52 protein-coding genes, 2 tRNA genes and 1 pseudogene are annotated in these 53,633 nt (G+C 38.2%); 35 read left to right on the top strand and 20 right to left on the bottom strand.

Translation table 11 applies throughout. The features are described 5' to 3' along the window. The 3 genes from ACYPZI_RS09380 to ACYPZI_RS09390 all read left to right on the top strand — a co-directional run. Positions 1 to 647, top strand: a 647-nt coding sequence (locus ACYPZI_RS09380) for an IS982 family transposase (protein WP_459600904.1), incomplete at its 5' end; no start/stop codon positions are given. A 493-nt stretch (positions 648 to 1,140) separates the two neighbouring features. Beyond that, a complete protein-coding gene (locus ACYPZI_RS09385) occupies positions 1,141 to 2,520 on the top strand; it encodes a HEAT repeat domain-containing protein (RefSeq protein WP_459600905.1) in 1,380 nt (459 codons plus the stop codon). A gap of 34 nt (positions 2,521 to 2,554) precedes the next feature. Further along, positions 2,555 to 3,679 (top strand): variant leucine-rich repeat-containing protein, encoded by a 1,125-nt coding sequence (locus ACYPZI_RS09390; protein WP_459600906.1) that lies wholly within the window; start codon positions 2,555 to 2,557, stop codon positions 3,677 to 3,679. A 19-nt stretch (positions 3,680 to 3,698) separates the two neighbouring features. Here ACYPZI_RS09390 and ACYPZI_RS09395 read toward each other — a convergent pair. Beyond that, positions 3,699 to 3,848: pseudogene (locus ACYPZI_RS09395) on the bottom strand (IS256 family transposase); the annotation flags it as partial. A gap of 173 nt (positions 3,849 to 4,021) precedes the next feature. On the opposite strand from ACYPZI_RS09395, the gene ACYPZI_RS09400 reads away from it, so the two are divergent. The 3 genes from ACYPZI_RS09400 to ACYPZI_RS09410 all read left to right on the top strand — a co-directional run bounded on the left by ACYPZI_RS09400 (position 4,022) and on the right by ACYPZI_RS09410 (position 6,165). Next, positions 4,022 to 4,642 (top strand): ISAs1 family transposase, encoded by a 621-nt coding sequence (locus ACYPZI_RS09400; RefSeq protein ID WP_459600907.1) that lies wholly within the window; start codon positions 4,022 to 4,024, stop codon positions 4,640 to 4,642. Positions 4,643 to 5,219: 577 nt separating this feature from the next. After that, entirely contained in the window at positions 5,220 to 5,381 is a 162-nt protein-coding gene (locus ACYPZI_RS09405; RefSeq protein WP_459600908.1) for a hypothetical protein, read from the top strand. A 13-nt stretch (positions 5,382 to 5,394) separates the two neighbouring features. After that, on the top strand, positions 5,395 to 6,165 hold the full coding sequence (locus ACYPZI_RS09410) for a recombinase zinc ribbon domain-containing protein (RefSeq protein WP_459600909.1): 771 nt from the start codon (positions 5,395 to 5,397) through the stop codon (positions 6,163 to 6,165). On the opposite strand, the gene ACYPZI_RS09415 is transcribed toward ACYPZI_RS09410, so the two are convergent. The 12 genes from ACYPZI_RS09415 to ACYPZI_RS09470 form a co-directional block, all read right to left on the bottom strand. Then, a tRNA-Leu gene (locus tag ACYPZI_RS09415) sits at positions 6,157 to 6,238 on the bottom strand. The two genes, ACYPZI_RS09410 and ACYPZI_RS09415, sit on opposite strands and share 9 nt — an antisense overlap. Before the next feature lie 330 nt (positions 6,239 to 6,568). Further along, positions 6,569 to 8,074: an MFS transporter gene (locus tag ACYPZI_RS09420; protein WP_459600911.1), complete on the bottom strand. Its 1,506-nt coding sequence runs from the start codon at positions 8,072 to 8,074 to the stop codon at positions 6,569 to 6,571. Between the two features lie 7 nt (positions 8,075 to 8,081). After that, entirely contained in the window at positions 8,082 to 8,381 is a 300-nt protein-coding gene (locus tag ACYPZI_RS09425) for a hypothetical protein (RefSeq protein WP_459601000.1), read from the bottom strand. After that, on the bottom strand, positions 8,317 to 8,766 hold the full coding sequence (locus tag ACYPZI_RS09430) for a transposase (RefSeq protein WP_459600913.1): 450 nt from the start codon (positions 8,764 to 8,766) through the stop codon (positions 8,317 to 8,319). Before ACYPZI_RS09430 ends, ACYPZI_RS09425 begins: the two co-directional genes overlap by 65 nt. Before the next feature lie 12 nt (positions 8,767 to 8,778). Continuing rightward, positions 8,779 to 8,979 carry a hypothetical protein gene (locus ACYPZI_RS09435; RefSeq protein ID WP_459600915.1) on the bottom strand — a complete coding sequence of 67 codons (201 nt, stop codon included), beginning with the start codon at positions 8,977 to 8,979 and terminating at the stop codon, positions 8,779 to 8,781. Further along, positions 8,976 to 9,278: a GNAT family N-acetyltransferase gene (locus ACYPZI_RS09440; protein ID WP_459600917.1), complete on the bottom strand. Its 303-nt coding sequence runs from the start codon at positions 9,276 to 9,278 to the stop codon at positions 8,976 to 8,978. The genes ACYPZI_RS09435 and ACYPZI_RS09440 overlap by 4 nt, the downstream gene beginning before the upstream one ends. 60 nt (positions 9,279 to 9,338) lie before the next feature. Next, positions 9,339 to 10,370, bottom strand: coding sequence for an HlyD family secretion protein (locus ACYPZI_RS09445; RefSeq protein WP_459600919.1), 1,032 nt, complete (start codon positions 10,368 to 10,370; stop codon positions 9,339 to 9,341). Then, the gene (locus ACYPZI_RS09450) at positions 10,367 to 11,686 is read right to left on the bottom strand and encodes a TolC family protein (protein WP_459600921.1); all 1,320 of its coding nucleotides are present in this window, start codon (positions 11,684 to 11,686) and stop codon (positions 10,367 to 10,369) included. The genes ACYPZI_RS09445 and ACYPZI_RS09450 overlap by 4 nt, the downstream gene beginning before the upstream one ends. Before the next feature lie 496 nt (positions 11,687 to 12,182). Then, a tRNA-Gly gene (locus ACYPZI_RS09455) sits at positions 12,183 to 12,255 on the bottom strand. A gap of 65 nt (positions 12,256 to 12,320) precedes the next feature. Next, positions 12,321 to 12,752, bottom strand: coding sequence for an RNA-binding S4 domain-containing protein (locus ACYPZI_RS09460; RefSeq protein ID WP_459600923.1), 432 nt, complete (start codon positions 12,750 to 12,752; stop codon positions 12,321 to 12,323). A gap of 22 nt (positions 12,753 to 12,774) precedes the next feature. Continuing rightward, positions 12,775 to 13,338 carry an aminoacyl-tRNA hydrolase gene (gene pth / locus ACYPZI_RS09465; RefSeq protein ID WP_459600925.1) on the bottom strand — a complete coding sequence of 188 codons (564 nt, stop codon included), beginning with the start codon at positions 13,336 to 13,338 and terminating at the stop codon, positions 12,775 to 12,777. 9 nt (positions 13,339 to 13,347) lie between these two features. Then, complete coding sequence (locus ACYPZI_RS09470; RefSeq protein WP_459600927.1) at positions 13,348 to 13,926, bottom strand: 50S ribosomal protein L25/general stress protein Ctc; 579 nt, start codon at positions 13,924 to 13,926, stop codon at positions 13,348 to 13,350. Between the two features lie 276 nt (positions 13,927 to 14,202). Here ACYPZI_RS09470 and ACYPZI_RS09475 point away from each other — a divergent pair, with 276 nt between their 5' ends. From ACYPZI_RS09475 to ACYPZI_RS09490, 4 genes are all read left to right on the top strand, one after another. Then, positions 14,203 to 15,621, top strand: coding sequence for a pentapeptide repeat-containing protein (locus ACYPZI_RS09475; protein ID WP_459600929.1), 1,419 nt, complete (start codon positions 14,203 to 14,205; stop codon positions 15,619 to 15,621). Positions 15,622 to 15,795: 174 nt separating this feature from the next. After that, positions 15,796 to 17,643, top strand: a complete 1,848-nt coding sequence (locus ACYPZI_RS09480; RefSeq protein ID WP_459600931.1) for a 2-oxoacid:acceptor oxidoreductase subunit alpha — start codon at positions 15,796 to 15,798, stop codon at positions 17,641 to 17,643. A 6-nt stretch (positions 17,644 to 17,649) separates the two neighbouring features. Then, positions 17,650 to 18,681 carry a 2-oxoacid:ferredoxin oxidoreductase subunit beta gene (locus ACYPZI_RS09485; protein ID WP_459600933.1) on the top strand — a complete coding sequence of 344 codons (1,032 nt, stop codon included), beginning with the start codon at positions 17,650 to 17,652 and terminating at the stop codon, positions 18,679 to 18,681. A gap of 228 nt (positions 18,682 to 18,909) precedes the next feature. After that, positions 18,910 to 19,839 (top strand): EamA family transporter, encoded by a 930-nt coding sequence (locus tag ACYPZI_RS09490; RefSeq protein WP_459600935.1) that lies wholly within the window; start codon positions 18,910 to 18,912, stop codon positions 19,837 to 19,839. 9 nt (positions 19,840 to 19,848) lie between these two features. Here the strand turns inward: ACYPZI_RS09490 and ACYPZI_RS09495 are convergent, their stop codons facing one another. The 4 genes from ACYPZI_RS09495 to mtaB form a co-directional block, all read right to left on the bottom strand. After that, positions 19,849 to 20,469 carry a DUF4294 domain-containing protein gene (locus ACYPZI_RS09495; RefSeq protein ID WP_459600937.1) on the bottom strand — a complete coding sequence of 207 codons (621 nt, stop codon included), beginning with the start codon at positions 20,467 to 20,469 and terminating at the stop codon, positions 19,849 to 19,851. Between the two features lie 146 nt (positions 20,470 to 20,615). Then, a complete protein-coding gene (locus tag ACYPZI_RS09500; RefSeq protein ID WP_459600939.1) occupies positions 20,616 to 21,644 on the bottom strand; it encodes a glycosyltransferase family 2 protein in 1,029 nt (342 codons plus the stop codon). After that, complete coding sequence (locus tag ACYPZI_RS09505) at positions 21,641 to 22,555, bottom strand: lysophospholipid acyltransferase family protein (protein ID WP_459600941.1); 915 nt, start codon at positions 22,553 to 22,555, stop codon at positions 21,641 to 21,643. The genes ACYPZI_RS09500 and ACYPZI_RS09505 overlap by 4 nt, the downstream gene beginning before the upstream one ends. Positions 22,556 to 22,563: 8 nt before the next feature. Next, on the bottom strand, positions 22,564 to 23,874 hold the full coding sequence (gene mtaB, locus ACYPZI_RS09510) for a tRNA (N(6)-L-threonylcarbamoyladenosine(37)-C(2))-methylthiotransferase MtaB (protein ID WP_459600943.1): 1,311 nt from the start codon (positions 23,872 to 23,874) through the stop codon (positions 22,564 to 22,566). A 258-nt stretch (positions 23,875 to 24,132) separates the two neighbouring features. On the opposite strand from mtaB, the gene ACYPZI_RS09515 reads away from it, so the two are divergent. The 22 genes from ACYPZI_RS09515 to ACYPZI_RS09620 all read left to right on the top strand — a co-directional run bounded on the left by ACYPZI_RS09515 (position 24,133) and on the right by ACYPZI_RS09620 (position 45,584). After that, the gene (locus ACYPZI_RS09515) at positions 24,133 to 25,800 is read left to right on the top strand and encodes an AMP-binding protein (protein WP_459600945.1); all 1,668 of its coding nucleotides are present in this window, start codon (positions 24,133 to 24,135) and stop codon (positions 25,798 to 25,800) included. A gap of 175 nt (positions 25,801 to 25,975) precedes the next feature. Next, the gene (locus ACYPZI_RS09520; protein ID WP_459600947.1) at positions 25,976 to 26,197 is read left to right on the top strand and encodes a hypothetical protein; all 222 of its coding nucleotides are present in this window, start codon (positions 25,976 to 25,978) and stop codon (positions 26,195 to 26,197) included. A gap of 152 nt (positions 26,198 to 26,349) precedes the next feature. Continuing rightward, positions 26,350 to 27,210: an ABC transporter permease gene (locus ACYPZI_RS09525; RefSeq protein WP_459600949.1), complete on the top strand. Its 861-nt coding sequence runs from the start codon at positions 26,350 to 26,352 to the stop codon at positions 27,208 to 27,210. A 12-nt stretch (positions 27,211 to 27,222) separates the two neighbouring features. Continuing rightward, on the top strand, positions 27,223 to 28,014 hold the full coding sequence (locus ACYPZI_RS09530) for a glycosyltransferase (RefSeq protein ID WP_459600951.1): 792 nt from the start codon (positions 27,223 to 27,225) through the stop codon (positions 28,012 to 28,014). Between the two features lie 10 nt (positions 28,015 to 28,024). After that, the gene (locus ACYPZI_RS09535) at positions 28,025 to 29,284 is read left to right on the top strand and encodes an ABC transporter ATP-binding protein (RefSeq protein ID WP_459600953.1); all 1,260 of its coding nucleotides are present in this window, start codon (positions 28,025 to 28,027) and stop codon (positions 29,282 to 29,284) included. Position 29,285: 1 nt separating this feature from the next. After that, positions 29,286 to 29,975, top strand: a complete 690-nt coding sequence (locus ACYPZI_RS09540) for a class I SAM-dependent methyltransferase (RefSeq protein ID WP_459600955.1) — start codon at positions 29,286 to 29,288, stop codon at positions 29,973 to 29,975. After that, a complete protein-coding gene (locus tag ACYPZI_RS09545) occupies positions 29,972 to 30,886 on the top strand; it encodes a phosphoribosyltransferase (RefSeq protein ID WP_459600957.1) in 915 nt (304 codons plus the stop codon). The genes ACYPZI_RS09540 and ACYPZI_RS09545 overlap by 4 nt, the downstream gene beginning before the upstream one ends. Further along, the gene (locus ACYPZI_RS09550) at positions 30,883 to 32,076 is read left to right on the top strand and encodes a glycosyltransferase (protein WP_459600959.1); all 1,194 of its coding nucleotides are present in this window, start codon (positions 30,883 to 30,885) and stop codon (positions 32,074 to 32,076) included. The genes ACYPZI_RS09545 and ACYPZI_RS09550 overlap by 4 nt, the downstream gene beginning before the upstream one ends. After that, complete coding sequence (locus tag ACYPZI_RS09555) at positions 32,073 to 32,906, top strand: glycosyltransferase family 2 protein (RefSeq protein WP_459600961.1); 834 nt, start codon at positions 32,073 to 32,075, stop codon at positions 32,904 to 32,906. The genes ACYPZI_RS09550 and ACYPZI_RS09555 overlap by 4 nt, the downstream gene beginning before the upstream one ends. After that, entirely contained in the window at positions 32,903 to 34,183 is a 1,281-nt protein-coding gene (locus ACYPZI_RS09560; protein ID WP_459600963.1) for a glycosyltransferase, read from the top strand. The genes ACYPZI_RS09555 and ACYPZI_RS09560 overlap by 4 nt, the downstream gene beginning before the upstream one ends. Before the next feature lie 3 nt (positions 34,184 to 34,186). Further along, positions 34,187 to 35,092: a glycosyltransferase family 2 protein gene (locus ACYPZI_RS09565; protein WP_459600965.1), complete on the top strand. Its 906-nt coding sequence runs from the start codon at positions 34,187 to 34,189 to the stop codon at positions 35,090 to 35,092. Continuing rightward, on the top strand, positions 35,089 to 35,877 hold the full coding sequence (locus ACYPZI_RS09570; protein WP_459600967.1) for a glycosyltransferase family 2 protein: 789 nt from the start codon (positions 35,089 to 35,091) through the stop codon (positions 35,875 to 35,877). The genes ACYPZI_RS09565 and ACYPZI_RS09570 overlap by 4 nt, the downstream gene beginning before the upstream one ends. Before the next feature lie 4 nt (positions 35,878 to 35,881). Next, positions 35,882 to 36,730, top strand: coding sequence for a glycosyltransferase family 2 protein (locus tag ACYPZI_RS09575; protein ID WP_459600969.1), 849 nt, complete (start codon positions 35,882 to 35,884; stop codon positions 36,728 to 36,730). A gap of 25 nt (positions 36,731 to 36,755) precedes the next feature. Beyond that, complete coding sequence (locus ACYPZI_RS09580) at positions 36,756 to 37,616, top strand: glycosyltransferase (RefSeq protein WP_459600971.1); 861 nt, start codon at positions 36,756 to 36,758, stop codon at positions 37,614 to 37,616. Further along, entirely contained in the window at positions 37,601 to 38,761 is a 1,161-nt protein-coding gene (locus tag ACYPZI_RS09585; protein WP_459600973.1) for a DegT/DnrJ/EryC1/StrS family aminotransferase, read from the top strand. Before ACYPZI_RS09580 ends, ACYPZI_RS09585 begins: the two co-directional genes overlap by 16 nt. A 16-nt stretch (positions 38,762 to 38,777) precedes the next feature. Further along, on the top strand, positions 38,778 to 39,476 hold the full coding sequence (locus ACYPZI_RS09590; RefSeq protein ID WP_459600975.1) for a WbqC family protein: 699 nt from the start codon (positions 38,778 to 38,780) through the stop codon (positions 39,474 to 39,476). A gap of 3 nt (positions 39,477 to 39,479) precedes the next feature. Continuing rightward, on the top strand, positions 39,480 to 39,698 hold the full coding sequence (locus ACYPZI_RS09595) for a YdeI/OmpD-associated family protein (protein ID WP_459600977.1): 219 nt from the start codon (positions 39,480 to 39,482) through the stop codon (positions 39,696 to 39,698). Continuing rightward, the gene (locus tag ACYPZI_RS09600) at positions 39,695 to 40,648 is read left to right on the top strand and encodes a hypothetical protein (RefSeq protein WP_459600979.1); all 954 of its coding nucleotides are present in this window, start codon (positions 39,695 to 39,697) and stop codon (positions 40,646 to 40,648) included. Before ACYPZI_RS09595 ends, ACYPZI_RS09600 begins: the two co-directional genes overlap by 4 nt. Positions 40,649 to 40,693: 45 nt before the next feature. After that, entirely contained in the window at positions 40,694 to 42,172 is a 1,479-nt protein-coding gene (locus ACYPZI_RS09605) for a TlpA family protein disulfide reductase (protein WP_459600981.1), read from the top strand. Between the two features lie 35 nt (positions 42,173 to 42,207). Then, entirely contained in the window at positions 42,208 to 43,050 is an 843-nt protein-coding gene (locus tag ACYPZI_RS09610; protein ID WP_459600983.1) for a glycosyltransferase, read from the top strand. Next, positions 43,047 to 43,865 carry a glycosyltransferase family 2 protein gene (locus tag ACYPZI_RS09615; protein WP_459600985.1) on the top strand — a complete coding sequence of 273 codons (819 nt, stop codon included), beginning with the start codon at positions 43,047 to 43,049 and terminating at the stop codon, positions 43,863 to 43,865. The genes ACYPZI_RS09610 and ACYPZI_RS09615 overlap by 4 nt, the downstream gene beginning before the upstream one ends. 36 nt (positions 43,866 to 43,901) lie before the next feature. Then, positions 43,902 to 45,584, top strand: coding sequence for a B12-binding domain-containing radical SAM protein (locus ACYPZI_RS09620; RefSeq protein ID WP_459600987.1), 1,683 nt, complete (start codon positions 43,902 to 43,904; stop codon positions 45,582 to 45,584). Here the strand turns inward: ACYPZI_RS09620 and pyrF are convergent. The 3 genes from pyrF to ACYPZI_RS09635 all read right to left on the bottom strand — a co-directional run bounded on the left by pyrF (position 45,581) and on the right by ACYPZI_RS09635 (position 48,292). After that, complete coding sequence (gene pyrF, locus ACYPZI_RS09625) at positions 45,581 to 46,408, bottom strand: orotidine-5'-phosphate decarboxylase (protein WP_459600989.1); 828 nt, start codon at positions 46,406 to 46,408, stop codon at positions 45,581 to 45,583. The two genes, ACYPZI_RS09620 and pyrF, sit on opposite strands and share 4 nt — an antisense overlap. Further along, entirely contained in the window at positions 46,405 to 47,490 is a 1,086-nt protein-coding gene (prfA, locus tag ACYPZI_RS09630) for a peptide chain release factor 1 (protein ID WP_459600991.1), read from the bottom strand. Before prfA ends, pyrF begins: the two co-directional genes overlap by 4 nt. Positions 47,491 to 47,650: 160 nt before the next feature. Continuing rightward, positions 47,651 to 48,292, bottom strand: a complete 642-nt coding sequence (locus ACYPZI_RS09635; protein ID WP_459600993.1) for a thiamine diphosphokinase — start codon at positions 48,290 to 48,292, stop codon at positions 47,651 to 47,653. Between the two features lie 109 nt (positions 48,293 to 48,401). Between ACYPZI_RS09635 and ispE the strand changes: the two genes are divergently transcribed. From ispE to uvrA, 3 genes are all read left to right on the top strand, one after another. Beyond that, on the top strand, positions 48,402 to 49,226 hold the full coding sequence (ispE, locus tag ACYPZI_RS09640) for a 4-(cytidine 5'-diphospho)-2-C-methyl-D-erythritol kinase (protein WP_459600995.1): 825 nt from the start codon (positions 48,402 to 48,404) through the stop codon (positions 49,224 to 49,226). A gap of 118 nt (positions 49,227 to 49,344) precedes the next feature. Further along, a complete protein-coding gene (locus ACYPZI_RS09645) occupies positions 49,345 to 50,322 on the top strand; it encodes a lytic transglycosylase domain-containing protein (RefSeq protein WP_459600997.1) in 978 nt (325 codons plus the stop codon). Positions 50,323 to 50,350: 28 nt separating this feature from the next. Beyond that, positions 50,351 to 53,188: an excinuclease ABC subunit UvrA gene (gene uvrA / locus ACYPZI_RS09650; RefSeq protein ID WP_459600999.1), complete on the top strand. Its 2,838-nt coding sequence runs from the start codon at positions 50,351 to 50,353 to the stop codon at positions 53,186 to 53,188. Positions 53,189 to 53,633: the final 445 nt, after the last annotated feature.

The following is a 53,633-nucleotide window of genomic DNA, read 5'->3' on the forward strand; positions in this document are numbered from 1 at the left end:
GTTTTGTTGCCATCGAATGCACTGTTTTTGTGCCAATGATGCTGTTCCTGAACATGGTTTGTTTCGGAAAATGCACAGGCATAACTTTCGTGGACAGTACCAAAATCAGCGTTTGCCATAACAAACGTATCTATAATCACAAGGTTTTTGAGGATGTAGCACAACGTGGAAAAAGCACAATGGGCTGGTTTTATGGATTTAAACTGCATTTTGTCTGCAACGACAAGGGTGAAATAATCAGCTTTTTCTTCTCGCCGGGAAATACGGATGACCGCAGCATGGAGGTGTTTAATGTGCTGAAAAAGAAGCTTTCCGGAAAGCTTTATGGAGACAAAGGATATATTTCCGCCTCGCTTTTTGAGACGCTTTTCAACGATGGAATTTACCTCGTTACAGGCATTAAAAGGAATATGAAAAATCGGCTGATGTCCCTCTACGACCGTATTATGTTGAGAAAACGATCTATTATTGAGACCATTAACGATGAACTGAAAAATATCTGCGACATCGAACATTCCCGGCATCGCAGTATTCAAAACTTCTTCATGAACCTCATTGCAGCCTTGGGAGCCTATTGCTTTTTCGATAAAAAGCCCGCCATTGAGGTAGATATAGAGCTTTCAAACCAGTTGGAGTTATTCTGCTAATCATCCTGCTCCTAATTTTATAGCAAAAACTTTGTCCTATTTGCATTGGGCTAAAGTTCTTGTTCCACAAAGCAGATGCGAAAAATGAGCGTTGCTTATACGGAACTCAGGTTAATACTTTTTATGTAACGCTATTTCAGGACAAGACGCATTCGAGAGAAAAAAAGTATCTGTCATTCCGAATATATCTGTTTCGGAGTATGCTATTGAATAAAAAGTTAAGCTGAATTCTATATTTTTTGCAAAAAAAGTATTAAATATAGAAATATAATATTTACTTTGCTATCGTTATGACTACATAAACAAGCGCAAGACAAGCGGGGTCGATAACGGACAGGAAAGTTGCTGACAAGTTCATCAATTGCTGAGTTTTCTCTCCCGGCTTTTTATTTTTCAAAATATAGGGCAAATTAGCCGCAAGCTATGTTAATAGTAGTAAATAGCGCTTTAACTTTGTATACCTATAAAAGTAACTTAAATTCTATTTTGAAAAATGAAGTATCCGAATTCAGTTGTGATCTTTATGGTATCTGCTTTTACCATTTGTTGCGAGGCGAATAGTATAAAGGGATATAATACATCTTCACTTACGGGACAGCCTTATATTCATCATACAAAGCCTGTTACCGAATGGCTTGTCATAAAAGAGACGGATGATGATATTGATATCCGCCTCAATATAGCATTGAATTCCGGCCTGCAAGAACATACCTTGCAGCAGTTATCCGGAAGTAATGACTGGAATGTCCGCTATGGTGTAGCTCGTAACCAGAACACATCTCAAGATATATTAAGTAAACTTTCCGCAGACCCCGATTATCGTGTCCGTAAAGGAGTTGCCGAAAACAAAAACACTTCCTACCAAATACAGAAAATCCTGTTGAAGGATAGCAACCTGTATGTCCGTCAGGGAGTGTTGCGTACTATGACCGGAATAATGGACTCCTTTGGGTTCGAAGATCTTTATCCGGATAAAAATACAGGTAAAAATTATGATAGCAGGGATAATATCGACGTCCGTCTAAGCATAGCTTTGAATTCCGGCCTGCAAGAACATACCTTGCAGCAGTTATCCGGAAGTAATGACTGGAATATCCGTTACGGTGTAGCTCGTAACCAGAATACGTCTCAAGATATATTAAGTAAACTTTCCACAGACCCCGATTATCGTGTCCGTAAAGGAGTTGCCGAAAACAAAAATACTTCCTTCCAAATACAGGAAATCCTGTCGAAGGATAACAACCTGTATGTCCGTTGGGGAGTGTTCCGTACTATGGAGACGCTTGATACCAATGGTTTCTCTCCTGAATATAAAGATAGATTAGAGAATACAGAACAAAATAATGCAGTAGTTACGGAGAATAAATCTTCGAGAAGAGAAAAGGAAATTACTGCGGCCAATGAAATAAAATGGGGAAGTACCCAAATAAACCCAGTTGAGGAAGGAAAGATAAATATTGTTACGACCAACGGGAATAAAATGAGGGAAATATTGAAGAGGCTATCGGAGGAAGACAATAATTTTACCGAATGGGAAATAGCAAAAGATGTAAATACTCCAAAAGACGTATTGGCTATACTGGCTGAAAACGATGATAGCGAGGTTCGTTGGAATGTAGCTGAAAATCCGAGTACACCTCAGAATGTATTAAAAGTTTTATCAATGGATAGAAATGAAAATGTACGCTGGATTGTATCCGAAAATCCGAATACCCCTTGGGATATACTGGCTGTATTAGCTGAAGACGCAAATACGGATGTTCGCTGGGGTGTAGCAAACAATCCAAGCACCCCCGCGGAGATATTAAAAAAACTGTCTGAAGACAATGAACAGAATGTCCGTGTCGATGCAGTTAAAAACTTAAAGAAATAAACTATTATAAAACAACATATAAAAAATAATAACAATGTCAATTATCGAGTATTTTTCAGGAAGAAACATTTTTATTGTATCGCTATTTATACTTAATTTCAGTTACAGTACATATTCAGCTGCTTCACCCGGAGACAACGATCCAAGAAAGTATAAAAAAGAATATCTCTGGACCTTAGAACGCTTGTCCAGAGATAAAAATGTTGAAGTGGTTTCCAAGGTTGCACAAAATCCTGCTTGTCCGAACGATTTGCTTTTACTGTTTTCAGAAAACACAGATGATTTAATCCGTTTGAGTGTCGCTCTGAATCCCAACACACCCAAAGAGCTTTTGCGCAAACTGGCATTAGATGCTCCTTATTTTAGCGTTGCAGTTGCTTCTAATCCTAGCTGTCCGAAAGAATTGTTTGATGAGTTTTATGCCTCCGGATCGTTGGACATCCTCTGTGCCATGGCTTCTAATCCAATTTGTCCGAAAGATTACTTATCAAGTCTCTATGAAAATAACAATCTGAAGGTCTGTACAGGAATTGCTTCTAACCCTAATTGTCCCGAAAAATTACTCGAATTACTTTCGCGGTCAAAGGTATTTAATATACGCGGAGCCGTAGCATCTAACCCTTCTACCAATAAGGAAATATTAGATAAACTCTCCAGGGACGAAAATGTGATAGTTCGTTTGAGTGTGGCATCCAATCCGAACTGTCCCGAAAAACTGTTACAAAAGCTTTCAGGCGACAAATCCATTGAAATTCACCACGCTGTTGTATCAAATATAAACTGTCCGAATAAAATACTGAACAAATTTGCCAGTTATGAAGACGTTAATATGCAGCTATCCATAACCCGAAACCCCAATTGTCCTGAGACATTATTGGAAAGTTTATCCGTATCCGGAAATAATGCAGTACGTTCTTCTGTGGGAGCGAATCCCAATTTACATAAAAATATTATGGATGCCTTATCTAAAGATAAGGACTTTAAGGTTCGTGCTGCACTTGCCGGAAATCCGCAATGTCCCGAATATTTATTGGAAGAATTGTCAAGAGATGAAGCTATGGAGGTTAGAGCAGCAGTGGCTTCGAATGGAATTCGATTAAATAATTTTACGGCAAAAGAATTGATAGAATCTGTACTTATTAAAAAGTCCGATAAATAAATTGAGAAAAAGGAGTATGGCCATTAAGCCGATTACCCGACATGCGTTCCTGTTCATCTAAATGAACATCCATTTCACCTTTCAATGCAGCATTCAGGATATTTTCCAATAGCGGGGCAAAAGCTCCGTCCTTGCCTAATAAAGACTTGCCTGATTTTAGTTGCTCCAGGGCTTTCTACTTAATACTTTCAAAATCAAACTCTTTTTCCATAATAAAAACTGTGTTAGTAAAAATAAAGAATGGAATTCCAAATTTCCCGTAATGTATGAGACCAGGGCAAACGCATCAAATATTTGTTATTAATTCCGGAATAAGTACTGTCTTTCCGAAGAAAACGCTTTATGGAAAGTCCCCTTCGCTATTTTTCAACCCTTACCGACCCTCGTGTAGAAAGAACTCGCGAGCATGATCTTGAAGATATATTATTTATCGCCATAGCCTCTATAATTTGTGGAGCAGAAGGCTGGAATGAGATTGAAGAATTCGGCAAGTCTAAAGAAGACTGGCTCAAAACGTTTCTGCACCTGCCCGGTGGTATTCCTTCTCACGACACATTCAATCGTGTATTCTCAGCATTGGATCCTCAGGAATTGGAGAAGTGTTTTATGGACTGGACACGTTCGGTCGCCGATTTATGCGCGAATGAAGTGGTAGCCATAGATGGTAAAAGTATGTGCGGTAGCCGTACTTCAGATAAAAAGTCTATCGTTCACATGGTCAGTGCCTGGGCTGAAAAGAATCACATCGTATTGGGTCAAACAAAAGTTGACGAAAAGAGTAATGAAATAACAGCTATTCCCAAACTGTTGGAACTGCTGGTACTTAAAGGTTGTATCGTAACTAATGTGCCGTTGATGACAACTGATTTTTTAAGATTAGAAAGATATTTAGCTTCTTTAAATTCAACAGTTAAGACCTTTTTAGAATTATCTACGTTTTTAACAATGATTTTCCCTGATTGATAGCTGTCTTGCACAAACCATTCAGAACCTTTGTTACGTTGAAATAAGATGTTGAACTTAGATGTAACATCTGTTTCTGCACTGATGCTTTCTTTTGCTGAAAATTCGGCTTGGATATAAACACGTTTGTCGGTTGTTTGGATATCATTTACCCAAAAGGCAAATACCCCATCTTCAATATCTCGTAACATTCAAAAGATAACAGGAACCAGCGTAAATACATTGCGGAAAGTTAAAGTAATAATGTAGCAGGTGAGGGGGTATCCCCCGCCAACCGCCTACGCCAAGGTATCCTGAGTCAAATCAACAAAAGTTATACCCCGAAACATGAGTACTTTTATCCTGAAGGTGTCGATATGCCATTTTAAAAATTTTCTAAAAAAATTCCAGAAAAAAAATTAACAAAAATTTGGGACTGAAAAATAAAAATAGCACAATTGCAAATATTAGTTAAAATACAAACATAGATAGTAGTCACCCAGTAGCTTACTAATATATGTTAGTTGGTATTTTTCTTAAAAAAGAATATCAATAGCATTGCTATTGTGGAAAAAATAAAGGTGTAAAATCTTTATGGATGTTTAATGAAGAACAAATTAGAAAATATGAAGAAATTTTCAAAAAGAACAATGTAGAATTTATAGATGAGAAAGAATTGATGTCTGTATTAAGCCAGATGTATTTGTACGCTCAACTTACTTATGAGCAATTTAGAATGAATAATAAATTAAAGAATTAACTTCAAACCTCTTGTGTCAGTAGAATTGTTTGATTTGGCAAATGGTATAGTAACATCGAAAAAATACGCTTACAAACATGAGCGTATTAATCATAACTACCCATTGAAAAGACATGTCTTTTGTGCTGAATGTGGCGAAGCCTTAACAGCCTATACAGCAAAAGGGCGTTTTGTCTATTACAAATGTAATACTATCGGATGTTGTAAAAACTATTCGGGAGAAATGATGCACAACCAATATTCTAACATGTTACGCTTATACAGCGTTCCTAATGAGTTTAAACCTGTTCTTTCATGTATGATGAAGGATTTGTTTAACGATTGGAATAAACTTGCTATAAATCAACAGAAACAGTTTAGAACAAGAATTACAGAAATAGAAAATAAAGTGCAAACAGCCAAAGTTAAGTATGGGTGTGGTGAGATAGAAAAAGATATATATGATGCAGTACATAACGAATTTGCACCACCGTTGAACGACTTGAGGCAAAAACTTGAAGTTGCTGAAATAAATTTATCGAACTATGAACCCTATGTGGATTATGCGCTTCAAATGTCCTGTAAATTAGCTAGTTTATGGAAAGATTTTGCTATTGTAAAAAAGGAAAAACTACAAAATTTAGTGTTTCCCGAAGGCATTTTCTATGACCAAGAAATCAAAGGTTATCGAACTCCAAAGCATAATTCATTCCTTCATTTAATTAACACAGAAATAGGAAGTTACAGAAATGAAAAAAGCGACAAAAAGAAGAAATCTTCAATTTGTCGCTCTCAGTGCGCATGAAGGGACTCGAACCCCCACGACCGTAGGTCACTGCCACCTGAAGACAGCGCGGCTACCATTACGCCACATGCGCAGCTGTCGAGCGAAAAACGGGGCTTTAACCCTTTTCGCTATATTCTTGAGGATAAATATTTTCCAAAATCAATTTAAAGACTAAGTAGCGATTTAGTTACTTATTTCCGCCTTAAATTGTCAGACAAGCGTCCTCCGGCAACCTGTTTTCTTTTCGGGTTCAAAAGTAGTCTCTTTTTTTCTAATTGCCAAATCATTCTAGTTGTATTTATTAATCTTCTTCACCTTTTAATGAAATATACTCATCGATTAATTATCAAACAAATTTATATTTCTAATTGTAAATTCCTTTAAAAAACATGCACTTGTATATGAAACATATTTTTAGTAATTATTTCAAGTTGCGGGGTATAATTTTGCGGCTTCCCATTATTACCCAATACATCCGCTGAAAAGTCGGTATCGGCATTCCGACTTTATTCTTAAATCTTGACATGGCAATGATTATCAGCACAAATACGCCGAAAACAATACTCCACCCGAAAAGTTCGCGCAGTGATACTATCATTGAGGAATGAGTAATCATTTCTGCTTCCAAAGCCCGCGCATAAATAGCATCGCCGAGCGGCGAGCCAATGCCGGTACGGATCAAGCCCAGAATGCAAATTACCTGAAAATAATTGCGGAACGGCGCGGTCGCCTGTGCATAGACTGTCAGCGAAATGAAAACGGCAACGTGCCCGAAACCACAACAAATCGAAGGAATGTAAAGCATTGCCGTTTCGGTATAGGGCGTTATCAGAAAATACATTTGCGTGATATACAGAACAATAAACGCTATTCCGACAAAGCAGACTAATTTGTGGTGCCATTTCAATTTTGAAAGTGAATACCACGAAAACAACGCGCCGAACAACATTCCCAATATGTAAAACCAAGAGAAATTCAAACTACTGAGTTGGTCAATCTTCAAAACAACAGTAGTAAAAGTGTTTTGTAAAACCTCTTGTGCGGCTAAAAGTATATCCAGGCAAACGAATAATAGCAACAAATTGAACAGATTGCGTGTTTTAAAAGCGTTCGGCTCGATAAAAGGGTGGCGAATATACATCATTCTCAATAGGTTTGTAGCCAACGACAAACAGGAAATTCCCACCGCCGCGCGAATATAGGGCGAATGCAGCCAGTCCATTTCTTCACCGTATTGCACCACAAAAATTGCTGAAAAAAGAAAAATACTCCATAACGCCATACCCAGCCAATCAATGCCGTAAAGCAGCATTTTCGGCATTTGCCGGAACGGGCGCATCAATGTAAATGCTCCCAAAACCACCATAAGCAATGCTCCGACAGTCGCATAATATATATAATGCCAATTATAAAAATAAATGATGTATGCACCTGCTATGTCGAAAACGCGGACAAAACCAAGCACCGTAAAAAACACAAATGAAAGGAAAACGGCATAGTTGTATGTAGGGGCAATTTTTGGCAAAAGAGAAGACAAGCACTCAAAAGTACCGAACAGCCGGAAAAATCCCGCCACAAAGCAAAGAGCCATTAGTAAAGGCAGTGAACGTATGTGCGGCATAATCAGGTTTATTGCTATCAGTACCGAAGCGGCTGTAATCAGGCAAGTGCGGTTTGTAAAACGGAATTTCAGCCGGAAGGCAACAGGAAAATACATTGTCATTCCTACAAAACCTGCATTAATGAGCATTTTTACATCGTCTGGCGTTAGCGACAAATCGCCGCCAATCTGGTTCATTGCGCAAAAATACATTCCATTGGAAAATTGAAAGCAGACTAGAAACAGAATATAAATCCAGAACCGCAACGGGTCGGGGACAAATTCCTTAAACGACATAAAGCGAAAGGGGGTGTTTTGTTGTTGCATATTTAATTTATTTTTTATTTTTAGCACGCAGATAACGCAGATTAAACGGATTTACGCAGATTTTTTTGTCCTGCACGCCATTTTGTGTTTCTGCGGTATTGTCCCGCAGGGACAACACTTTATTAAAGGCAAACACATACAAATCCAAGTCCCGCAGGGACAGCACTTTATTAACCGTATGCTTTAGCTTACGGACAGGCGGCAACTCACTCTCCCAAAAGTCCCGCAGGGACGACACTTGACTACCTGCCCCAATCGCGCTCGTCGAGATCCAAACCCATTTCCTTGATAAATGCAATGTATTCATCTTTAAATGTTACTGTTTTATGGTGTTCTTGTTGATTAATTATGTAATTGATAATCTTTTGTTTATCTTCCATGCTTTTAGAAAGTGCGGCATATCCTTCGCCCCAAGCCACAAAATTCTCAAATCCTTCTATGGTTTTTAGAATTTTGCTTGAAGAGCCTTTCAATGTTTGCATAAACTCAGACAATGAGATTGTTGCAGGCATAGTAAAAAGCAAATGCACGTGGTCGGGCATCGAATTGATACGATACAGATAACCACCTTTGTTTTTGATTATTCCCCACATTTCCTGATAGAGGAATTTTACGTTTTCTCCTGTTGGCAGAGTTTGTTCGCTTGCTTTTGTGCGAATGACTGCGTGTATAAGAAGATTGACGTAACTCATAATTTTACAGTATTAAGTATCGTCCCTGCGGGACTTGGATTTGTATGTGTTTGCCTTGTCCGTTAATAAAGTGCTGTCCCTGCGGGACAGTGCGTTGCGAAATATAAGTCCTGCCAATGCGATTTGTTGCATTACCTCGTGAGTGGCGTTGTCTTTTTCTTCCTTCGTAGTCGGCGAATATTGCGACAGCCTGTTTTCAAAAATTGAGTTCATATTTTTTCAATACAATAAATATAGTGAAGCATATCCATTTTGTAATAGTGTTTGATTACTTCTTTCTCCACTTTCATTCCAACTCCTTCGGCAACTTTTTGAGAAGCAAAATTATTTGTTCTGATAATAGAATAAACTTTCCTTTGATTTAATTTCAGCCAATCCTGTACTTCTTCATTGGAAAAAGCGTGTTCGTAAGCGTACATAACTTCTTCGTCTTGCAAAATTTCACATAATTCGGCAAAATCAAATTCCGTTAATTCTCTTAAAACCAAACGATTAGCTTCTAAAATATTCATATATCTGCGTAAATTTTAATTTTCAAACTACAAACTTATAACATTTTCCGTAATTGATTGTCAATATTTTACCTTGCATTCCACATTCATTCCCGCCGCTAACTGCGACAATATTTCGTTGTCGTTATTCGCTGTAAAAACGATTTTCACAGGAACACGCTGCTCGGTTTTCACAAAATTACCAATGGAATTATCGTGCGAATGGGGCGAATATTCCGCACCCGTGGCGTTGGAAATGGCGACAACTTCGCCTTCAAAATGCGTATCGGGAAAAGCGTCAATCGTTATTTCCACCTTACTGCCTATTCTCAGGTGCTTGCGTTGCGTTTCACGGTAGTTGGCAATTACCCACTTTTGCCCGCGGCTCACAACCAAAAGCAAGTTTTGTCCGGGCATCACAAGTTCGCCGTTCTGAATAGTTTTGCGCGAAGTGTAGCCGTCACAGGGTGCGAGAACAACGGTGTAGGACAAATTCAATGCTGCCAAATCCAATGCTGCCCGGCAAACTTCAATCGCGGCATCGTTTTGTACAAGGCGTTGTGTCTGCTCGTCTTTGGTAAGGCGGGTCGATTGTTTTTGCCGCTGCATTGTTTCAAGTTTTGCCCGCAACGATTCATATTGCGTTTTTGCGGCATCGAACTGCTGACGGGTAACGGCGTTGTTGTCCAACAGTTTTTTGTAGCGGTTATAATCCGCTTCGGCATTGGCACGCAACACTTTTACTTCTTCAATACCTGCATCGCTGACGGCAAGGTTGTTCGCCGTTGTGGAAATGGTCGTTCCCATTACCGATTTCCCCGCCAAAGCATTCGCGTAATCGGCTTTTGCCTGCGCCAAATGCAAGCGAAATTCGCTGTCTTCAATCACAACAAGCGTATCGCCTTTGCGGACAAATTGAAATTCGCCAAAACGCACTTCCCTGATAAATCCCTGTACACGGCTGCTTACTGCCACAATATCTTGCTGCACCTGCGCATTGTTGGTATATTCGCCGCCAATGTGGATAAAGAGCGAAGCGATCCACGCCAAGCCGGATAAAATAAGCGCAATGATAATTACATTGGCTACAATTTTTTTCTGTTTCTTATTCATAATATTCCTGAAATGTATTTGATCTTATAATAATTGTATATAATATTTATTTTAGCGTTAATCGCCTGCAATTCAGAGTCTAATTTTTGCGAAGCGGCATCAAGCAAATTGGTAATCAACGCTAAATCATTTTCGTAACGATAAGAAATAACATTGTAGTTTTGCGTTGCAAGTTCCACGCTTTTTTCTCTTGTTTCGAGCAATACATACGCCTCCTTGTAATGCACAAACGCTTCGTTCAATGCAAGCGAAATTTGTTCTTCGAGGGCAGCTTTTTCTTCATTCGCCTGCCTTGCAGCCAAGTGATTGGCCCGGATTTTCGCTCCCGATTTGTAAAGGTTGCTCAAACTGTATTTCACACCGATGCCTACCGCCCAATAGTTGAAATTTTTGTTGAGCGCGGGAATTTCAATCGTAACCGGACCGTTGAGGTAATCGCCTGCAAACAGGGCAATTTGCGGCAGCCGTTCCGCACGGGATATTTTTTCGGCGTGGGTGGCGATTTTTTCCGCTTTTTCCGCCATTTGTACCGCCAATGTTGTTGCAGGGGCGGGTATATTGCCAGTTGTTAAAACTGTCTTTATAATGTTGCTGTCGGGTACAATAACAACCGATTGCGGTAATCCTGCCGCGACTGTTAATTGATTATTCAGTAGCGACATTGAATTTTGCAACTGAATTTTCGCGTAATTCAGGTTTTGCAGTTGCAGTTCGTAGCGCGTAATATCATTTTGCAAAGCAACTCCCTGATTTACTTTTGCTTTCATATTTTCCAAAACCTGTTGTGTTTGCGCGATATTGCTTTCAAACACCTGCAACTGATTTTGCAATTTCCATAATTCCAAATAATGACCCGCAATCAAAAAATGCACATCCTGACGCTTCTGTCCGGCGTTCAGGGCAGCGATTTGCTGTTGCAGTTCGGCAATTTTCACGCCGTTGCGGATTGCCCCACCCGCAAAAACCACCTGCGAAACTTCGAGCGAAAAGTTGTTGCCAAAATGCGGGATTGACGCAACAAACGAATGAGAAAAGTCCCTGTCCGTAATTGTTCCGTTGCCGTTGTAACTTAACGACAGTGAAGCGTCAATAGAGGGTAAATAAGCGTTTTTCGCTGTTTTTACGCCCTCTTTCGCTGCTTCGGCGGCGGTAGAAACCGCCCGGATGTTCAGGTTGTTTTCGTCAGCCAGCCTAAACATTTCTTCTATGGAAAACACCCTGCTTTGACCTTCGCTGATTTTCAATTCCGTTTGTGCATACGCACTTGATATACATAGCGTTGCAAATGACGCCATGAGAAAATAGATTTTACTCATCTGATTTTTATGTTATTTAGAAACTAAAAGGAAAATAAAAGAAGAAGGTAGCGACACAAATCACATAATCAACAACGGTAACTAAAGGACAGTTACACTGAAGCCGTATCACAATCATACTATGACTCTACCGAAAAGGATACTGGAAATTCAAATCCTCGGTGCAAAAGGATGTACGTTGCCCCACGGAAATACAATGGGAGACGGTACTGTACTATATATTGATAATGTAGTCATTAGAAATGTTTTCAAGGTGCAAAGGTATCAAAAATTTCTGAAAATATAAACGGGTTTAAGAAAAAAACTTTTCACCGAAGGCTAGTAAATATGATATCGAAAAACAAGAAGTAACTGTTTAAATTTTATTTCTTAATTCTATTAAGCATAAGTTTTCTTAGCCTGTTAACTGGAATGTATATTCAAAAAAAATAGCTTCCAATCTATTGATTCGGAAGCTATTATCTCCATTTTTCTCTCTGATGTCTTTCAGAGCCTGAGCGAAAAACGGGGCTCGAACCCGCGACCCCGACCTTGGGAAGGTCGTGCTCTACCAACTGAGCTACTTTCGCAATCGGTAATGTAAAATTAATATATTTTTTCAAAATAGAACATTCATGGAATAAATATTTACACATTATTCTTTATCAAAATCCCAATCGTCGAAGTAAGAATAATCCTCCGTAAACTGCTCCAGGTCGCGGCGATCCTTTTTCGTTGGTCGTCCTGTTCCGCGTGCCCGATCGACAAAGCCACTTACTTTAGACATTTCCAATATCTCTAGCTGTGATGCCGGCGTAATATCTTTCATAAAGTCGGGTACAAGCTTTGCTCCCATCCTGTTTTCCGTTAGGTTTAATACCTCAAAAGAGTATATCACAGGAGGACGGCGAACCTCTATTATATCACCAACCTTTATCATTCGTGAAGGTTTTATAGTCACCCCTTTTATCGTTATCCGCCCCTTCTTACAGGCTTCTATAGCAATAGACCGGGTTTTAAACAAACGTACGGCCCAAAGCCATTTATCGATGCGAACTTCTCCTTTTATTTTATCGTTTACGCTCATTATTTCTAAATATCGCCGAATACTATTTATTGTTGTACTGATTCATTGTATTCTGTATTCCCGCTAAACAAAAGCTTTTGATGATCTCTCCACATGTTTCGAGTTTTGCAGGCAAAGCCTCTTCTTCCTCGTCCGAGAAATTATCTAAAACATAGTCAACCTGCCTACCTCTCGAGAAATCGCTCCCGATACCGAACCTGAGACGGGCATATTCCTGTGTGTTAAGAACAGACTGAATATTCCCTAATCCATTGTGTCCGGCATTGCTTCCTTTTCCTTTCAGACGTAAAGTTCCGAACGGAAGTGCCAGGTCGTCTGCGATTACCAACAGATTCTCCATTGGTATCTTTTCCTGATTGAGCCAGTAACGCACGGCATTTCCACTCAAGTTCATATACGTAGAAGGTTTCAACAGAATAAGGGTACGGCCTTTTATTTTCAATTCGGCAACAAAACCATAACGCCTGTCTGCAAAAACAATATTGGACGCTTTAGCTAAAGCGTCCAATACTCTGAATCCTATGTTGTGGCGGGTATATTCGTACTCTCTGCCGATATTACCCAAACCGACAATCAAATATTTCATATTAATCTATTAGCCGTTTTTAGCAGCAAGACCTCTGGCGGCACGAGTCAATTGAACGCGACATACTACGCCATTCTTAGCATTCAATAGTTCCAGCCCGTCAAAATGAAGATCTCCTACTTGTATTGATTTTCCAAGAGCAAGGCTTGTAACATCTACATGTACTTTCTCAGGAATTTTGTCGTAAAGAGCTTTTACTTTCAATTTACGCAAGTCAAGAGATAATTTTCCCCCGGCTCTTACACCTTCTGCCAATCCGTCAAGAATTACAGGTACATCGATAACAATAGGTTTGCTTTCGAATACGTGAAGGAAATCCAGGTGAAGGATAGCATCTGTTACAGGATGAAACTGAATATCTTTAAGGATAGCCTTATAATTTTCTTTACCAACTGTCAGGTCTACCAAGAAAATTTCGGGAGTATAAACCAACTTACGTACATCGCTGTTTGTTACAGTAAAGTGAACAGCTTCAGCATGCTCCCCTCCATATATTACAGCCGGAATTTTGTCTTCTTTGCGAAATGCCTTGGTTGCTTTTTTACCGATAGCTTCTCTTGCTTCGCCTTTCAATTCAAATGTTTTCATTGTTTAATTTTAAAATGTGTTACTCAAATTAAGAATCGCTTCCCATTCCCATCACACGTACGGGCTTATAAAAGCGGTGCAAAGATAGAAGAATTGTTGTTATTTTCCTAATTTTTGACCGCTTTTTCTATTATCATAAAATAAATGAATATCATATATAATACCTAACTTGAAATATACGACATTTATATAAAATAATATTAAGGATTCATTTTATCTGATTTTAAATTTTATTAACTTGCATCACTTTAACAACATAATTTTACTGTTAACACTATGAGGACAATAACACAAGAAGAGTTTAATAAAATATATGAAGAACATCAAAAATGGATTCGTTCTGATAAGACAGAAGGTAAAAGAGCTAATTTTGAAAAGACCTTTTTCAGTAACATAATATTCCCATTAAAAGCAAATCTTCGGGGAGCAAATCTTCAAGAAGCAAATCTTGAGGAAGCAGATCTTCGAGATGCAGATCTTCGGGAAACAAACTTTCAATGGGCAGTTCTCCCGAGAGCAAATCTTCAAGGAGTAGATCTTCGGAGAGCAAATCTTGAGGAAGCAGATCTTCGAGATGCAGATCTTCGGGAAACAAGCTTTCAATGGGCAGTTCTCCCGAGAGCAAATCTTGAGGAAGCAGATCTTCGAGATGCAGATCTTCGGGAAACAAGCTTTCAATGGGCAGTTCTCCCGAGAGCAAATCTTCAAGATGCAAACCTTCAAGGTGCAGATCTTTGGGAAGCAAACCTTCTAGGAGCAAATCTTCAAAGAGCAGATCTTCGAGAAGCAGATCTTCGGGGAGCAAATCTTCAAAGAGCAAACCTTTGGGAAGCAGATCTTCGGGAAGCAAACCTTGAGGGAGCAGATCTTCGGGGTGCAAATCTTCAAAGTGCAAATCTTCAAGGAGCAAAACTTGAGGGAGCAATACTCGAAAAGCAAGATAAAAATGGGCAAGAACAGAAGGTCATCAAAGAGTATCAGGATAAAATAGAACAACTGGAACAAGAAAGAATTAGCCTTATAACAAGTACAGAAAATAAAGATTTGGAGCTAGAGGAGAATCAAAAGCAGCTGGACAATCTGAAAATAGAATTGCAAAAGCAGGAAGAACAGTTGAAAGAGGCAACTGAGAATAGAATTGGCGATATAACCAAAGCTTTCAAAACTTTTGATGATTCAGGAACTGATTTAAAAAAAGAGCGAAAGCTTTTGACCAGGATGTTCAACAGTTATTTTGGTGGAATTGTATTGGCTGTGATATTATTATTTATTGTTTGGTACAGATTTTACAATAAAGTAGACAGCTTTGTACCAACCGAAAGTATCCCTAAAATGGAGATAATCGATATTTGGATCAATCTTTCCCCTTCATTATTTCTTGCCGGATCAATAGTCTTTTTTATATATCAAATGCATAAGTGCCAAAGGCAGATGGTCATTTTGAATAAATTGCTTTATAAACCAAAACAAATAGAGGGAATATTAAAGGCGTACTATTATGTGTCCGGAGATAATAAATCAGTTAATGATAAAATAAATAAAGTCTTGGACAACTATGTAGAACATATTATAAATCAGGATATAGATACGGAAAGGGAAGAATCGTCGATGAAGGAGAGCGATAAGAAAGAGGCCGGTACGAACGAAAAGCTTCTCGATATGCTAACTGAAGTCATAAAAAAAATAAAACTTTAGAACCTGCTTAACTCTTATTCGTCAAAAAGATAACCCTACCTATAAGATACCTTAAAAAGCATGACACAAAAGTGTTATTTTGATATTTTTTGTGTAAAATAAGTTTGTTTATTCGCTAATACTTTCTTCCTTTGTTTAATAATTCAATATACTGTTGTTATCATAGAATAAGTAATGCAAAACACTATTAACATCAAAGACGTCAATGACATAGTCATACGTTTTTCAGGCGACTCGGGAGATGGTATGCAGTTAACCGGCACCATCTTCTCAAATCTTTCGGCAATTTTCGGAAACGAGATTGCAACATTCCCGGATTATCCGGCAGAAATCCGTGCACCGCAAGGCACTTTATCCGGCGTATCAGGGTTTCAAGTACATTTGGGGAATAAAATTTATAATTCCGGAGACCTATGCGACGTGTTAGTTGCAATGAATCCCGCTGCACTTAAAGTTAATGCCAAACATTTAAAATCGGATTCGGTTATTATAATCGACACTGATTCTTTTCAGAAAAGAGATTTGGAGAAAGCTTTATTTAAGACTGAAGATCCTTTTACAGAACTTGGTTTAACATCGCAGCAAATAATATCTGTACCGATAACCGGCCTGACCAAAGATAGCCTGGAGGGAACAGATCTGGATATGAAATCCCGTACAAGAAGCAAAAATATGTTTGCACTCGGTTTAGTGTGCTGGTTATTTAACCGCCCATTAGATGTAGCAAATCATATGTTGTCTGCAAAATTCGCAAAAAAACCGGCTCTTGTAGAAGCGAATCTAAAAGTGTTGGCAGATGGCTTCAACTATGGACACAATACCGACACCACTATATCATCATACCGTGTAGAAACAGTCAATGTAGAAAAGGGTTATTATCTTGATGTTAACGGAAATACAGCAACTGCCTACGGATTGATAGCAGCAGCCGAAAATGCCGGACGTCAATTATTTTTAGGATCATACCCAATTACTCCTGCGACCGACATATTGCATGAACTTGTAAAATTTAAACAACTAGGCGTAAAAGCTATTCAGGTTGAGGACGAAATCGCCGGCGTTTGTACCGCTATTGGAGCCAGTTTTACCGGATCATTAGCTGCTACTTCGACATCAGGCCCAGGTCTGGCACTCAAGAGTGAAGCCATTGGTCTGGCTGTAATGGCAGAGCTTCCGCTAGTTGTTATAGACGTACAGCGCGGAGGCCCTTCAACAGGACTCCCTACAAAAACCGAACAAACCGACCTTCGTCAGGCTCTTTACGGAAGAAATGGAGAAAGCCCTATCGTTGTGATGGCTGCCGCCACTCCTACCGATTGCTTCGACATGGCGTATTGGGCATCCAAAATAGCTTTAGAACATATAACCCCTGCTATTTTGCTTACTGACGGATATATTGCCAACGGTGCTTCGGCATGGCGTATTCCCGATATTGAAAAGTATCCAACCATTGTGCCTCACGATCAAACCCGAGTAGATGAGAATGAATGGCGAAGCGCATTGCGTGACAATGAAACATATGCCCGCTATTGGGCGGCAGCAGGAACTCCGGGGTACACTCATCGTATTGGAGGACTTGAAAAGGATTATGACTCGGGAGCAATATCGACTGACTCCGCGAATCATCAAAGGATGGTAGACACACGACAAGCTAAGATAGACAAAATAGCTGATTATATACCACAATTGGAACTTGTAGGCGGAGAAGATTCTGATCTGCTGGTTGTAGGATGGGGAGGAACCTACGGGCATCTTCGCGAAGCTGTAGAAAAGATGAATGAAGCCGGACATAAAATAGCTCTTGCCCATTTCCGCTTTATCAGTCCGCTACCGAAGAACACGGCAGCGATACTTGGTAAATTTAAAAATATAGTCGTAGCCGAACAAAACAACGGGCAGTTTGCCGGTTATCTGACAGAAAAAATTCCGGGACTGAAAATTTCCCGTTATAACAAAGTAGAAGGTCAGCCATTCTCTATACATGAGTTGATCGATGCATTCACTAAAAAACTAGAAGAGTAAGTTATTATGGATACAAATTTAAAAATGGCCCCATCTTTTTCGGCCAAAGATTATAAAAGTGATCAATATGTCCGCTGGTGTCCCGGATGTGGAGACCATGCCTTGCTCAACTGCCTGCATAAAGCGATGTCTGAGCTAAGCATCGAACCCCATATGACTGCCGTTATATCCGGCATTGGATGCTCCTCGCGTTTACCATATTATATGAATACATATGGATTCCACACCATACACGGACGTGGAGCTGCAATAGCAACAGGTGTAAAGACTGCCAAACCGGAACTATCGGTATGGCTGGCAACCGGAGACGGAGACTGTCTGGCTATCGGTGGCAACCACTTCATACATGCTGTACGTCGCAATGTAGATATTAATATCCTGTTACTCAACAACAAAATATACGGCTTAACAAAAGGGCAGTTCTCCCCTACTTCCGACAGAGGATTTGTTTCAAAATCGTCTCCATATGGTACGGTAGAAGATCCTTTCCATCCGGTAGAACTGGCATTAGGCGCACGCGGAACATTCTTTGCCCGTTGTATCGATGTTGACTTGGCAAATACGACAGAAATACTTGTCGATGCCGCAAAACATAAAGGTACGTCGGTAGTAGAAATACTACAAAACTGTGTTATCTTCAATGATGACATTCATAGCAACATTGTAGACAAAGCATGGAGAGCCGAACGTACCATTTTGTTGAAACATGGAGAAAAAATGCTATTCGGAACAAATAATGAGAAAGGCCTTGTTATGGACGGATGGAAGCTCAAAGCCGTTACAATAGGTCAGGATGGTTATACAATAGACGATATACTTGTACATGACGCTAAGGCTGGAGACGACGTTCTACACCTTAAACTCGGGCTTATGGCTCCGGAAAACGGACTCCCTGTAGCTTTGGGTGTTATCCGCGATGTAAAAGAACCGACTTACGATGAAGGTGTAGCCAATCAAATAGAAGCAGTTAAGGCAAAAAATCCGGTTCGAAAACTGAAAGATTACTTGATGACCAAAGATGTCTGGGAAGTAAAGTAAAAGAATATCATACAATTACACAGGGGCTTGATTATATTTAAGCCTCTTTTGTTTTTTATTTTTACCATAAAATTATTACCTTTGCATCACCAAAACGTTTGTATAATTCATGAAGCATACAAACGAACGAGCTAACAAATGGAGGGGGTATCCGGGACAAAGGGGTATCCTTTTTTTGTGTGCTGATGCGTCAACTATTACTTATACTAAAACTATAAAAAGAGAAAAATGAATGAGAGGATAAAAGGCGGTTTACTGGTCTTTTTAGGAGCAGTCAGCTTCGGATTATTATCTACTATTGTAAAATTTGCTTACGAGCAAGGTTTTACATTAGGTGAGATAACCGGAACTCAAAGTTTCTCAGGAATGGTTATACTTTGGGCTCTTTATATGATATCTACCAAGATAAAAAAACAAGATAAAGGCATTGATAAGGAGAAAAAGGAACCTGCTGATAAAACTAAATGGTGGAAAGTATGCATTGCCGGAACATTTACCGGACTTGTAGGTATCTTTTATTATCAATGTGTGAAACTTTTGCCTGCATCGATCGCTATCATCTTATTGATGCAATATCTTTGGATAAGCGTACTTATCGAAGCCGTTGTATTCAAAAAAAAGCCTACCCGCAAACAGCTTTTGCTACTAAGCATTGTTTTAGCCGGTACACTTCTGGCCGGAGGGCTCTTTAACAGCACGATAGAGCTTAACCTGAAAGGCGTTGTTTTTGGTCTGCTGGCAGCTGCAAGCTATGCTATATTCCTGATGGCCAGCGGACGTATAGGTAACGATCTGCCTGTACTAAAGAAAAGCGCCCTGATGATCACAGGCTCTTGTATTATGACCTTCATCATTTTCCCGCCATTATTCTTTTTCAATGGAACTTACCTCGGCGGATTGTATTTGTGGGGATTAAGCCTGGCTCTGTTCGGGACAGTTGTTCCTCCATTTTTCTTTTCGATGGGAATACCACGGGTAGGAGTATCTATCGGCGCTATTCTCAGCGCAGCCGAACTTCCGGTAGCAACGCTATCGTCTGCTTTAATCCTTAAAGAAAATGTTGATGCGATTAAATGGATAGGTGTAATTCTGATACTTTTGGCTATTATTGCCACTAATATAAAAACAAAAGATTTGGAAGCGAAAACCACAAATTAAAGTATTGTTTTACCAACCATGATAATTACGGGTATAATAATAGTCTATTGTGCCTTGTTTTATCTGCACTACAATGTTTTCTATTTCGGCATCTCTGCCATCAGGTTCATATTCTACCTTGAGGCTATTACCGAACAATCCGGCAAAGGCATTATATACTCCGGCTTTAAAGCTGCCTAACAATGCTTTGACAATGTTATATGAAGATGTGTTACATTCACGGTCTACAAGTTTTATTAAAATCTTACCCTGAGCTTTAGTCATCTTTTTCAACTTAGGCTTATACTCCGATGTCATAAACTTCTGAACATCTTCCAGATACTTTTGCCGCTCTTTATCTGTGGGCAAAGTCTGCATATATTCATAGGTCTCAATGACCGCTTCTGCTATTTTACGGGCATACGGATAAGTTATCCTGACATCACGCACGAGTTTTGAATAAGCCTGCCGCTGTTTCTCATCCTTGAACTTCATCGGAGCAAAAACATAAACAGGATTTAAATTGAACATAGCAATAGTATCGCCCGTTTCGGATATGACAGCCATATCCCAGTACGTCTTGCGTTCTGTTTGGCAATTCACCGTAACAGCGATAAAAGACAATAAAAATACGATGATTATCTTCTTCATTCTTTGTTCCAATACCTGCGTCAAATATACGAGAAAATCAGAAATCTGAATATTAGAGCCTGTTTAAATTTCAAAATTTAAAGATTGTTTACTGTTATTGTCGCTTTGCGCCATCGGCACATTAGCATATTTGCACATCTGCTAATTTAAATGAAGCCTTGCAGCTTAGAAAAGAAACGCACCCCTTTAAGATAATACGCGGACAGGATGCTCTTAGGGTATATCGTTTCGGGTGTGCCGATCACTGTTTTGCCCAGGTTCTCTTGTCTTGCCTGACGGTATGCGGATCTATTATTATAGAAATCCTTATGCGCTCTGATCACTTCCCCGGCATTCGCATACTTGCCTGTAACCGCAAATTGAAATGCTGCTATATAATCGAGTATCAACCGGATAGACATCGTCCGCCTGAGATGTTCCTGAGGCAGATTCTTATAAAGCATCAACAGGTTATTTCTAAAGTTGAGATACGTCTTGCGTGGGCTCTCCTTTTTCAACGTTGCTGCTCCAACATGATAGACAGTGGATACAGGAAGGCAAACAATACGCTTACCTCTACAATTGAGTCTCCAGCAAAGGTCGATTTCTTCCATGTGTGCAAAAAAAGACGCATCGAAACCTCCTGCCTCGAAAAATTCCTTCGCGCGAATGACCAGACATGCTCCTGTAGCCCAAAGTATATCCATAGGCTCATTATACTGGCCAGAATCTTTTTCCACACTCGAAAATATACGTCCGCGACAAAACGGATATCCATATTTATCGATGAAACCGCCCGAAGCTCCGGCATATTCAAAATATGCTTTATTTCGCTGAGCTCTTATTTTGGGTTGAATGGCTACGACATCCTGATTTTTATCCAGATAGTCGATCATAGGCAATAGCCAATCCTCTGTCACCTCAACATCGGAATTTAATAAAACAAAATACTCAGCTTCCACTTTCTTTAAAGCTCGGTTGTATCCATCAGCAAAACCGTAGTTCTCCGATAATACAACACGTGTAATCTGAGGATATACAGCAGTAAGAAAGGCAATGGAATCGTCTGTCGATCCATTATCAGCTACCACAATCTCAACATCGGGCAATGAAGAATACTGCATCACCGAGGGTAAAAACTCTTCGAGTAATTTTCTTCCGTTCCAATTAAGAATTACGACAGCTGTCTTTTTCATTTATGATGATGTTGCATTTCTTCTACTTCCCGGCGCGATCTTTTCCAACGTTTATGAGTCCACAGCCAGTAAGCCGGCTCTCTCAATATCGTTTTTTCCATTGCCCGGATATAGGTTTCGGTTATTTTGAATTCGGGTTCTTCAGCGGGATTATCACTTATCAGTTTTATTGTCGCTTTATAATATCCCCTACTCTCTTTTTGCATATCGAGATAAACTACCGCAAATCCCGTTTGCCTTGCTATACGCTCTACACCTGTAAATACGGCTGAATCCTGATTCAAAAAAGTAGTCCAATAATGAATATTGTTAATCGACGGCAACTGATCGGCCATAAAGCCAATCATTGTTTGTTTCTTATCTCTGCGTAGTTTGACTATCGCACGTAAAGTTTCATATCGTGGTATTCCCAAAGATCCGAAACGACTTCTTATCTTCAAAAACAGATCATCAAAGGCCTTATTTTTCAACGGCTTGTATATCTGGGCAAGAATTATATTTTCTTCATCTTCAAAATTGAGATTAATAGAAGTTACCCATTCCCAATTACAATAATGACCAAGAAACATCAACACTGAATTACCTTCTTTCATCAAATCTCTTGCTAATTCTATATTCTCGAACTTCATACGCTTACTCATTTCCTCATCGGATATGTGTAACAGCTTGATAGTTTCTACAAAATAATCGCAAAAATGATGGTAAAATTCCCGCTCAATTGAACGGAGTTCTTTCTTCGATTTTTCGGGGAAACTACCGGAAAGGTTTTCCCGAACAACTTTAAGACGATAACCGGCAACTATATACACCCAAAAATAAAGAATGTCTGACAAGACATACAACGCCCTGAATGGCAATAATGCATGGAGATATGTCCAACTATATATTATGTAATATAGTATTTTGTTCATTTTATTCCTTATCCTTCAACCAGAGCAGTTTTCACACTGTTAAACTCTCCTAAAGTAATCATTTTTATTTCATTTGCCTTGCTCGCCGAGTACGGAGTTTCCACTTTTATATAATTTTCAGTAAAACCATACATCACATCATCATGCTGAGTATGCTCAAATAATACTTTACGGTTGGTACCTTTTTGCGATTGGTAAAAACCAGACAGTTTTCTATCCGACAAATCCAATAAAACTTTACAACGAGCATGTTTTGTTTTTGGGTCCACCTCATGATCTATTTTCAGCGCCTGAGTATTAGGGCGTTCCGAATACGTAAACACATGCAATTGCGAGAAATCCAAACTTTCTAAAAACAATCTGGCTTCTTCGAAGTATTCATCTGTTTCGCCACGCGTACCAACAATCACATCGACACCTATAAAAGCATCCGGTATTATAGACTTTATTTTTTCTACTTTATGACGGAAAAGAGCCGTATCGTACCGACGGCGCATCAATTTCAGAACCGCATCCGACCCCGATTGTAATGGAATATGAAAATGCGGAGCAAAGCGTTTCGATGTAGCGACGAATTCGATTATCTCATCTGTCAACAAATTTGGTTCAATGGAAGAAATCCGGTAACGTTCTATTCCTTCTACCTCGTCTAAGGCTTTTATCAGATCGAAGAAAGTTTCGCCTGTAGTCCTCCCAAAATCTCCGATATTTACTCCTGTAAGCACAATCTCCTTGCCTCCTTTAGCCACCACCTCTTTTGCCTGATCGACCATACTTTCTATTGTACCGTTGCGACTACGTCCACGAGCAAAAGGTATGGTACAAAAAGAGCAAAAATAATCGCACCCGTCTTGCACCTTCAGGAAATAACGGGTACGGTCGTCCTGAGAACATGACGGAACAAACGATTTTATGTGATTCGTTTTTGATGTATGAATTACACCTTTATCCTTTTTCTTCAATTCATCCAGATAGGCGACAACATCGAGCTTTTGTTCCGATCCTAAAACGATATCTACCCCATCAATAGCGGCTATATCTTCCGGCTTTAGCTGAGCATAACAACCTGTGACAATCACATAAGCTCCCGGGTTTTCTTTTATAAGTTTACGAACTGCTTGTCTGCATTTTTTGTCTGCAAACTCTGTAACAGAGCATGTATTTATAACACAAATATCAGCGACTTCACTTTCGCGGGCCCTACGAACTCCAACCTGCGACAATTGGCGACCTATTGCCGAAGTTTCAGCAAAATTCAGCTTGCAGCCAAGAGTTAAGTAAGCAGCTTTTTTATTTTCAAATATAGAATTATCTATCATTGTACGAGAGACACCTAATTAAGTAATATTAAATACAATAGACACCACATCTTATTATCCTCCTCTAGGAAGCGATGCGTAAAAGAGTACAAAATTACGCATTTTAGTACAATTTTAGACATAAAATAGTTGCAGATTATGCCCTTTATATTATTTTTGCACAAAAAGATGAAAAATGAGCAATAATTTAATTAATATATACTATTGAGCATATTGCTAATCTGTGCCCTGAAATAAAAACGAACTAAATATTTATCTATGATCAAAGAAAATCTCATTTCCCTGTATGAAAACAGTTTCAAAAACAACTGGGAACTGAAAGGTCTATCGGATTATTCCGAAAAGAAAACTTTATATTACAAAGACCTGGCCAGAGAAATAGCCCGCGTACATATTTTGTTGGAAGAAGCCCAGATAAAAAAAGGAGACAAAGTAGCTTTGATAGGAAAGAACAACATACCCTGGTGTACAGTTTATCTGGCAACACTTACATATGGGGCGGTAATAGTACCGATCTTACAAGATTTTCATGCCGACAGTGTACAACACATCATCAATCATTCCGAATCGAAATTACTGTTTACCAGCGCTCAAATATGGGATTCTTTGGATGAAGATTCAATCCCCTCTGTCAGAGGTTCTTTCTCGGTAAACGATCTTCAGTACAAATGTTTGTATGAGCAAAAAGGAGAAAGACTATCACAAATTGCCGAAAGTATCGATGAAAAAATGAATGAGAAATATCCTAATGGATATATGCCGAACGATATCGAATATGCCGAAGTTGATAATTCCGAAGTAGTTCTTATAAATTACACATCAGGAACAACCGGATTTAGTAAAGGTGTGATGCTTACAGCGAACAATCTGGCTGGAAATATTACACACGCCCATTATTTGAAATTATTATTCAGAGGACAAGATATAGTCTCATTTCTACCACTGGCGCATGCTTACGGCTGTGCGTTTGAATTCCTATATTCACTAACTGAAGGTGCACATACAACATTGCTGGGAAAAGCTCCGTCACCTAAAATTCTGGCTGAAGCTTTTGCCGAAATCAAACCGCATCTTATAATATCAGTACCTCTGGTTATTGAGAAAATTTATAAAAAAGCCATCTTACCCAAAATAGAAAAACCTGCGATAAAAATGGCCCTAAAAATTCCAATTGTAAGAGATCAAATTTATGCAAAAATAAGAAAAGGTATGATGGAAGCTCTTGGCGGGAATTTCCATGAGGTCATCATTGGAGGTGCAGCTTTAAATGGGGAGGTTGAGGCTTTTTTACATAAAATAAAATTCCCGTTCACAGTCGGTTATGGGATGACCGAATGCGCCCCGCTTATCTCATACGACCATAATTACGACTTTATTCCTACATCTTGCGGAAAAATCCTTGACAATATCATGGCAGTGCGCATCGACTCAAGTGATCCATATTCTATTGTCGGGGAAATACAGGTCAGAGGAGAAAACGTCATGAAGGGATATTATAAGAACGAAGAGGCTACAAAAGCCGCTTTCACAGAAGACGGCTGGCTAAGAACCGGAGACTTGGGTACCATAGACAAAAATAATAGAATCTTTATCAGAGGGCGCAGTAAAACAATGTTACTGGGACCAAGCGGACAAAACATTTTCCCCGAAGAAATAGAGGCTCGCCTTAATAATATGCCTTTTATTCTCGAAAGTCTGGTTGTAGAACGTAACGGTAAACTTGTAGCGTTAGCTCACCCTGATTATGAGACAATGGATGCCGCGCATATCGATCAGGAAATGTTACCAGCCATCATGGAACAAAACCGGCAAAACCTCAATAAACAGTTGGCTAGCTATGAAAATATCACGACTATCCAGATTTATCCCAGCGAATTTGAAAAAACTCCTAAGAAGAGCATAAAGAGATATCTATATGATAAATAAGCATTTATAGCCAACACAACAGTTTTTTTTCGTGTAACTTAGAAAAAAAATAAAAAAAACACTAAAAAAAACATAATTATGCTATACAACATCTGAATAAATATATATATCTTTGCATCGTGTTATCAGAAATAACTCAAATACATTTACCGTTTAAGTTTTAATAGAAAAGAAAATGAAAAAATTAGTTTTATTCGCTGTTGTTGCTATTGCAATTTCTCTTGCATCATGTGGAGATAACAAAGCTAAAGAAGCTGCTGCTAAAGCTGAAGCTGACTCAATTGCTGCTGTAGAAGCTCAAGTTGCTGCTGAAGCTGCTACTAAAGCTCAGGCTGACTCTATCGCTCAAGTTCAAGCTATTGCTGATTCTCTTGCTGCTGCTACTGTAAAGAAATAATAAGCAACTAGCCAAAAGGTTACAAACCTGTATGAGTATACTCATATGGGTTTTTCTTATTTTTACGATAAGACGTTAGCAATTTTTACAATACAAAGAAGATAAATTACTATCTTCGCATGTTTTATTTTACACTAACATCTGACTTCTTAATGGAACCTGAAAAAGAATACTGGGATATAGAGATTGAACCGCGTGGAAGTAATTTCTCCCTCAATTTGAAAGAAGTGTGGCGCTATCGGGATCTACTCCAAATGTATGTCCGCCGCGATATTGTAACAATATATAAACAAACAGTACTCGGGCCTCTATGGTTTATTATACAACCCATATTTACCACTATAATGTTTATGTTTGTATTTGGCAATATAGCACAGATACCAACCGACGGTCTGCCACAACCGTTATTTTATCTATCCGGTATATTATGTTGGAATTACTTCTCAGACTGTCTGGGCAAAACATCCGGTACATTTCTCGGCAACGCGGGAGTATTCAGTAAAGTATATTTCCCTCGTTTGGTTGTGCCCATATCCGGTGTCATATCTAATCTTGTCAGGTTTGCAATACAATTGGTATTGTTTCTTGCGGTATATGTTTATTTTAACTTTACAGGAAGCAATATAACGCCTAATATATACGTCCTTCTCTTTCCATTACTTGTAATCATAATGGCAGGGCTGGGATTAGGCTTCGGAATTATTATATCCTCCGTAACAACCAAATACAGAGATATGGCTATCCTTTTTGGATTCGTCATCTCTTTGTGGATGTATGCCACTCCCGTAATTTATCCGCTATCGGTAATGGCAGAGAAATACGAGAAATATATGTGGATCATTCAACTTAATCCTCTGACCTCGATAGTGGAAACTCTACGATATGGTTTTATGGGAGCGGGAACATTCAGCTGGTTCTGGCTGGGATATAGCTTTGTTGTAATGATTATTGTGATTATCACAGGATCATGGGTCTTTAATAAAGTAGAACGTAGTTTTATCGATGTAGTATAATTTGTGTAAACTGTGGAATGTAAGAAACTGCCAATAAGTGCAATAGTCACAGGATATAACGAAGGTTATATTCTGGAAGATTGTTTGAAATCTATCTCCTTTTGCGAACAAATTAAATATGTTGATCAAGGTTCGGAAGACAATTCAATTGAGATAGCTGAAAGATATTGTACAGAAGTAATCAAACATGACCGGGTACATATTGGAGAAGCTATCGTAGCGGAATATTATAAATCCGAAAAGTATGACTGGATACTAACTATTGATCCGGATGAACGACTTAGCGAGGAAATTTGTTTAGATATAGAAAAGCTTTTTGAAAAAGGAGTTTCTGACAATATCGGAGCCATATTAGTCCCATGCGTATATTATTATAAAAAACATAAATTGATAGGTACCCGGTGGGGAGGAATGCACTCCAGATGGCTGATATTTCATAAAGACAGATGTAAAATGAGTGGTATTGTACATGCAGGAAGAACGGTTACAGAACCGTATGAACCCTATTTCATACCTTACACCGGTAAAAATATAGACCATCATTACTGGATGCTTAGCTTCAAGCAATTGAAAGAGAAACATTCGAGATACCTAAAGCTAGAGGGAGAGTCGCGAAATTTTATGGGCTTTGTAGCAACGAAGAAAAAAATATTGAAAAGACCATTGAAAGCATTCCATTCCTGCTTCATAAAAGATAAAGGATATAAAGATGGATTTTATGGATTTATCCTATCCTGTTTCTGGGCATGGTATGACACAGCGGCTGAGATAAAATTGTATAAATTTCAAAAACAACATAGATAATAATTCTGAAATGTCGGATATAGCAATAAAATTTGAGAATATTTCGAAACAATATCGGCTAGGGTTAATTGGCACAGGTACGATATTGCACGATATAAACAGGTGGTGGTATACCGCAAGAGGAAAAGAAGACCCTTATCTAAAGATAGGTGATGTAAACGATAGAGCGTCTAAAGCCGACAGTAAATATGTTTGGGCATTGAAAGATATTACTTTCGATGTAAAACAGGGAGAAGTGGTCGGCATCATTGGTAAAAATGGCGCAGGAAAATCTACATTACTCAAAATATTATCGCGGGTGACGTCTCCTACAACAGGCAGCATTAAGGCCAAGGGACGCATCGCATCTTTATTGGAAGTTGGCACAGGTTTTCATCCCGAACTCACCGGTCGCGAAAACATTTTCATGAACGGTTCCATCATGGGAATGACCAAAGCCGAAATAAAGAGCAAAATGGATGAAATAGTCGATTTTGCAGGTATTGAAAGATATATCGATACTCCTGTGAAACGTTACTCTTCGGGGATGACTGTTCGTCTCGGTTTTGCAATAGCCGCCCATCTGGAACCCGAAATTCTGGTTGTGGACGAAGTACTTGCTGTAGGCGATGCCGAATTTCAAAAAAAGGCAATAGGAAAAATGCAGGATGTATCGAGAGGGGAAGGAAGGACTGTGTTGTTTGTGAGTCATAACATGGGGGCAATAAAGAATCTTTGCACAAAAGGAGTACTATTAGAAGACGGAAAAGTATCATTAATCGATGATACTCAAACAATTATTGACAGATATTCTCAGACAAACAGACAAATGCAAGAGTTATCCGAAGAATTTTTAGTTTCGTCTTGTAAAAGGTTAAAACTAAAAACGCCATACTTTATAGATCAATCTAATAATCTTCAAAGTTTTTTCACTCAAGGAGAAAAATTAAATATCGCCTTCGATTTTGATTTTATAGAACCAATGAAAAAGCTCGTTGTTGGAGTTGCATTAAATGACTTACAAGACAATAGGATATTAACATCTCATTCTTTAGATAATGAAGACTTCACCCTAGAGTCTGATCTAGAAGGTAAAGTCAGAATCATTTGCACCTTGGAAACAGAATATTTATCAGCAGGAAATTATCAAATGTTTTTTGGGGTGAGAGATGAAAGCAATAACAATATAATTAAAAGCAAGAACCCGATACCTGTCACCATCGAACAAACAAAAAAATATGATGGAGATGGCGGAATTTTGGTAAATGCTGGAAAATGGAATATAATTTAATATGGATTACTCTTTTCATAATCAGAGAAAATCTGACAGGATTTTAAGCAAACTTCATTTAGGCTTTCTTATCGGCTTAAAAAATAATTATAAGACGAATAAGAATATTAAGCGAAATAGAAGAAAAAAAAATCGCATGCTAGAAATAGGTCCAGGCCTGAATAGGTTACCCAATTTTGAAACTTTAAATATTTTTGACGGCAAGGATGTAGACTATATACATAACTTAGCAGAGAAATTACCTTTTGATAATAATTCTTTTGATATAATATATGCGAGTCATGTTTTAGAGCATGTTCCCTGGTATATGCAGAAAGATATATTTAAAGAACTATTTCGTATTCTAAAACCGAATGGAGTTCTTGAAATCTGGGTTCCAGATGGCTGGAAAATAATAAAAACAGTATATGAATATGAAACAAGTAATATAAATAATATACACCTTGACGGATGGTATAGATTCAATGAGGAAAAAGACGTTATTACTTGGGCTAATGGCAGAATATTCACTTATGGTGATGGATTTGGAAACCTTTATCACCCAAACTGGCATAAAACATTATTTACTCCTAAGCATTTAGAATATCTATTAAAGAGTGCTGGTTTTCGTGATATTAAACCAATGTCCTCTGAAGAAGTGAGAGGATATGACCACGGTTGGATAAATATGGGAATAAAAGGATCAAAATGAATTATAGAAGTATAGCTCAATTAAATAGTATTATCATAAAAAATCTTGACAAGATACCTTATGATATTGATTTGGTAGTTGGGATACCTCGTAGCGGCATAATTCCAGCTGACCTAATTGCATTATACAGGAATATTCCCTATGTAAGTTTAAATGAATTAGAGAAAGGTATAATATTTTCAGGAGGAGAGAGACTAAAAGACTTTGATATCAAGAATATAAAAAAGGTATTGATTGTCGATGATTCGCTATACTCTGGCAATGCCTTGGCTAAATGCAAAAAAAGAATTGAAAATATTCCATACAACTTCAGCTATACATTTGCCGCAATCTTTGTTGTGCCTGAAAGCACTCATTTGATAGATATTTACTTTGAAATCTTAGCACCTCCAAGAGTATTTCAATGGAACATTATGCATCATCCATACCTATCTTATTCCTGTGTAGATATAGATGGAGTTTTATGTATTGATCCAACGGAAAATGAAAATGATGACGGTTCTTTGTACGAAGATTTTATACTAAATGCCAAACCTCTTTTTATTCCAACAGTCAAAATTAATACAATCGTTTCTTCTCGACTGGAAAAATATAGAAAGCAAACCGAAAAATGGCTTTCCAAATACAATATTACATATGACAATCTGATTTTGCTAAATTTACCCAATAAAGAGGCCCGTATAGAATGGAATAAATATGGAGAGTACAAAGCCGACATATATATTAAAAGCGGGTGCGAACTATTCATCGAAAGCTCTTTAAATCAAGCTCATAAAATAGCAAAAATTTCAAACAAGCCCGTTTTTTGTATTGAAAATTTCGAAATGTTACATTTTATAAAACAAGATCATCCTAAACGAAGAATAAAAGAGATTTTAAAAAAAATTATCTACAAACTAAACCTCCGATGAAAATCCTGCATATTAATACATATGATACCGGTGGTGCGGCAAATGCATGTTTACGCATCCATAAAGGCCTCCTCGACAAAGGAGTAGATTCAAAAGTATTAGTACTATATAAGTCCAAAGATTTTCCTGAAGTATACGAATTTAACTATTGGGAAAATACGAAGAATAGACTACAACGATTTCTAAAAAGGTGGAAATATAATCGTTATAAAGAAAAAATGGATCAATTGAATAATTTTAAGGAAAAATATCCCGTCGAAATTTTCTCTTGTCCTAAGACAATATTCGATATAACAGAACATCCATTATATAAAAAAGCCGACATAATACAGCTTAATTGGGTTGCCGGATTTCTTGATGAACCTGGTTTTTTTCAAAAAAACACAAAGCCTGTTATATGGAGAATGCCTGATCTATATGTATGCGGAGGAGGCTATCATTACGAAAAAGGATTTCCTTTTGATATTTACAATGTACTATTACAGAAAAATAATAGTCTGCGCAGAAAATCTTTAAAAGGTAAAAAAATTAACTATGTAGCTATTTCGAATTGGGAAGAACAAAAAGCACGGAAAAGCGAATTTTTAAAAGATCAACCTATAACCGTTATTCATAACGGAATAGATACTAATCTATTCAAACAACATGACAAAAATTCTGCTCGTAAAGAATTGAATATCCCTCAAGATGCAAAAATTATCTTAATAGGAGCCCAGTCGTTATCAAATCCAAGAAAAGGGACATCCTTATTATTGGAAGCAATGAATGGAATCTCGGATAAGAATGTTCTATTTTACGGCTTCGGTTCAAATGAAAATATAGATGCGAGAATAAACTCTTTAGGTTTTATCAAAGACGAGACTCTTTTGGCAAAAATTTATTCTACCGCCGACTTATTTGTCATGTCTTCTATCGAGGAAGCTTTCGGACAAGTATTTATTGAGTCTTTAGCCTGTGGAACTCCTGTCGCCTCGTTTCCTAATGGTGGAGGGATGGATATAATCAAAAATGGATTTAATGGTTTTTTGGCAGAAGATTTTACAAGTGACAGCCTTGCAAAAGCGATAAATAAAGCTTTGGATACGACCTTTGATAAAGATGCAATCAGAAAAGATATTATAGAAAGATTTAATATAGAAGATAAAGTAAACCAATACATTGATTTATATAAAAGTATTCTTTCCAAATGAAAGTTTCCGTCATAACAATAAATTACAATAATGCTGCCGGTTTGGAAAAGACCATTAAAAGTGTTTTGTCCCAAAGTTATCAGGATTTTGAATATATTGTTATAGATGGAGGTTCTGCCGATAGGAGCAGAGAAATATTAGAATCTTATTCAGAAGAAATAGACTATTGGATCAGTGAACCTGATAATGGTATCTATAATGCTATGAATAAAGGTATCCGGCAGGCCACGGGACAATATCTTCATTTTCTAAATTCCGGGGATACTTATGCCTCGGATAACGTGCTTGAAAATGTATTTCGCAATAAAGAATATAAAGACCCGATACTGAGAGGCATACAGATATGCGATTGCGGAACTCATCAGTTTAGGTGGTATAATCACGGACTGGAAGATATAACATTATATCATTTATATGTTGATACCTTGCAGCATCAGGCAACATTTATAAATGCTACACTGTTTAAAAAATATGGGCTGTATGATGAAAAATACAGAATCGGATCGGACTGGAAATTCTTTATTCAGGCTATATTGGGCGGAGAGTCTTCTTTTTATCTGAATATAGATATAGTAATATTCGATATGACCGGAATAAGTAATAATCCGAAATATAAAAAGCTTATGTATGAAGAAAGAGCTCTGATTATGGATGAGCTTATTCCTAAAACTATCCAACGAAACTATGACCGATTGATTTCTTTAGATAAACAGATGAGAGAAGATGCCCCTTATTATTATGTTATTAATTTCGTAAAAAGAAACCGTTTTCCTTATTTTTGTATAAGGGTATTAAATAAGATTTACAAAATATTAGGACTCAACAGATGACAAAGATACTGATTATAACACAGGAGATACCCTACCCTCAATCGACAGGAGGCCGTCAAGGCGTATTTCATTTCATCGATAAGTTGAGATACGAATATGAAATTTCCATACTCTTCCCTCTGTTTATGGAATCTGAGAAAGAATCTCTAGCCAAGCTAAAAAAAATATGGGATAATGTTTCATTCCATGTTTTTGAAGGAACCATTAACACTGAAACTAAAAAAGGCAGATTAGCTACTTTGTACGATAAAATGTATTCATTCCCTTTTGTGGTTAAAAGCAAACTAAGCGGAAAAAACAAGGAAATAAACCCGAATATCGATCCTGTCAGAGACCGGAGTACATTGCGAACATCTTTTGCTATTATAAACTGGAGTGGATATATCGAATTCATTTCAGAAGTAGTAAAAAATAATTTTGATATTATTCAGGTCGAATTCTATGACTTTATATCACTGGTGCATTTATTGCCGGATAATGTGGAGAAAATATTTGTACACCATGAAATCAGATATGTAAGGAATGCTATAGAAATGTCTTTCTTCAAACATGTATATCCTTACGACGAGTACATATTCCGCATAAGTAAACAATATGAGTTAGACTCGCTGAAGTTATATGATAAAATTATTACAGTAACCGAAGCGGATAAAGAAAAACTACAAAGAGAATTACCCGAAATGGCTATATTTGCTTCGCCATTAATGGTAAATCTGCCGGATAATGTACCCGATTACGAATATAAATTCAATAATAAGCTGACATTTGTTGCTAGCCCGTCACATTTTCCGAATCTGGACGGAATGCATTGGTTCGTTGCTGAAATATGGCCTCTGTTGTCAAAAAAATATTCCTCACTTGAGCTGCATTTAGTAGGAAAGGGATGGAGTCCTGAAATGTTCCAAGGACTGAATATTACAAATACATTTTTTGATGGATATGTGGAAGATTTGGGAGATGTCCTGCCAAACAGTATATCTATCGTTCCTATACGTATAGGCAGCGGAATGAGGATGAAAATACTCGAAGCTGCCCATTATAAAATTCCTTTTGTAACCACTACTGTAGGTGTTGAGGGCTTAGATTTTCTGGATGGTAAAGATTGTTATATCGAAGATAAAGCCGAAGATTTTGCAAAAGCAGTAGAGAAATTAATAGATAGCAAAGATACTCAAAAGCAATTCGTAAAAGAGTCATCCGAAACTCTCCATAAGATATACAACAATGAATCTCTTATCAGCAAAAGGAGGTTCATCTATGAAGCAAAAAACGGATAAACAATGGTTTCTGTAATTCTCCCGACATATAACCACGCCCCTTACCTGAAACAACGGATAGATTCTATCCTCAATCAGACTTATCAGGATTACGAATTGATCATTCTCGATGATTGCTCTCCGGATAATAGTCGCGAGATAATAGAATCTTACAGAAACAACCCTCATATAAGTCATATAATTTACAATGAGACTAATTCCGGCTCTACATTTAAACAATGGAAAAAAGGGGTTCGATTAGCTAAAGGTGAATATATTTGGATAGCCGAAAGTGACGACTATGCGGATATTACATTTCTGGAAAAAGCGATGGCATCTATCCAAGAATACAATTCGGCCTATTGCTTCGTAAAAACAACAATCGTAGATAAAAATAATAACACGGTAAAACAACAACCGGATATATTAGCCGGAAATTCTATGCCCCTGGATGAGTTTACCAAAGAATATCTGCTCTTTAGCAACCCCGTATCCAATGCCAGTATGGTTGTCTTTCGCAAAAATGCATTGGACAAAACGATCTGGGATCATATTACCGAATTCCGGTACTGTGGCGACTGGTTATTATGGGGTTCATTTAAAGGAAACGCTAATACAACGGTCTCAGAAGTAAAAGAATATTTGAACTTCTTTCGCACACATTCTGTGAATGTGTCCAACAAATCGGAAATAAACGGGCTAGGTATCATAGAAGGATATAAAGCCTCAAAAATTATAACCAACAGGCTTAAGATAAAGCGGGATAGAGAATATAGCTTAAAATGGTATTACAAATGGCAGGAACACAAGCTAAAATTTTCTTATTCATCCTCCCTAAATAGAAAAATATTAAGTATGTTTATAAAAAATCAGCCTCGGGTAGCTATCCTTGAATTAAAAAGGCTGGTATCAAGATTAGTAAAACGATGAAGCTTTCCATTATCACAATAAACTACAATAACCTTTCGGGGCTGAAAAGAACCGTCGAAAGCATTATTCCTCATCATCGCGGAGACATGGAATATCTTGTCATTGATGGTGGATCTACCGATGGAAGCGCCGATATTATAAAGAAAAACGGAGATAAGATCAACTATTGGGTAAGTGAACCCGATTCGGGGATTTATAATGCTATGAATAAAGGTATCAGGCAAGCAAAAGGTGAATATATACTCTTTATCAACAGCGGAGATACGATTCGCCCGAATGCAAATATAAAATTTATAACCAGCCAACTTACAGGGGAAGATATTATCTTTTTCGATTTGGAAATAGCCGATCCCATTGCAGGAAATAATTATATAAAAAAATATCCCGATCAACCCGATTTCAAATATTTCGTTGAAGATACACTGCCGCATCCCGGATCATTTATCAGAAAAGAGTTATTGGAATCGTATGGATTCTATTCGGAAAACTTTAAAATAGTAGCAGATTGGGCTTTCTTTATGGATGCTATATGTATCGGGAAAAGTACATATAAACATATCGATAGTCATTTCTCGACCTTTTACCTTGATGGAATCAGTTCCGACGACAAAAATCGACAATTGCTTTTTGATGAAAGGAATACTCATATACAAAAAACATATCCAATATTTTATAGTTTTTATAAAGAATGGTCCGACACAAAAACTGAACTGTATAAATTAAAAGCATCTGTCAGTATTAGATATTTGAAAAAACTCGGCTTTTTAAAATGGCTTAAATTATAAAAGTATGAACCCGATCATATCCGTTATCATGCCTTGCTATAATCAGGCTCAGTACATGCCTGAAGCCCTGCAATCTCTTCTCGATCAGGACTATCCCCATTGGGAATGTATCATGGTAAACGATGGCTCATCTGACAATACAGATGAGGTTGCCCAACAATGGGTAAAAAAAGATAACCGGTTCAGGTATTTCAAAAAAGAGAATTCAGGCGTATGCGACACTCGCAATTACGCTGCTAAACAGGCTATTGGTGAATATATAGTTCCGCTGGATGGTGACGACAGACTTGGCTCCCACTATTTCAGCGAAGCTATTGCCACATTTACCAAAGATCCTGAAGTGAAGCTGATATATAGCGATACTATCCTTTTCGGCGATAAAAACGAGAAGATTATAAACCCTCCGTTTATATTTGAAAAAATGCTGACAGGCAACCTGATACATAACTCAGCTATTTTCAGAAAGTCCGATTTCATCGAATCGGGCGGATACAACCCGAACATGGTATATGGTATCGAAGATTGGGAATTCTATTTATCGCTGTTAAAACCCGGTTATAAGGTAGTCAAGCTAAATAGTTTTCATTATTACTACCGGATAAAAGCAGAATCACGTTCGGTAGGCGTCAACACCCACAAAGAAAGAAACGATGCAATGCTTCTGCAAATGTTCAAAAATCATGTACCTTTGTTTCTTGAATACCTTAATCCCGTCAGAGACAGGATAGATGCCGAAACATATAAAAAAGAGCTATACTGGCATTACCATACTATAGATTACCGGATAGGACGGATGATTTGCGCGCCATTCCGGGTTATAAAAAATGTTCTTAGGAAAATCTTCTCAAAATAAAAGGCCAATTACGATACAAACTCTTATGAAAGTAAATGTCATATTAATAACATATAACCATTCCCAATATATACGTCAGACGCTGGAAAGCATCCTGATGCAGCAAACTCCGCATGAGGTAGAGATAATTGTCGCCGATGATTGTTCACAGGATAATACAGTCGATATAATCAAAGAGTATCAGGATAAAACAGGCTTTACTTTCACATTTCTGCAAGGGACACACAATCTGGGTTATATACGGAACTATCAACGTGCTTTTGCTGCTTGCTCCGGTGATTATGTAGCTATAATGGAGGGGGACGATTACTGGAACAAAACAAACCATTTACAAAACCATATTGATCATTTGAAGAAATACCCGGAATCATCGATGAGTTTCAATAGACATGTAAGACTATTTGTAGAACAAAACCGGGAAGAAATATTTGAATGGACTGCAAAAGAAGATTATGAGCTTATAACAACTGAAGATTTAACTTTAGGGAACCGCATAGGAAATCTTTCCTGTTGTATGTTCAGAGTCAATCTGATACGTAATATAGACCCGAAACTTTTCGACATGGAAATAGCTGACTGGATGTTGGGTATGTATATGGGGCAATTCGGCCCACTACTTTACCTGAAAGAAGTAACATCTGTATACCGCATACACGACAAGGGGCAATGGTCGCAGATGGACTCTAAAGCTACAGATATAAAAGTGATCCATCTGATCGGTGAATACGATAAATATTTAAATTATAAATATACAAAATCATTCAAAAAACACAGACGCAGGTTGGAAATTCCTCTTTATGGCGATAATTCGCTTAGAGGTAAAATAAAAAGTATTACGCCTGAATCTATAAAGAAAATATACAGGAAACTATGGATAAAAAAATAATAACTGTAACACAGCCGGCACTCCCCCCTCTGGATGAATTTATTCCCTATTTGCAAAAGATCTGGGATAATAAATGGCTGACAAACAACGGCCCTTTTCATGTGCAGTTTGAAAAAGAATTGGCTGAATATTTGGGCGTTAAGCATATATCTGTTTTTTCGAACGGAACACTGGCGCTTATCACTGCATTGCAAGCTTTGAGAATTACAGGGGAAGTCATTACCACACCTTTCAGTTTTGTGGCTACAACTCACTCGTTGTGGTGGAATAATATCAAACCTGTATTTGTAGATATAGAAGATCAATATTATAATATTGATCCAAAGAAAATAGAGGCCGCCATTACTCCGCAAACAACGGCCATTATGCCTGTGCACGTATACGGGAATCCATGCGATGTAGAGGAAATACAACGTATCGCCGATATATATGGCTTACGTGTTATTTACGATGCCGCGCATGCCTTTGCCGTAAAGAAAGACGGACAATCCGTGATGAATTGGGGCGATCTGTCGATTCTCAGTTTCCACGCGACGAAAGTTTATAATACGATTGAAGGAGGCGCTATTGTCTGTCAGGATGAAAAGACGAAACAGCGCATCGACCTGCTTAAAAACTTCGGCTTCAGGAATGAGACTACGGTTATAGAACCGGGCATCAATGCCAAGATGAATGAATTGCAGGCAGCATACGGTTCTTTGCAACTTAAATATGTAGACAGCTACATCGCCAAGCGCATCGAGCTGGCTAAACTATATGATTCCCATCTGAAAGATATTCCGGGTATTACCATAATGGAAGTGGCACAGGGAGTGAAACACACTTATCCGTATTATCCTGTCCGTATTAATACATCAGAGTACGGCATGTCACGCGATGACCTGTATTTCAAATTACAGGAATATGATGTTTTCGGACGACGCTATTTCTACCCACTCATCAGTGATTTCCCTACCTATAAGGGGTTACCGTCTGCCAGTGTGGCTAATCTTCCGGTAGCAGGGCAGATATCGAAAGAAATCGTTTGTCTGCCAATGTATGCGAACCTTGAGTTTGAAGATGTGGAAAAGATTTGTAAAATAATAAAAGAAATCAGCCCCTCCAACCTCCTCAAAGGGGAGGCTAATTCCCCCTACGGGGGCTAGGGGGCCCTTTGTAACTATGAAAATAGGAATAATGCAGCCTTACTTTTTGCCATACATAGGATATTTTCAGTTGTTGAATGCAGTTGATAAATACGTGATATATGACAACATACAATTCACAAAAAAAGGCTGGATCAATCGCAATCGTATCCTCCAAAACGGCAAGGATGCCTTGATTACCGTTCCGGTAGAAAAAGACTCGGATTATCTGGATGTCCGGAATCGGTTGGTATCAGTTGGTTTTGACAAAAAAAAGCTACAGAACCAGATCAGGGAGTCATATCGTAAGGCGCCTTATTTTAATGATGTGATGCCATTAGCAGAAGAGATTATTAACTATGATGATAATAATCTGTTTGGTTATATTTATCATTCCATCGTGAAAATATGCGATTACCTTCATATTGGAACAGAGATAATTATTTCGTCCACAGTTGACATCGACCATTCGCTAAAGGGTCAGGATAAGGTGATCGCCATTTGCAAAGCATTAGGAGCGACAGAATATTACAATGCAATAGGCGGACAAGAATTATATTCGGTCACTGATTTCCGAAAAGAAAATATTAAATTAAATTTCGTAGTATCTAACCCGATAGAATATAAGCAGTTCGCAAATGAATTTGTACCTTGGCTGTCTATTTTAGACGTCATGATGTTCAATTCGACAGACGAAACAGATATAATGCTAAAAGGATACAACCTAAAAATTTGATTTATGGAAAGAAGTAAAGGTGAAATAGTCGTGCCGGAGGAATTAACCAATATCCTCAAAGAGGACGCTGAAGCAAAGGTCTTTTTCGAAAGTCTTTCGGATGGATACAAACGGGGATATTGCGACTGGATAGGGGGAGCCAAGCAACCAGCAACCAGAGAGGTTAGAGCCGGCAAAGCATTGATTATGCTCCGGAACAAGCAAAAAACATTAAAAACATGAAAGAAATAGGAGGCTTCTTTGAGCTTCAACTCAGGAAAGGCGAGCACTATCACAAAGGAGCAGTACAACTGAATACGGCTCGCAACTGCCTTGAATATATCCTCAGGGCAAAGAAGTATAAAAAAATATATATCCCCTATCTCGATTCGGAAGTGATTTGGGAACCGATGAAAAAACTTGGAATAGAGTATGAATTTTATTCGATGGATTCAAAGATTGACCCAATCTTCGAAAAAGAATTAGGTAAAGATGAGGCCTTTTTCTATTCCGACATTTACGGTATAAAGTGTAATACCGTTGAAAAACTGGTAAAACGATTCGGCAAACAATTAATTGTAGACAACACACACGCCTTTTTCTCGAAACCTTTTCCGGGAATAGACACGATATATTCTCCACGCAAATTCTTCGGGCTACCCGATGGCGCATACCTTTATACAGACACCTTCCTGAACGAAGATTTTGAGAAAGACGCGGCGATTCCACATATGATACACCTGATGAAACGTATCGAAGAAGGAAGTGCAAATGCCACTTATCAGGACTATCTCAATTACTGCAATAGCCTCATTGACCAACCAATCAAAAGAATGTCTAATCTGGGTGAAGCTTTACTAAAGAATATCGATTACGAAAACCTGAAAGAGAGGCAAATAAAGAATTTCAGATACTTGCATTCCGTTTTGGGAAAAGATAATAAATTTGAATACGATGATTTTCCGGCCGGTACCTGTCCGCTCAGCTACATGTTCTATTCGGAAAATCCCGATCTGAGAAAAAAGCTGATAGAAAACAAGATCTATGTTTCCACCTATTGGAAAGCAACATTAGATTTGGTTGAAAAGGATTCCGCAGAATATAAAATAGTAAACTACCTCCTACCCCTACCTTGCGACCATCGGTATGATGAAGAGGATATGAAGAGAATAGTAGAGATCATAACCAAATAAACTAATATAATTATGCAAAACAGTATTATTTCTAAGTTAGTTTTTATGATTGGAATTTGTTTTCTAATCATTGCTTGTTCAAATTCAGATAAAAAAGCACTACCGGAACCTAAAATTCAAGCAGGAATAGCCAAGTTATCAGGGAAAATAGAAGGCTATAAACCTGATATGACAATATTGCTATCTGTTCCCGCTCCGATAACGATGGATTTGCAGCGACAAGATATTAAAGTTGGAGATGATGGAACCTTTTCTCTGGAAATTCCTATAGAGACGAATCCTGCACTTGGATTTATATATAATGCCGACACAGGGTATGGATATACCGTCAACCTCGAAGACAATAAAGAAACGAAAATAATAATCAAGAAGGATTCCATTAAAGTTGTTTCTGGCCCCGATTTTTATACAGAATATAACATACATACATCTGAAGCCATGATAAAAGCTGCTCAAACTGCATCCCGATATGATCTTCTCAATAAAGAAGTTCTTGACTCGTGTATTCAAAATCCTAAAAGATACATCCCAATAAACCAATATGACTTAGATAAGCGGCTTGATATATTTAAAAAGGATTCTCTTTTGTCAGAACAAAGTAAAATATATCTTACTTATTATATAAAAACACACCAAATAGCTACTCCCCTGCAATTCACGGAGGAGATAGAGCCTTTATGGCAAAATATACGAGAGAAAGGAGATACTACAAGTATAAAAGTAAATGAACCTGATTTATCATATTATACCTTCCTTAAAGATTACGACTTAGAAAATCCATATTATTTGTATAGCGAAGTCTACGGACAAATATTCCAAACTATACTCAGAAATAAAACCTTCAATATTCCCGAAATAAAAGAAGTTCCTGTAAATGAATGGCTCACCGGGGTTAAAAACACAATGTCCAATCTAATTGGTACAGACAAAGGATTATTCTATGATATGATTATCAGTCAGGCGTATATGCGCCAGCTAAGCTATCAATTGGAACCATTTTCTGAAAAACAAATACAGAATATAAAAGATTATTTCGACGATGCAGATATAGCAAAGGTCCTTCTTCGTAAAAACGAAGAAGTGACTAAGCTAGCGGCAAATAAAGAGAAAACGAATATGAACGTAACGCCTGCTGTTCCTAAAGAAAAGCTTTTGGAAACTATTATTGAAAAATATGAAGGTAAAGTTGTCTTAGTCGATTTTTGGGCAACATGGTGTGGACCATGTATAGAGGGAATGAGCAAAATATTGCCGATAAAGAATGAAATGAAAGGTAAAGATATTGCCTTTGTATATATAACAAATACTTCGTCTCCTATAAAACTATGGATGGAAAGAGTTAAAGGAATAGGCGGAGAGCATTACTATCTGACAGGTGAAGAATGGGATCATATTTTGGACAAAATAGAATCAAGTAGTATCCCAACATATCTACTTTATGATAAAAGTGGTGCACAAAAATATAAATCTGTCGGCTACCCCGGAACAGAAAAACTGAAAGAAGAAATAGAAAAACTATTATAGTGCCAAAACAAAGCAACATATTAGTCTCCGTTTCCATGATTACATACAATCATGAGAAATTTATTGCCGAAGCCATCGAGGGGGTTGTTATGCAGAAAACAAGCTTCCCTTTCGAATTGGTAATTGGTGAAGATTGCAGTACCGATAGCACCAGGGCTATTTGCATAGAATATCAGAAGAAATACCCTGACATTATCCGACTGAGACTGCCCGAAAAAAATCAGGGCATGATGCTCAACTGGATAAATAATATCGAAAGCGGACAAGGAAAATATATTGCCCTTTGCGATGGAGACGATTATTGGACTGACCCGTATAAGTTGCAAAAACAGGTCGATTTTATGGAAGCAAACACAGACTTCGCCCTCTGTTCCCATTCTGTATATACGCTGATGTGCGAACAGTTGGACGAGAATATCGAGATGGAACGGAATGTCCTTACCACAGAAGATATTATACTCAAAGACTGGGGCTTGCTCACGGCTTCTATCTTCTTTCGGAAGGATGCACACAAAACGCCGGATTGGTATTACACTGTTAAAAACGGAGATTATGCCCTGCAACTAATAGTATCACTATCGGGAAAAATCAAGTTTTTACCCGAATACATGGCTGTTTACCGGCAACATTTGGGTGGAATGTCTTCCACTCTGAAACCGCTTAACCAAATGGCATGGATGGTGTATTTGCTCAATAAATTTGATAAATATACCACCCGAAAATTTAAAGATGCAATCAAAGAACGGATAAAACGAATGTATAAAGTTCAGATTTACTACGCCAAAGGCTATAGCCTACGCAAAGCCGCTGCCATATTAACTGTCTATCAAAAGCTAACGGTATTGAATCCTTTTCTAATTCAATCAAGACGAAAATGAAACTCTCCATCATAACAATCAATCTGAATGACAAAGAAGGTTTGCGGAAAACTATCGAAAGCGTATTATCCCAAACCTTTACTGATTATGAATTTATTATCATAGATGGTAAATCTACCGATGGAAGCGTTGAACTTATCCGGCAATACCGTGAGAAAATAAGCTATTGGGTAAGCGAGAAAGACAGTGGTATATACAATGCCATGAATAAAGGCATCCGTCAGGCAAAAGGCGAATATCTATATTTCTTGAATGCCGGTGATGCTTTATATGAAAAAACTACTTTAGAAAATATTTTTGCCGGCGACCCGCATGAACCTTTTATTTGCGGCAACTTCTATATGGAGCAAAAAGGGGAACTAACGCCCGACACATCTTATCGGGGACGCGACTGGCGATTGTCTTTGTACGATTTATTCGCAGGATTTCTATGTCACCAGGCATTTTTCATTCATCGCTCCAATTTTGAGAAATACGGATTGTATAGTGAAGATCTGAAAGTTATCTCCGATTGGAAGCTATTTTATCAGGGAATTGCTATCGATCGGTTGCCTGTGCATTATGTGGATACCTTCGTTGTTATTTATAATATGGAGGGTTTCAGTACACAGATAGGGGGCGAGACTATTTATAAAGAAAAACTACAAGTTTGCCGGGAATTACTTTCCGAGCAATTGACTCAAAAACTGATACGCCTCTATTATCTCGATCAAAACGGATTTGTTACAGATATTATGAAGTCTAAAAAATGGATATATAACGGATTCCGTGCTTTTTGCAAAATAGGACGGATTTTCGGTTTTGTAAAAGAATAATTATAATTTCAGCCTTTCCGGGTATATCTTTGCATCATGAAAACCATCCTGACGACACTGAACGCAAAGTATATCCATACTTCACTTGCCTTACGCCGGCTCTACGTAGCCAACAAAGACAGGTTCGATATCTCATTCAGGGAATATGTGATAAAAGAAGATGTGGAGCAGATAGCCGATGAGCTACTCGCATCCGTTCCCGATATAATAGGTATCAGTGTTTATATCTGGAATGTAGATAAGGCAAAAAGACTTGCCGCTATACTAAAGGAAAGGAAACCCGGTCTCACGATTATACTGGGCGGGCCGGAAGTTACTTACGAACCGGAATTCTTTCTGAAACATTGGAATATAGATTATGTTGTCGGCGGAGAAGGTGAATTTGTATTAGGCGATCTGCTAACAGCAATTGAGAACAACCAATCTACAGAAATAGAAGGGGTATCATCAATCCGAAATATCAGCAGATCTGTAATTAAAGCTGATCTGAACAAACTGGCATCCCTGCCCTCTCCTTATACTTTAGAAGAAGACAAAACCGATATAAAAAACAGGTTGGTATATTTCGAAACATCGAGAGGATGCCCTTATCAGTGTCAATATTGTTTATCATCTCTCGAAAAAGGCGTTCGTTACTTCCCTCAGGAGCACATTTTCGGCAATCTCCGCTACCTGATAGAAAATGGAGCAAAACAAGTAAAGTTTCTTGACCGTACTTTCAACCTGAATAAAGAACATACCAAAGCGGTTTTTGATTTTCTGACAGACAATTATCGCCCGAATCTTAGCCTGCAATTTGAGATATATGCCGATCTGTTGACTGATGAAACAATAGATTATCTGAATAGTAAACTTCCGGCCGGTTATTTCCGGTTCGAAATCGGCATTCAATCGACCTACGTACCGACAAACAACGCTGTAAAACGGAAACAGGATTTCTCCCTGTTAGCCGGAAATATCAGGAAATTGATGAGCGGAGGAAAAATAGATTTACACCTTGATCTGATCGCCGGATTACCTTATGAGACACTGGAAAGGTTTACAAAATCATTCAATGATGTATTCGATCTGAAAGGCAAGGAAGTACAACTCGGCTTCCTGAAAATGCTTCGGGGTACAGCCTTACGCCGCGATGCCACTAAATATGGCTACATATACAGCCAACAAGCACCTTACGAGATAGAAAGCAACAACGATATATCGAAAGACGAACTTGAAAGAATACATGACGCAGAGCATGCTCTGGAAAAATACTGGAATAGCGGAAAGTTTTCACGAACAATGAAGATTCTCACCGATACATATTATAAAGGACGATATTTTGAATTATTCGATGAAATCGGGCAATACTACAATCAAAACGGGCTGCCTCATCATGGATATCAACTAGAAGACATCTTTTTTAATCTTCATAACTTCCTTCTGTCAAAAGGCATTGATTTATTTGAAGAACTACGGACTGATTATTATTATAATTTCAAAATCCGTCCTCATGGTTTTTGGAAAGATAAAATGGATAAAAAAGAACGGAAGCAATTGCTATATCAGATTGGAAATGACAAACCTTTCCTGAAAGAATATAAACTAACCCGGAAGATAATAGAAAAACAGACAGCAATAGACCCACTCGGTAATAGTGGATACTTATTGACTGTCTTTAACTTTGAAAATAACAGGGTAAGTCCTCTGTTTATCCGTTATACCTTTTCTGATATTTAATCGATCAATCTATTCAGATATACAGCCATCTCCTGCTGTACTTTCTTTGCTTCCTCTGCTGCTGCGAAAGCAAAGTCGAGGGAGTCGTCCGCATAAATAATCGCACGTGAGGAATTCACTAAAAGTCCGCATTGATCGTTCATTCCATACTTCACAACCTCTTCCAAACTACCCCCTTGCGCACCAACACCGGGAACAAGCAGAAAATGACTAGGAGCATATTTACGTATATCGGCAAACATTTCGCCTTGCGTTGCTCCCACCACAAACATAAGTTGTTCATCTGTAGCCCACTCTTGTGATTTTTTCAAAACCTTTTCAAACAGACGTTCGCCATTGGCATCAGCGGTTAACTGGAAATCGTTTGAACCCTTATTGGATGTAAGAGCCAGAAGAATAACCCATTTATTCGGATATTTAAGGAATGGCGTCACACTGTCTTCTCCCATATAAGGAGCGACAGTTACAGCATTGGCCTTCAGATGTTCGAATGCCGAAGCGGCATACATTTCCGAGGTGTTACCAATATCTCCGCGCTTGGCATCCAATATAATAAACTGATCGGGATATTTTGTACGGATATATTCGATAGTCTTTTCCAATGCGATGACACCTTTAATACCCATGCTCTCATAAAAAGCGGCATTAGGTTTATAAGCAACGCAATATTTTGCAGTGGCATCTATAATTTTCACATTAAATGCGTAGATTGGATCTTCTTCCTCAAGAAAATGAACCGGAATCTTTTTTATATCAGTATCTAATCCTATACACAGGAAGGATTTTTTCTTTTTAATATTATCAAACAACTCTTGTTTTGTCATAACTCACTCTCTTTTAATCGTTCTGCGTTTTCTGCAATTATCAATTGGTCTATTATATTTTGTATTTCTCCATCCATAATGGCCGATAAGTTATACAGAGTCAGGTTTATGCGATGATCTGTAACCCTGCCTTGCGGATAGTTATACGTCCTGATCTTGGCAGAACGGTCACCGGTAGATACCATTGTCTTTCTCTTTGAAGCTATTTCAGCCTGATATTTCGACAATTCTATATCATATAACTTGGTTCTCAACATCTGCATAGCCAACTCCCTGTTAGCTAACTGCGAACGTGCCTGTTGGCAGACAACGACCAAGCCCGAAGGTCTATGGGTCAATTGCACTTTAGTTTCCACCTTATTTACATTCTGCCCACCTGCCCCACTCGACCGAGCCGTTTGCATATCTATGTCAGCCGGATTTATGTCTACGTCCACTTCTTCAGCCTCAGGAAGCACAGCCACCGTTGCAGCGGAAGTATGTACACGTCCTTGAGTCTCTGTTGCCGGTACACGTTGTACACGGTGCACACCCGATTCATATTTCAGAATACCGTATACACCCTCGCCTGTTACCGTAAAGATAATTTCCTTATATCCACCGGATGTACCTTCTGTCAAGCTCGTAATTTCGGTTTTCCAACCTTTCAGCTCACAGTATTTGATGTACATGCGATAGAGGTCTCCGGCAAAAATAGCGGCCTCATCACCACCTGTACCTCCTCTGATTTCCATAATAACATTCTTGTTATCCTGCGGATCGGAAGGAATAAGTAAAAGTTTTATTTCTTCTTCCAGTCGAGGTAAGCGTTCATTCGCTATATCGAGTTCTTCTTTTGCTATTTCACGAAGTTCAGCATCATTTTCCGAGTCCAAAATATCTTTGGCTTCGTCAATTGTTGCAACCAATTGTTTATATTCGTTTCGTGCATTAGTTATCTTTTCCAGATCGCGATATTCTTTGTTAAGTTTCACATATCGTTTCATATCTGCGATCACAGCCGGATCCGTTATCATTTTTCCTATTTCCTCGAAACGGATAACAAGCGCTTCTAATTTTTCCAATAAGGAGTTTTGAGCCATATTTTTTAATGTTCTCTATGAAATTTAGAATGCAAAGGTACTAAAAAAGTAAGACGGGGAAAATGCTAAATATTCTATTTTAAGTTCAATGTTGAATAGTAGTTAGTAGAAGGTAGTTAGCTGGGAATACACTTTTTGACTACTGACTACCTACTACTATTCAAAACGCCCTATATACGATTGTCCGTCCGGTAGTTTCTATTGTAAATTCATCTTCTATAGCCTCGTTTAATGTAGCCTGCCACCAGTTTGTAAATAGATGATCGGTTACAGGATATACCAAACCGTGAGATGTAATAGAACATCTATCGATACAAAACAATGACACTTGCTGTTTAGGAAAGCAACTGAATACAGAGGGCTTATCTATCGCGACAAAGACACCATGATCGGTAATCATTTCCACATCGGCAACCATCATATATTCACAAAGTAAGCTTACATTAGCTATGGTATGGTCTTCCCGCTTTCCTGTCGCTCCCAAAATCGTAATCTTTCGCCTATTCTGCCTAGCACAAAAATGTACAGCCTTAGTTAAATCATTTGTCTCCTGCTCGGATATACGATGGATAATATCCGTATATTTCAATAGATTTTCTTCTGATAAAGAATCACAGTCCCCAATAATCGCATTGGGCTGTTTTTCAGTATTGGACAGATGATTTATTGCCCCGTCACAACAAACAAGGTATTTACTCTTATTGAATATAGAAAGAGGTATACTATTTGAGGGAAACTCTCCATTGGCAAGAATAACTGTCTCTAACTCTTCATCTATATTTGGTAATTTATAAGCTTTCATTTTCGGCTAAATAAGGGTGTAAAAGTAGTAAAATAGTTTCTTATATATTTCTGAGAAGCGATATATTGCAGATGATTCTTATCTTTACAGCTACTTTAATATACAAAATATGATTTGTTTTCCTAACGCAAAAATAAATTTAGGGCTGAACATCGTTTCCAAGCGAAATGATGGATACCACAATCTGGAAACAATATTTTATCCTATTCCGATAAAAGACGCTTTAGAAATTATAGTAAAAAAGGAACAGGATGCTGACACTTTCATCGAAGCAGGCATCAAAGTAGATTCATCTCCGGAATTAAATTTGGCAATGAAAGCTCTAAAGCTGATGAGAGAGAATTATGACTTCCCTTTCGTAGAAGTCCATCTATTAAAAAAAATCCCTTTTGGCGCCGGTTTAGGCGGAGGCTCAGCAGACGCATCCTTTATGCTTAAACTTATAAATAAGACTTTCGGATCAGGTGCGACAGATGAAGAACTCGCTTCATTGGCGGTAAGACTAGGAGCTGACTGTCCGTTCTTTATATATAACCGTCCCATGTTTGCTTCAGGTATAGGTGAAATATTTGAACCCGTTGATTTTTCCTTAAAAGGATATTCTTTCGTATTGATCAAGCCGGATATACATGTTTCGACCAAAGACGCATTCTCTTTAATAAAACCGACATCACCTGACATTTCACTAAAAGAGATAATTAAGAAACCTGTACAAGAGTGGAAAGACATCATGATAAACGATTTTGAAGTGAGCGTATTCGAGAAATATCCTGCAATAGGTGAAATTAAAAACAAGCTTTATGATAATGGCGCTCTGTATGCATCGATGACCGGTTCCGGATCTTCCGTTTTTGGGATTTTTGACAAACATCCCAAAATAAACGACATTGAATATGAGGGATGCTTTATCTGGAAAGGAATATTAGATATCTAAAAAAAGCTTTAGAGCCTGTTTAAATTTTAGCTTTTTTATAGGTTATGAAGTGATTCCATAATTTCATTTTTGGAAATAATGTAGTACCTTTGATAGTTACTATCAATAATACTCCTTGATGAAAAAAATACTGATATATACTATCCCTGTTATACTTATTTGCCTGATCGCATGTATTTTTCTTTCCAACAACAGTCAGGAAACCGTGGAATCTAAAACGCCTTATGTACTGGCTATGACCAAGTCTGTTGAAGTTCCGCCTAAAGTTATTTTTGCCGGAGAAGAAGTTATTTTGGACAGATACGATATATATGAACGTTACGATAGAGAAATCAACGGTTTCACTTACCTTCATTCGACCACCCTATTACTGATAAAAAAAGCAAACAGATATTTCCCGATTATAGAGCCCATCCTGAAAGAAAACGGAATCCCCGACGACTTTAAATATCTGGCTGTGATAGAAAGTAGCCTGAATCACAGAGCTATATCTCCGGTGGGCGCTGCGGGTTTATGGCAATTTATGACTACAACGGCTCCCAGCTATGGACTTGAAGTATCTTCGGAAGTAGATGAGCGATATTCAATTGAAAAATCAACACAAGCTGCCTGCCGTTATCTGAAAGAGGCTTATAACAAATACGGGAGCTGGTCGGACGTGGCCCTTTCTTATAATGGAGGGCAGGGACGCATTAGTGGCGAGCTGAAAAAACAACAGGCTGAAGACTCTCTCGATTTGTGGCTGGTAGAAGAAACAGTACGCTACTATTATCGTATGCTGGCTATTAAACAGATTTTCGAAAATCCATCTAAATACGGATTTATCCTTACTGCAAAAGATCTATATAAGCCGATAGAATTTACCAAAGTTGAAGTTACACAGTCAATCTCCGATCTGGCAACTTTCGCAAAGGAAAAAGGAATAACTTATGCCCAGCTTAAAGATTTCAATAGTTGGTTGAGAGACCGTAAACTTACGATCTCACCCAAGAGTAAAAATTCGTACACCTTACTTATTCCAACCCGGGAATCTATGTACTATAAAAAAGGAGAAAAAATTAAGGTGCACAATAAGGCTTGGATAGCTGAAGATTAATTTAGAAAAAAGTTCTTCATAATAATAAATGGAAACAAATATACTGGAAGAAAAGGAGACTATCAGCGTGTATGGAGCACGCGTTCATAATCTTAAAAATATTGATGTAGAAATCCCCAGGGATTCACTCGTTGTTATTACAGGATTGAGTGGCAGTGGAAAATCGTCATTGGCATTTGATACTATCTTTGCAGAAGGACAACGCCGCTACATAGAAACATTTTCAGCCTATGCCCGTAATTTTCTTGGCGGCATGGAACGGCCTGATGTAGATAAAATAACCGGATTAAGCCCTGTTATTTCTATCGAACAAAAGACAACAAACCGAAATCCCCGATCCACAGTAGGAACCACTACCGAGATATACGACTTTCTGCGTCTGCTTTATGCACGTGCCGGAGATGCATATTCTTACCTCACCGGAGAAAAGATGGTGAAATACACCGAGGAACAAATATTAGAGCTTATTATGGAACGCTATGTAGGTAAAAAAATATACCTGCTGGCGCCTGTAGTTCGCAACCGCAAAGGGCACTACAAAGAATTATTCGAACAAATAAGTAAAAAAGGATATATTTCAGTTCGTATAGACGGAACAATCAGGGAAATCATTCCGGGTATGCGTGTCGATAGATACAAGATGCATAGCATCGAAGTCCTGATAGACAAGCTAGTAGTATCCAATAAATTCGCCGACAACCTAAAAACAAGTTTGCGGACTGCAATGAAACAAGGAGACGGACTTATAATGATTCAGGATGTAGACTCCGGTGATGTCCGCCATTTTAGCCGCCGGCTAATGTGCCCTACTACCGGGTTATCTTACAGTGAGCCCGCTCCGCATACATTCTCGTTCAATTCTCCGCATGGAGCTTGCCCGCGCTGCAAAGGCTTAGGTATCGTAAACCGGATAGATATGGATAAGATTGTACCCAAACCTCAACTTAGCATTTACGCAGGAGGAATAGCCCCTTTAGGCAAATACAAGAACTCATTATTTTTCTGGCAAATAGAAGCTATCTGTGAAAAGCATGGAGTTACTATAAAAACACCGATCAAAGATATTCCGGAAGAAGCATTGGACGAAATAATGTTCGGGACAGAAGAAAGGCTTCAGATAAAAAATGAGTCGTTAGGAGCTTCAAACTATGTTGTGGCATTCGAAGGGGTAACCAAATACATAGAAATGCAGCAAGATAGCGAATCCTCGGCCTCAGCCCAAAAATGGGCGGAGCAATTCATTAAAACAGATGTTTGCCCGGATTGTAACGGACAACGCCTGAATAAAGAAGCTCTTCATTATAAAATAAACGGAAAAAATATCGCGGAACTCGCGGAAATGGACATTCAACGTTTGCATAACTGGATACAGGACATGGACGACCATATATCTGACAGGCAAAAGACAATAGCAATGGAGATAAAGAAAGAGATCGTATCCCGCCTGTCTTTTCTGCTGGATGTGGGACTCAATTATCTATCATTAAACAGGGGCTCTGTCACTCTATCCGGTGGTGAAAGCCAACGCATTCGTCTGGCAACACAGATAGGATCGCAATTAGTAAATGTTTTATACATTTTGGACGAGCCAAGCATAGGTCTTCACCAAAGGGATAATAACAGGTTGATAGACTCTTTGAAAAAACTACGGGATTCGGGTAACTCTGTAATTGTAGTAGAGCATGACAAAGATATAATGTTAGATGCCGACTATGTAGTGGACTTAGGCCCTTATGCCGGAAGACGCGGCGGGAAGGTTGTATTCGCCGGAACTCCACAAAGAATGCTGGAAGCACGCACATTAACCGCCGACTATCTGAATGGCAAACTCAAAATAGAAGTACCGAAAAAACGACGCGAGGGAAATGGGAAAAAGATAACTCTGAAAGGTGCCACAGGCCATAATCTAAAAAATGTATCCGTCACATTTCCGCTAAACACTTTTATATGCGTTACAGGAGTTTCAGGAAGTGGCAAATCCAGTTTAATAAATGGGACATTACAACCCATACTTAGCCAACATTTATACCGGTCTTTAACAGACCCACTGCCATATAAATCTTTTGAAGGCATAGATTTAGTTGACAAAGTTATCAGTGTAGATCAATCGCCTATCGGTCGAACCCCTCGTTCTAATCCGGCAACATATACAGGTGTTTTTTCTGATATACGGAATCTCTTTGTGAATCTTCCCGAATCAAAAATCAGAGGATATAAACCCGGCAGGTTCTCTTTTAATGTGAAAGGCGGAAGATGTGAAGTATGTGGAGGAAATGGATATAAAACAATTGCCATGAACTTTTTGCCGGACGTATACGTTTCATGCGAAGAATGTCATGGCAAGAGATACAACAGAGAAACCTTAGAGGTAAGATTTAAGGGAAAATCGATTGCCGATGTACTGGATATGACAATCAACATGGCAGTTGAGTTCTTTGAGAATGTACCTAATATTTTACACAAAATAAAAGTATTGCAAGAAGTAGGGCTTGGCTATTTAAAGCTCGGACAGCCATCCACAACACTTTCGGGTGGCGAATCGCAACGTGTAAAGCTCGCGACTGAATTGGCCCGTATAGATACAGGTAACACTATATACATACTAGATGAGCCTACAACAGGCCTTCACTTTGAGGATATCCGTGTTCTGCTCGAAGTGTTGAATAAATTGGTCAACCGGGGGAATACCATCATTGTTATAGAGCATAACCAAGACATTATAAAGAGCGCCGATTATGTTATTGACATGGGACCTGAAGGTGGCATAGGTGGCGGAACTGTAGTAACTTTTGGTAAACCGGAAAATATTATAAAAGAAGGTAATAGCTTCACAGCCGAGTATTTAAGGAAAGAATTACTGGATTAAATCACAAAAAAGAATATTTTTACAAAAAAAATAGATAAAATCTATTGTCAATGTGTAAAATTTACTATCTTTGTTTCGTAATAAAAAACAGTGTTTATTACAGTGTTATTTAAGTAAATAAAAGGATAAGTATAGATGTTTTTTTGATAAAATCTACTCTTATCATTAAGATATTATAGAACACAGAGTTGGTTCCTGAAATTACGTTCTGAACCAAATCAGGCTGCAATCAACTCTATTGTGTAGTTTTGTAAAGTTTGTGTTAAGGTTGGGAAGTCTGCGAAGGGAATTCGCGGGCTTTCTGTTTTATAGATAAAGAAAATAAACCACTATGGATTTCCAATCCATAGGTTTGATTGCGAATAAAATTCGCGTGAGTGTCGACTATAAGTCGATTGAAAAGCGATAACTAAAGTTCTTTGAAATTTTCATTCAAGTATAAAAT

The sequence above is a fragment of the Dysgonomonas reticulitermitis genome (genome assembly GCF_054601275.1).

What these genes read in the sequence shown, in the direction of transcription:
- ACYPZI_RS09385 (WP_459600905.1), top strand. Translation starts at nt 1,141, where the DNA reads ATGAAGTATCCGAATTCAGTTGTGATCTTTATGGTATCTGCTTTTACC.
- ACYPZI_RS09390 (WP_459600906.1), top strand. Translation starts at nt 2,555, where the DNA reads ATGTCAATTATCGAGTATTTTTCAGGAAGAAACATTTTTATTGTATCG.
- ACYPZI_RS09400 (WP_459600907.1), top strand. Translation starts at nt 4,022, where the DNA reads ATGGAAAGTCCCCTTCGCTATTTTTCAACCCTTACCGACCCTCGTGTA.
- ACYPZI_RS09405 (WP_459600908.1), top strand. Translation starts at nt 5,220, where the DNA reads ATGTTTAATGAAGAACAAATTAGAAAATATGAAGAAATTTTCAAAAAG.
- ACYPZI_RS09420 (WP_459600911.1), bottom strand. Translation starts at nt 8,074, where the DNA reads ATGCAACAACAAAACACCCCCTTTCGCTTTATGTCGTTTAAGGAATTT.
- ACYPZI_RS09425 (WP_459601000.1), bottom strand. Translation starts at nt 8,381, where the DNA reads ATGAATACATTGCATTTATCAAGGAAATGGGTTTGGATCTCGACGAGC.
- ACYPZI_RS09430 (WP_459600913.1), bottom strand. Translation starts at nt 8,766, where the DNA reads ATGAGTTACGTCAATCTTCTTATACACGCAGTCATTCGCACAAAAGCA.
- ACYPZI_RS09435 (WP_459600915.1), bottom strand. Translation starts at nt 8,979, where the DNA reads ATGAACTCAATTTTTGAAAACAGGCTGTCGCAATATTCGCCGACTACG.
- ACYPZI_RS09440 (WP_459600917.1), bottom strand. Translation starts at nt 9,278, where the DNA reads ATGAATATTTTAGAAGCTAATCGTTTGGTTTTAAGAGAATTAACGGAA.
- ACYPZI_RS09445 (WP_459600919.1), bottom strand. Translation starts at nt 10,370, where the DNA reads ATGAATAAGAAACAGAAAAAAATTGTAGCCAATGTAATTATCATTGCG.
- ACYPZI_RS09450 (WP_459600921.1), bottom strand. Translation starts at nt 11,686, where the DNA reads ATGAGTAAAATCTATTTTCTCATGGCGTCATTTGCAACGCTATGTATA.
- ACYPZI_RS09460 (WP_459600923.1), bottom strand. Translation starts at nt 12,752, where the DNA reads ATGAGCGTAAACGATAAAATAAAAGGAGAAGTTCGCATCGATAAATGG.
- pth (WP_459600925.1), bottom strand. Translation starts at nt 13,338, where the DNA reads ATGAAATATTTGATTGTCGGTTTGGGTAATATCGGCAGAGAGTACGAA.
- ACYPZI_RS09470 (WP_459600927.1), bottom strand. Translation starts at nt 13,926, where the DNA reads ATGAAAACATTTGAATTGAAAGGCGAAGCAAGAGAAGCTATCGGTAAA.
- ACYPZI_RS09475 (WP_459600929.1), top strand. Translation starts at nt 14,203, where the DNA reads ATGAGGACAATAACACAAGAAGAGTTTAATAAAATATATGAAGAACAT.
- ACYPZI_RS09480 (WP_459600931.1), top strand. Translation starts at nt 15,796, where the DNA reads ATGCAAAACACTATTAACATCAAAGACGTCAATGACATAGTCATACGT.
- ACYPZI_RS09485 (WP_459600933.1), top strand. Translation starts at nt 17,650, where the DNA reads ATGGATACAAATTTAAAAATGGCCCCATCTTTTTCGGCCAAAGATTAT.
- ACYPZI_RS09490 (WP_459600935.1), top strand. Translation starts at nt 18,910, where the DNA reads ATGAATGAGAGGATAAAAGGCGGTTTACTGGTCTTTTTAGGAGCAGTC.
- ACYPZI_RS09495 (WP_459600937.1), bottom strand. Translation starts at nt 20,469, where the DNA reads ATGAAGAAGATAATCATCGTATTTTTATTGTCTTTTATCGCTGTTACG.
- ACYPZI_RS09500 (WP_459600939.1), bottom strand. Translation starts at nt 21,644, where the DNA reads ATGAAAAAGACAGCTGTCGTAATTCTTAATTGGAACGGAAGAAAATTA.
- ACYPZI_RS09505 (WP_459600941.1), bottom strand. Translation starts at nt 22,555, where the DNA reads ATGAACAAAATACTATATTACATAATATATAGTTGGACATATCTCCAT.
- mtaB (WP_459600943.1), bottom strand. Translation starts at nt 23,874, where the DNA reads ATGATAGATAATTCTATATTTGAAAATAAAAAAGCTGCTTACTTAACT.
- ACYPZI_RS09515 (WP_459600945.1), top strand. Translation starts at nt 24,133, where the DNA reads ATGATCAAAGAAAATCTCATTTCCCTGTATGAAAACAGTTTCAAAAAC.
- ACYPZI_RS09520 (WP_459600947.1), top strand. Translation starts at nt 25,976, where the DNA reads ATGAAAAAATTAGTTTTATTCGCTGTTGTTGCTATTGCAATTTCTCTT.
- ACYPZI_RS09525 (WP_459600949.1), top strand. Translation starts at nt 26,350, where the DNA reads ATGGAACCTGAAAAAGAATACTGGGATATAGAGATTGAACCGCGTGGA.
- ACYPZI_RS09535 (WP_459600953.1), top strand. Translation starts at nt 28,025, where the DNA reads ATGTCGGATATAGCAATAAAATTTGAGAATATTTCGAAACAATATCGG.
- ACYPZI_RS09540 (WP_459600955.1), top strand. Translation starts at nt 29,286, where the DNA reads ATGGATTACTCTTTTCATAATCAGAGAAAATCTGACAGGATTTTAAGC.
- ACYPZI_RS09545 (WP_459600957.1), top strand. Translation starts at nt 29,972, where the DNA reads ATGAATTATAGAAGTATAGCTCAATTAAATAGTATTATCATAAAAAAT.
- ACYPZI_RS09550 (WP_459600959.1), top strand. Translation starts at nt 30,883, where the DNA reads ATGAAAATCCTGCATATTAATACATATGATACCGGTGGTGCGGCAAAT.
- ACYPZI_RS09555 (WP_459600961.1), top strand. Translation starts at nt 32,073, where the DNA reads ATGAAAGTTTCCGTCATAACAATAAATTACAATAATGCTGCCGGTTTG.
- ACYPZI_RS09560 (WP_459600963.1), top strand. Translation starts at nt 32,903, where the DNA reads ATGACAAAGATACTGATTATAACACAGGAGATACCCTACCCTCAATCG.
- ACYPZI_RS09565 (WP_459600965.1), top strand. Translation starts at nt 34,187, where the DNA reads ATGGTTTCTGTAATTCTCCCGACATATAACCACGCCCCTTACCTGAAA.
- ACYPZI_RS09570 (WP_459600967.1), top strand. Translation starts at nt 35,089, where the DNA reads ATGAAGCTTTCCATTATCACAATAAACTACAATAACCTTTCGGGGCTG.
- ACYPZI_RS09575 (WP_459600969.1), top strand. Translation starts at nt 35,882, where the DNA reads ATGAACCCGATCATATCCGTTATCATGCCTTGCTATAATCAGGCTCAG.
- ACYPZI_RS09580 (WP_459600971.1), top strand. Translation starts at nt 36,756, where the DNA reads ATGAAAGTAAATGTCATATTAATAACATATAACCATTCCCAATATATA.
- ACYPZI_RS09585 (WP_459600973.1), top strand. Translation starts at nt 37,601, where the DNA reads ATGGATAAAAAAATAATAACTGTAACACAGCCGGCACTCCCCCCTCTG.
- ACYPZI_RS09590 (WP_459600975.1), top strand. Translation starts at nt 38,778, where the DNA reads ATGAAAATAGGAATAATGCAGCCTTACTTTTTGCCATACATAGGATAT.
- ACYPZI_RS09595 (WP_459600977.1), top strand. Translation starts at nt 39,480, where the DNA reads ATGGAAAGAAGTAAAGGTGAAATAGTCGTGCCGGAGGAATTAACCAAT.
- ACYPZI_RS09600 (WP_459600979.1), top strand. Translation starts at nt 39,695, where the DNA reads ATGAAAGAAATAGGAGGCTTCTTTGAGCTTCAACTCAGGAAAGGCGAG.
- ACYPZI_RS09605 (WP_459600981.1), top strand. Translation starts at nt 40,694, where the DNA reads ATGATTGGAATTTGTTTTCTAATCATTGCTTGTTCAAATTCAGATAAA.
- ACYPZI_RS09610 (WP_459600983.1), top strand. Translation starts at nt 42,208, where the DNA reads ATGATTACATACAATCATGAGAAATTTATTGCCGAAGCCATCGAGGGG.
- ACYPZI_RS09615 (WP_459600985.1), top strand. Translation starts at nt 43,047, where the DNA reads ATGAAACTCTCCATCATAACAATCAATCTGAATGACAAAGAAGGTTTG.
- ACYPZI_RS09620 (WP_459600987.1), top strand. Translation starts at nt 43,902, where the DNA reads ATGAAAACCATCCTGACGACACTGAACGCAAAGTATATCCATACTTCA.
- pyrF (WP_459600989.1), bottom strand. Translation starts at nt 46,408, where the DNA reads ATGACAAAACAAGAGTTGTTTGATAATATTAAAAAGAAAAAATCCTTC.
- prfA (WP_459600991.1), bottom strand. Translation starts at nt 47,490, where the DNA reads ATGGCTCAAAACTCCTTATTGGAAAAATTAGAAGCGCTTGTTATCCGT.
- ACYPZI_RS09635 (WP_459600993.1), bottom strand. Translation starts at nt 48,292, where the DNA reads ATGAAAGCTTATAAATTACCAAATATAGATGAAGAGTTAGAGACAGTT.
- ispE (WP_459600995.1), top strand. Translation starts at nt 48,402, where the DNA reads ATGATTTGTTTTCCTAACGCAAAAATAAATTTAGGGCTGAACATCGTT.
- ACYPZI_RS09645 (WP_459600997.1), top strand. Translation starts at nt 49,345, where the DNA reads ATGAAAAAAATACTGATATATACTATCCCTGTTATACTTATTTGCCTG.
- uvrA (WP_459600999.1), top strand. Translation starts at nt 50,351, where the DNA reads ATGGAAACAAATATACTGGAAGAAAAGGAGACTATCAGCGTGTATGGA.